At 59.5% G+C, this 42,462-nt stretch carries 71 protein-coding genes; 33 read left to right on the top strand and 38 right to left on the bottom strand.

Features of this window, described 5'->3' with window-relative positions:
- Together YA0848_RS22395 and YA0848_RS22390 are read right to left on the bottom strand one after the other, a co-directional pair.
- On the bottom strand, positions 1-325 hold a 325-nt coding region (locus tag YA0848_RS22395; RefSeq protein ID WP_442967212.1), incomplete at its 3' end, for a Y-family DNA polymerase.
- On the bottom strand, positions 322-777 hold the full coding sequence (locus YA0848_RS22390) for a LexA family protein (protein WP_065327778.1): 456 nt from the start codon (positions 775-777) through the stop codon (positions 322-324). The genes YA0848_RS22390 and YA0848_RS22395, both read right to left, overlap by 4 nt.
- A gap of 360 nt (positions 778-1,137) precedes the next feature.
- Between YA0848_RS22390 and YA0848_RS22385 the strand changes: the two genes are divergently transcribed.
- The 7 genes from YA0848_RS22385 (at position 1,138) to YA0848_RS22355 (ending at position 8,378) form a co-directional block, all read left to right on the top strand.
- Positions 1,138-4,572, top strand: coding sequence for an AAA domain-containing protein (locus YA0848_RS22385; protein ID WP_198731430.1), 3,435 nt, complete (start codon positions 1,138-1,140; stop codon positions 4,570-4,572).
- Positions 4,573-4,865: 293 nt separating this feature from the next.
- Complete coding sequence (locus tag YA0848_RS22380; protein WP_065327776.1) at positions 4,866-5,300, top strand: hypothetical protein; 435 nt, start codon at positions 4,866-4,868, stop codon at positions 5,298-5,300.
- Positions 5,301-5,351: 51 nt separating this feature from the next.
- Positions 5,352-5,750, top strand: a complete 399-nt coding sequence (locus YA0848_RS22375) for a hypothetical protein (RefSeq protein ID WP_065327775.1) — start codon at positions 5,352-5,354, stop codon at positions 5,748-5,750.
- 114 nt (positions 5,751-5,864) lie between these two features.
- Positions 5,865-6,836, top strand: a complete 972-nt coding sequence (locus YA0848_RS22370; protein WP_065327774.1) for a hypothetical protein — start codon at positions 5,865-5,867, stop codon at positions 6,834-6,836.
- 3 nt (positions 6,837-6,839) lie between these two features.
- Complete coding sequence (locus YA0848_RS22365; RefSeq protein ID WP_065327773.1) at positions 6,840-7,493, top strand: hypothetical protein; 654 nt, start codon at positions 6,840-6,842, stop codon at positions 7,491-7,493.
- 37 nt (positions 7,494-7,530) lie between these two features.
- Positions 7,531-7,899: a hypothetical protein gene (locus YA0848_RS22360; RefSeq protein ID WP_065327772.1), complete on the top strand. Its 369-nt coding sequence runs from the start codon at positions 7,531-7,533 to the stop codon at positions 7,897-7,899.
- 146 nt (positions 7,900-8,045) lie between these two features.
- Entirely contained in the window at positions 8,046-8,378 is a 333-nt protein-coding gene (locus YA0848_RS22355) for a hypothetical protein (protein WP_065327771.1), read from the top strand.
- A 258-nt stretch (positions 8,379-8,636) separates the two neighbouring features.
- On the opposite strand, the gene YA0848_RS22350 is transcribed toward YA0848_RS22355, so the two are convergent.
- A complete protein-coding gene (locus YA0848_RS22350) occupies positions 8,637-9,146 on the bottom strand; it encodes a hypothetical protein (protein WP_065327769.1) in 510 nt (169 codons plus the stop codon).
- Positions 9,147-9,188: 42 nt separating this feature from the next.
- Positions 9,189-9,629: a hypothetical protein gene (locus tag YA0848_RS22345; protein WP_065327768.1), complete on the bottom strand. Its 441-nt coding sequence runs from the start codon at positions 9,627-9,629 to the stop codon at positions 9,189-9,191.
- Between the two features lie 366 nt (positions 9,630-9,995).
- Here YA0848_RS22345 and YA0848_RS22340 point away from each other — a divergent pair, with 366 nt between their 5' ends.
- From YA0848_RS22340 to YA0848_RS22325, 4 genes are read left to right on the top strand one after another with little or no spacing between them, the layout of a single operon-like run.
- On the top strand, positions 9,996-10,259 hold the full coding sequence (locus tag YA0848_RS22340; RefSeq protein ID WP_198731429.1) for a hypothetical protein: 264 nt from the start codon (positions 9,996-9,998) through the stop codon (positions 10,257-10,259).
- Positions 10,256-10,558: a cyclic-phosphate processing receiver domain-containing protein gene (locus tag YA0848_RS22335; protein WP_065327766.1), complete on the top strand. Its 303-nt coding sequence runs from the start codon at positions 10,256-10,258 to the stop codon at positions 10,556-10,558. The genes YA0848_RS22340 and YA0848_RS22335 overlap by 4 nt, the downstream gene beginning before the upstream one ends.
- 10 nt (positions 10,559-10,568) lie before the next feature.
- Positions 10,569-10,784, top strand: coding sequence for a hypothetical protein (locus tag YA0848_RS22330; protein WP_065327765.1), 216 nt, complete (start codon positions 10,569-10,571; stop codon positions 10,782-10,784).
- Positions 10,785-10,801: 17 nt separating this feature from the next.
- On the top strand, positions 10,802-11,308 hold the full coding sequence (locus YA0848_RS22325) for a hypothetical protein (RefSeq protein WP_065327764.1): 507 nt from the start codon (positions 10,802-10,804) through the stop codon (positions 11,306-11,308).
- A 156-nt stretch (positions 11,309-11,464) separates the two neighbouring features.
- Here YA0848_RS22325 and YA0848_RS22320 read toward each other — a convergent pair whose 3' ends face one another.
- The 13 genes from YA0848_RS22320 to YA0848_RS22265 all read right to left on the bottom strand — a co-directional run bounded on the left by YA0848_RS22320 (position 11,465) and on the right by YA0848_RS22265 (position 18,150).
- Positions 11,465-11,920 (bottom strand): hypothetical protein, encoded by a 456-nt coding sequence (locus YA0848_RS22320; protein WP_065327763.1) that lies wholly within the window; start codon positions 11,918-11,920, stop codon positions 11,465-11,467.
- A gap of 86 nt (positions 11,921-12,006) precedes the next feature.
- The gene (locus tag YA0848_RS22315) at positions 12,007-12,792 is read right to left on the bottom strand and encodes a DUF4942 domain-containing protein (protein WP_065327762.1); all 786 of its coding nucleotides are present in this window, start codon (positions 12,790-12,792) and stop codon (positions 12,007-12,009) included.
- Positions 12,793-13,334: 542 nt separating this feature from the next.
- Positions 13,335-13,883: a hypothetical protein gene (locus YA0848_RS22310; protein ID WP_065327760.1), complete on the bottom strand. Its 549-nt coding sequence runs from the start codon at positions 13,881-13,883 to the stop codon at positions 13,335-13,337.
- Positions 13,884-13,989: 106 nt separating this feature from the next.
- Positions 13,990-14,124 carry a hypothetical protein gene (locus YA0848_RS36445; RefSeq protein WP_255302880.1) on the bottom strand — a complete coding sequence of 45 codons (135 nt, stop codon included), beginning with the start codon at positions 14,122-14,124 and terminating at the stop codon, positions 13,990-13,992.
- 26 nt (positions 14,125-14,150) lie between these two features.
- The gene (locus YA0848_RS22305; RefSeq protein WP_232925159.1) at positions 14,151-14,375 is read right to left on the bottom strand and encodes a hypothetical protein; all 225 of its coding nucleotides are present in this window, start codon (positions 14,373-14,375) and stop codon (positions 14,151-14,153) included.
- A gap of 12 nt (positions 14,376-14,387) precedes the next feature.
- Positions 14,388-14,603 carry a hypothetical protein gene (locus YA0848_RS22300; RefSeq protein ID WP_065327759.1) on the bottom strand — a complete coding sequence of 72 codons (216 nt, stop codon included), beginning with the start codon at positions 14,601-14,603 and terminating at the stop codon, positions 14,388-14,390.
- A gap of 229 nt (positions 14,604-14,832) precedes the next feature.
- Complete coding sequence (locus YA0848_RS22295) at positions 14,833-15,138, bottom strand: hypothetical protein (protein WP_065327758.1); 306 nt, start codon at positions 15,136-15,138, stop codon at positions 14,833-14,835.
- A gap of 87 nt (positions 15,139-15,225) precedes the next feature.
- The gene (locus tag YA0848_RS22290; RefSeq protein ID WP_065327757.1) at positions 15,226-15,558 is read right to left on the bottom strand and encodes a hypothetical protein; all 333 of its coding nucleotides are present in this window, start codon (positions 15,556-15,558) and stop codon (positions 15,226-15,228) included.
- Between the two features lie 45 nt (positions 15,559-15,603).
- Positions 15,604-15,906, bottom strand: coding sequence for a hypothetical protein (locus YA0848_RS22285; protein ID WP_065327756.1), 303 nt, complete (start codon positions 15,904-15,906; stop codon positions 15,604-15,606).
- Between the two features lie 53 nt (positions 15,907-15,959).
- Positions 15,960-16,382, bottom strand: a complete 423-nt coding sequence (locus tag YA0848_RS22280; RefSeq protein WP_083196188.1) for a hypothetical protein — start codon at positions 16,380-16,382, stop codon at positions 15,960-15,962.
- 46 nt (positions 16,383-16,428) lie between these two features.
- The gene (locus tag YA0848_RS22275) at positions 16,429-16,698 is read right to left on the bottom strand and encodes a hypothetical protein (RefSeq protein ID WP_065327755.1); all 270 of its coding nucleotides are present in this window, start codon (positions 16,696-16,698) and stop codon (positions 16,429-16,431) included.
- A gap of 93 nt (positions 16,699-16,791) precedes the next feature.
- A complete protein-coding gene (locus YA0848_RS22270; RefSeq protein WP_065327754.1) occupies positions 16,792-17,547 on the bottom strand; it encodes a hypothetical protein in 756 nt (251 codons plus the stop codon).
- A 15-nt stretch (positions 17,548-17,562) separates the two neighbouring features.
- Positions 17,563-18,150 (bottom strand): hypothetical protein, encoded by a 588-nt coding sequence (locus YA0848_RS22265; protein WP_086250772.1) that lies wholly within the window; start codon positions 18,148-18,150, stop codon positions 17,563-17,565.
- A gap of 338 nt (positions 18,151-18,488) precedes the next feature.
- On the opposite strand from YA0848_RS22265, the gene YA0848_RS22260 reads away from it, so the two are divergent.
- From YA0848_RS22260 to YA0848_RS22215, 10 genes are all read left to right on the top strand, one after another.
- On the top strand, positions 18,489-18,668 hold the full coding sequence (locus YA0848_RS22260; protein WP_141678482.1) for a hypothetical protein: 180 nt from the start codon (positions 18,489-18,491) through the stop codon (positions 18,666-18,668).
- A gap of 12 nt (positions 18,669-18,680) precedes the next feature.
- Positions 18,681-18,941 (top strand): hypothetical protein, encoded by a 261-nt coding sequence (locus YA0848_RS22255; protein ID WP_065327752.1) that lies wholly within the window; start codon positions 18,681-18,683, stop codon positions 18,939-18,941.
- Between the two features lie 22 nt (positions 18,942-18,963).
- Positions 18,964-19,527 carry a hypothetical protein gene (locus YA0848_RS22250; protein WP_065327751.1) on the top strand — a complete coding sequence of 188 codons (564 nt, stop codon included), beginning with the start codon at positions 18,964-18,966 and terminating at the stop codon, positions 19,525-19,527.
- A 14-nt stretch (positions 19,528-19,541) separates the two neighbouring features.
- Positions 19,542-20,153 (top strand): hypothetical protein, encoded by a 612-nt coding sequence (locus tag YA0848_RS22245; RefSeq protein WP_141678481.1) that lies wholly within the window; start codon positions 19,542-19,544, stop codon positions 20,151-20,153.
- Positions 20,131-20,619, top strand: a complete 489-nt coding sequence (locus YA0848_RS22240; RefSeq protein WP_065327749.1) for a hypothetical protein — start codon at positions 20,131-20,133, stop codon at positions 20,617-20,619. Before YA0848_RS22245 ends, YA0848_RS22240 begins: the two co-directional genes overlap by 23 nt.
- A 3-nt stretch (positions 20,620-20,622) precedes the next feature.
- Positions 20,623-21,921 carry a hypothetical protein gene (locus YA0848_RS22235; protein ID WP_065327748.1) on the top strand — a complete coding sequence of 433 codons (1,299 nt, stop codon included), beginning with the start codon at positions 20,623-20,625 and terminating at the stop codon, positions 21,919-21,921.
- A 111-nt stretch (positions 21,922-22,032) separates the two neighbouring features.
- Complete coding sequence (locus tag YA0848_RS22230; RefSeq protein ID WP_176707272.1) at positions 22,033-22,194, top strand: hypothetical protein; 162 nt, start codon at positions 22,033-22,035, stop codon at positions 22,192-22,194.
- 103 nt (positions 22,195-22,297) lie between these two features.
- A complete protein-coding gene (locus tag YA0848_RS22225; RefSeq protein WP_065327747.1) occupies positions 22,298-22,561 on the top strand; it encodes a hypothetical protein in 264 nt (87 codons plus the stop codon).
- Positions 22,562-22,572: 11 nt separating this feature from the next.
- Complete coding sequence (locus tag YA0848_RS22220) at positions 22,573-23,103, top strand: hypothetical protein (protein ID WP_065327746.1); 531 nt, start codon at positions 22,573-22,575, stop codon at positions 23,101-23,103.
- 274 nt (positions 23,104-23,377) lie between these two features.
- A complete protein-coding gene (locus tag YA0848_RS22215) occupies positions 23,378-24,472 on the top strand; it encodes a hypothetical protein (RefSeq protein ID WP_065327745.1) in 1,095 nt (364 codons plus the stop codon).
- A gap of 93 nt (positions 24,473-24,565) precedes the next feature.
- Here YA0848_RS22215 and YA0848_RS22210 read toward each other — a convergent pair whose 3' ends face one another.
- The 9 genes from YA0848_RS22210 to YA0848_RS22175 all read right to left on the bottom strand — a co-directional run bounded on the left by YA0848_RS22210 (position 24,566) and on the right by YA0848_RS22175 (position 29,886).
- Positions 24,566-25,189: a hypothetical protein gene (locus YA0848_RS22210; protein ID WP_065327744.1), complete on the bottom strand. Its 624-nt coding sequence runs from the start codon at positions 25,187-25,189 to the stop codon at positions 24,566-24,568.
- Positions 25,190-25,211: 22 nt separating this feature from the next.
- The gene (locus tag YA0848_RS22205; protein ID WP_065327743.1) at positions 25,212-25,478 is read right to left on the bottom strand and encodes a DUF551 domain-containing protein; all 267 of its coding nucleotides are present in this window, start codon (positions 25,476-25,478) and stop codon (positions 25,212-25,214) included.
- A 13-nt stretch (positions 25,479-25,491) separates the two neighbouring features.
- A complete protein-coding gene (locus tag YA0848_RS22200; RefSeq protein ID WP_143481289.1) occupies positions 25,492-25,962 on the bottom strand; it encodes a hypothetical protein in 471 nt (156 codons plus the stop codon).
- Between the two features lie 106 nt (positions 25,963-26,068).
- A complete protein-coding gene (locus YA0848_RS36715; protein WP_368034189.1) occupies positions 26,069-26,587 on the bottom strand; it encodes a DUF6283 family protein in 519 nt (172 codons plus the stop codon).
- Complete coding sequence (locus YA0848_RS22195) at positions 26,572-27,216, bottom strand: Abi family protein (protein ID WP_065327741.1); 645 nt, start codon at positions 27,214-27,216, stop codon at positions 26,572-26,574. Before YA0848_RS22195 ends, YA0848_RS36715 begins: the two co-directional genes overlap by 16 nt.
- A 507-nt stretch (positions 27,217-27,723) precedes the next feature.
- Positions 27,724-27,984, bottom strand: coding sequence for a hypothetical protein (locus YA0848_RS22190; RefSeq protein WP_065327456.1), 261 nt, complete (start codon positions 27,982-27,984; stop codon positions 27,724-27,726).
- A gap of 167 nt (positions 27,985-28,151) precedes the next feature.
- On the bottom strand, positions 28,152-28,838 hold the full coding sequence (locus YA0848_RS22185; protein ID WP_232925158.1) for a hypothetical protein: 687 nt from the start codon (positions 28,836-28,838) through the stop codon (positions 28,152-28,154).
- Positions 28,839-28,919: 81 nt separating this feature from the next.
- Positions 28,920-29,318 carry a GNAT family N-acetyltransferase gene (locus YA0848_RS22180; protein WP_065327458.1) on the bottom strand — a complete coding sequence of 133 codons (399 nt, stop codon included), beginning with the start codon at positions 29,316-29,318 and terminating at the stop codon, positions 28,920-28,922.
- A 58-nt stretch (positions 29,319-29,376) separates the two neighbouring features.
- Positions 29,377-29,886, bottom strand: a complete 510-nt coding sequence (locus YA0848_RS22175; protein ID WP_232925157.1) for a DUF6998 domain-containing protein — start codon at positions 29,884-29,886, stop codon at positions 29,377-29,379.
- 113 nt (positions 29,887-29,999) lie between these two features.
- On the opposite strand from YA0848_RS22175, the gene YA0848_RS22170 reads away from it, so the two are divergent.
- Together YA0848_RS22170 and YA0848_RS22165 are read left to right on the top strand one after the other, a co-directional pair.
- On the top strand, positions 30,000-31,187 hold the full coding sequence (locus YA0848_RS22170; protein WP_065327459.1) for a hypothetical protein: 1,188 nt from the start codon (positions 30,000-30,002) through the stop codon (positions 31,185-31,187).
- A 547-nt stretch (positions 31,188-31,734) separates the two neighbouring features.
- On the top strand, positions 31,735-32,382 hold the full coding sequence (locus YA0848_RS22165; RefSeq protein WP_065327460.1) for a hypothetical protein: 648 nt from the start codon (positions 31,735-31,737) through the stop codon (positions 32,380-32,382).
- 64 nt (positions 32,383-32,446) lie between these two features.
- Here YA0848_RS22165 and YA0848_RS22160 read toward each other — a convergent pair whose 3' ends face one another.
- The 7 genes from YA0848_RS22160 to YA0848_RS22130 form a co-directional block, all read right to left on the bottom strand.
- On the bottom strand, positions 32,447-32,644 hold the full coding sequence (locus tag YA0848_RS22160; protein ID WP_065327461.1) for a hypothetical protein: 198 nt from the start codon (positions 32,642-32,644) through the stop codon (positions 32,447-32,449).
- A gap of 24 nt (positions 32,645-32,668) precedes the next feature.
- A complete protein-coding gene (locus YA0848_RS22155) occupies positions 32,669-32,827 on the bottom strand; it encodes a hypothetical protein (protein ID WP_176707243.1) in 159 nt (52 codons plus the stop codon).
- Between the two features lie 154 nt (positions 32,828-32,981).
- Positions 32,982-33,260, bottom strand: coding sequence for a hypothetical protein (locus YA0848_RS22150; RefSeq protein ID WP_086250771.1), 279 nt, complete (start codon positions 33,258-33,260; stop codon positions 32,982-32,984).
- A 40-nt stretch (positions 33,261-33,300) separates the two neighbouring features.
- Positions 33,301-33,864 (bottom strand): hypothetical protein, encoded by a 564-nt coding sequence (locus YA0848_RS22145; RefSeq protein WP_141678421.1) that lies wholly within the window; start codon positions 33,862-33,864, stop codon positions 33,301-33,303.
- Positions 33,865-33,966: 102 nt separating this feature from the next.
- Positions 33,967-34,182, bottom strand: a complete 216-nt coding sequence (locus YA0848_RS22140) for a hypothetical protein (protein ID WP_065327463.1) — start codon at positions 34,180-34,182, stop codon at positions 33,967-33,969.
- 65 nt (positions 34,183-34,247) lie between these two features.
- A complete protein-coding gene (locus YA0848_RS22135; RefSeq protein ID WP_065327464.1) occupies positions 34,248-34,814 on the bottom strand; it encodes a hypothetical protein in 567 nt (188 codons plus the stop codon).
- A 124-nt stretch (positions 34,815-34,938) separates the two neighbouring features.
- Positions 34,939-35,307 (bottom strand): hypothetical protein, encoded by a 369-nt coding sequence (locus YA0848_RS22130; protein WP_198731428.1) that lies wholly within the window; start codon positions 35,305-35,307, stop codon positions 34,939-34,941.
- A gap of 147 nt (positions 35,308-35,454) precedes the next feature.
- On the opposite strand from YA0848_RS22130, the gene YA0848_RS22125 reads away from it, so the two are divergent.
- The 10 genes from YA0848_RS22125 to YA0848_RS22080 all read left to right on the top strand — a co-directional run bounded on the left by YA0848_RS22125 (position 35,455) and on the right by YA0848_RS22080 (position 39,919).
- A complete protein-coding gene (locus YA0848_RS22125) occupies positions 35,455-35,829 on the top strand; it encodes a hypothetical protein (protein WP_065327466.1) in 375 nt (124 codons plus the stop codon).
- Between the two features lie 75 nt (positions 35,830-35,904).
- Complete coding sequence (locus YA0848_RS22120) at positions 35,905-36,156, top strand: type II toxin-antitoxin system Phd/YefM family antitoxin (RefSeq protein WP_065278579.1); 252 nt, start codon at positions 35,905-35,907, stop codon at positions 36,154-36,156.
- A complete protein-coding gene (locus YA0848_RS22115) occupies positions 36,156-36,578 on the top strand; it encodes a type II toxin-antitoxin system VapC family toxin (RefSeq protein WP_065327467.1) in 423 nt (140 codons plus the stop codon). The genes YA0848_RS22120 and YA0848_RS22115 overlap by 1 nt, the downstream gene beginning before the upstream one ends.
- 35 nt (positions 36,579-36,613) lie before the next feature.
- Entirely contained in the window at positions 36,614-36,823 is a 210-nt protein-coding gene (locus YA0848_RS22110; RefSeq protein WP_065278581.1) for a hypothetical protein, read from the top strand.
- Between the two features lie 234 nt (positions 36,824-37,057).
- Complete coding sequence (locus YA0848_RS22105) at positions 37,058-37,444, top strand: hypothetical protein (RefSeq protein WP_065327469.1); 387 nt, start codon at positions 37,058-37,060, stop codon at positions 37,442-37,444.
- 90 nt (positions 37,445-37,534) lie between these two features.
- Entirely contained in the window at positions 37,535-37,699 is a 165-nt protein-coding gene (locus YA0848_RS22100) for a hypothetical protein (RefSeq protein ID WP_176707244.1), read from the top strand.
- An 18-nt stretch (positions 37,700-37,717) separates the two neighbouring features.
- Positions 37,718-38,005 (top strand): hypothetical protein, encoded by a 288-nt coding sequence (locus YA0848_RS22095; RefSeq protein WP_198731427.1) that lies wholly within the window; start codon positions 37,718-37,720, stop codon positions 38,003-38,005.
- 268 nt (positions 38,006-38,273) lie between these two features.
- Positions 38,274-38,594 (top strand): hypothetical protein, encoded by a 321-nt coding sequence (locus YA0848_RS22090; RefSeq protein ID WP_086250770.1) that lies wholly within the window; start codon positions 38,274-38,276, stop codon positions 38,592-38,594.
- Positions 38,595-38,596: 2 nt separating this feature from the next.
- Complete coding sequence (locus YA0848_RS22085; RefSeq protein ID WP_065327471.1) at positions 38,597-39,142, top strand: hypothetical protein; 546 nt, start codon at positions 38,597-38,599, stop codon at positions 39,140-39,142.
- Between the two features lie 165 nt (positions 39,143-39,307).
- On the top strand, positions 39,308-39,919 hold the full coding sequence (locus YA0848_RS22080; RefSeq protein WP_065327472.1) for a hypothetical protein: 612 nt from the start codon (positions 39,308-39,310) through the stop codon (positions 39,917-39,919).
- A gap of 494 nt (positions 39,920-40,413) precedes the next feature.
- Here YA0848_RS22080 and YA0848_RS22075 read toward each other — a convergent pair whose 3' ends face one another.
- The 5 genes from YA0848_RS22075 to YA0848_RS22055 all read right to left on the bottom strand — a co-directional run bounded on the left by YA0848_RS22075 (position 40,414) and on the right by YA0848_RS22055 (position 42,342).
- On the bottom strand, positions 40,414-40,746 hold the full coding sequence (locus tag YA0848_RS22075) for a hypothetical protein (RefSeq protein ID WP_065327474.1): 333 nt from the start codon (positions 40,744-40,746) through the stop codon (positions 40,414-40,416).
- Between the two features lie 16 nt (positions 40,747-40,762).
- Entirely contained in the window at positions 40,763-40,939 is a 177-nt protein-coding gene (locus tag YA0848_RS22070; RefSeq protein WP_176707245.1) for a hypothetical protein, read from the bottom strand.
- 38 nt (positions 40,940-40,977) lie between these two features.
- Entirely contained in the window at positions 40,978-41,619 is a 642-nt protein-coding gene (locus tag YA0848_RS36135) for a hypothetical protein (protein ID WP_232925156.1), read from the bottom strand.
- A 24-nt stretch (positions 41,620-41,643) separates the two neighbouring features.
- Positions 41,644-42,051: a hypothetical protein gene (locus YA0848_RS22060; RefSeq protein WP_065327475.1), complete on the bottom strand. Its 408-nt coding sequence runs from the start codon at positions 42,049-42,051 to the stop codon at positions 41,644-41,646.
- Positions 42,052-42,138: 87 nt separating this feature from the next.
- Entirely contained in the window at positions 42,139-42,342 is a 204-nt protein-coding gene (locus YA0848_RS22055) for a hypothetical protein (RefSeq protein WP_065327476.1), read from the bottom strand.
- Between the last annotated feature and the right edge of the window lie 120 nt (positions 42,343-42,462).

Genomic DNA, 42,462 nt, shown 5'->3' with positions numbered 1-42,462 from the left:
TATTCTTATCGATTGAGTACACGGCCAATTTCGGCACCACAGACGACAATGTGCGCATCATGCGACTGCTCATGTCGCCGTATAGCGCAAAGTTCGCAGAGCACACCGTCACACCCTCACGCCAGAAGAAATTGCGGACGTGGTGCGCCGGATCGCCGACTTTGATGCCTAGCGCCTTCGCCTCCTCGCTGCGGGAAATTACGCATCCGTCATTACTGCCGGCGACCACTACCGGGCGATGTAGAAGCTCAGGACGCCATACGGACTCGACGGAGTAGTAGAAGTTGTTGGCGTCGAACAGCACATATGCAGGGCGACCGTTCATTGCCGTCGCAGGTCGTGCAGGTTGAAAGTGCATACCCCCCAAATGACCAGGTCTTCGGGGTTGGGGATAGCAATCGGGGGATAGGCAGGGTTTTCTGGCGCCAGCAGCACGATATTTGACTCGGTCTCCAGTAACCGCTTGCAGACGAATTCGCCGTCGTAGATCGCTGTAACTATCGAGCGGTGCTTCGCCCGCAGAGACCGGTCCACCACGATGATGTCGCGCGGGTAAATGCCAACGCCGGTCATAGAGTCCCCGCCAGCCCGCATCAGGTAGGTGGCGGGCGGATTGAGGATCGCGATTTCGTCGAGCGACGTCATCGACTCGACGAGATCCTCAGCGGGGGAAGGAAAGCCGCAGGAGATGTGACTAGAGAAGAGGGGTACAAGCTTTGTCCGCGGAGTTCGCGCCAACAACGAGGCGGAGCCGAGCAGGGTCATGGTGTCGTTCATCGCGCACCTGTATGTATATACAGTTAGGGGCCGTGATGATACGCCGGTGACCGTAGCGGACAAGCTCCAGGCGACGAAGATACTTCGAGGAGCAAAAAACATGGATAGGGGGGAAGCCAGCGCCGGCCTTCCAGGAACTACTCCGGATGTTGAAGCAGGGGGCGGTCCCGCCGACGAACGCACACATTCAGCACAACGGGGAAATCTCCACCCCCAACACCACAGGCGACTATTTTGCAGGCACAGAGAGACCAGAGCCGCCAAATGAAACATTCCCCGACCGGGCAACAATGCGACTCCGAAAAGACATAGAGGCAGTTACTCTCGCCGCAGAGCTACAGACAGCACATAGGACAATGAATGCCCCCACACATTACTGACGACAAAGCGGCAGTTATCCGCTACTGGCACGCCGTCGAACTGCTCAGCCCCCAGACAGTGCCATTTCCGTCCACCAGGGAAAGGGCAAGCCCGCGTGACGCTGTGGTGCATGACCTATCGAGAAATGGAGCGCTCGTCCTGCCCTGGTCACCGCAGAGCCGGCTGGCGAAGATGGTCATTCCCCAAAACCGCACTTGGAGCCACCTGGTCTACGGCCACTGCTTCGACTACCGCTTGATCGTCGACCTCCTGGAGCAACACTTCGGCGCAGACAACGGCTATCGGGAAACGCGAGAAAGTATCGCCGGACTTTACGCGCTCCGTTTCACTGCCCAGGGAAAGATGGTCGAAGACAGCTTCGTGCTCTCCAGCGCCGCATGGCTCGCTGGCAGAATTCTCACAGGACGCGAGCGGCTGAGCGGATTCGAGGACGCCCAGAGCACAGCCGCAGAAATTGCAGCTGAAACGCTTGAGGGCGTGGTGACGCCTATGGCACTGGAGGCCCTGACCGCGAAAGTCATCGCCCACCTGTCTCTCGCCGACTTTTTCTCACCTGCCCCCAGCCGCTACATCTGCCGGTCAACACCTGTTCGGCCAAGCGCAGCAGACGCGACCGACGATCCTCTCAACAGCTTCCTGCTTGATGACCTCGCCAGGGTTGCGAGTAGCGTCGCAGGTGGCGAAAGCAGCGCTGCACTGGAGGCGTACCTGTCACTGCATGACGGTACGAAGCGAGTTGACCTGAGCGACGATGTTTCGTCAGGGACGCAGTGCGGCTTGCTGGCGCTGGGCCGCTACCCAACCGGCTGCTGGCCAGCGCCTGGCGACCTCGGCCTGGTGCACTCGCAACAGCTCGCTGTGAACACGATTCGCGACGGGCTGGAGCGCGGGGCGGGACTGCTGTCGGTAAATGGGCCGCCGGGGACGGGTAAAACAACGCTGCTGCGGGACATCGTCGCCGCGGTGGTGACCAACCGGGCGGACGCCCTCGCGAGGCTTGCCACTTCGTCTGACGCATTCCTCGACAAGGGGACTGTCGTTGATGCGGATAAGAACCGAGGGTACTGGCCGCTCCATCCAGATCTACTGGGGCACGAGATTGTCGTTGCGTCGTCGAACAATGGCGCAATCGAGAACGTCACCCTGGAACTACCGCAGATCGACAAGGTGGACGCCAGCTGGCTCGATGAGTATGACCTGTACGCCGATATTGCCTCGGTGGTCTCCGGGCAGCCGGCCTGGGGACTTATCTCAGCCGCCCTCGGCAGCAAGGGGAGGCGAAGTGTCTTCGTCGACGCTTTCTGGAGCGGCGTATCCCGGCGTAAGGCTGCGGTTGATGCTGGTGCTGCGGAACAGCGCCAGCAGGCGGCGGGCGCCGAGGGGCGACCTGATGATGAGGTAAGCGAGCAGGGCGAGGGTGCTCCGGGCGCCGGTGCCGGGCTGCTCCAGGATGGCCACGCGACTTCCCAGGGAGCGCTGGCGCCGAGAGCTGAAGCCGCGGCTGCCGTCGGCGTGGAGGAAACTGCGACGCCCAGGGGCATGGAGGCCTGGCTCAACGACCAGCGCAAGAACATCCCGGCTGCCGAAAAAGCTGCTCTGTGGAAACAGGCAGTTCAGCGGTACCAAGATGCTAAGCGGGAGGCGGATCTCGCCGCCCAGGATGCCCTGAGGATCACCACCCTGCTCCGGCTGCGCCATGACGTCTGCAAAGAGCTGCCGAAGTTGCAGCAGGCCATCGCCGATGTAGCAGCTGGTGCCAGGGCGTTGGCGAGCGATCTGGAGGACAGGGAGAAGGACGCTGGTGCTGCAGAAGCGCTGCTTGAGGATGCGCTGGCGGCAGTCGCAGAGCTGCTAAAGCGTCGCCCAGGGTTTTGGGAGAACCTGCTCAGCTTCTGGCGGGCGGGCCGGCGCTGGGCCCAGGAGGAGGACAATGCCCGCGCCCAGCGGGAGCTGGCGCAGGGTCGCTGCAAGCGGATTGACCGTGAGATGCAAACATTGCTGGAGAAGGCCGAGCGCCAGCAACGCGCGTACGCAGACGCAAAAGCAGCAGCTGAGAGCGCACATCAGGAGGCCAGGCGTCTCTCCAGCGAAGCGATCGCGTTGGCGAAGCACTACGGCGCCGAGCATCTGCGGGTATTCCTGGAAACCGGTGCCATCGGCCGCGGTGAAGCGATAGAGCTCGCTGAGCCCTGGAGCATTCCAGGCTGGCGCCGGGCCAGGGCGAAGGTGTTTCTGGAGGCCATGCGCCTACACCAGACGCTTTTCCAGCTGGAGTCATCGCGGGTCTTCACCAATCTCACCCTTGCCAAGGTCGTGCTCGAGGGCGAGCGGTACCAGAACATCCCGCGCGAGGCGATCCGGTCGGTGTGGGGCACCCTGTTCATGGCGGTACCGGTGCTGAGCAGCACATTCGCCTCTTTCGCGCGGTGCTTCAGCACCCTCGGCGCCGGCGATATCGGCTGGCTGCTCGTCGACGAGGCCGGCCAGGCGACGCCGCAGGCGGCTGTGGGGGCATTGTGGCGTTCGAGGCGGGCGGTGATGGTCGGCGACCCGCTCCAGCTGGAGCCGATCAACCAGGTGCCGCCGGCGGCCCTGGAGCACATGCGAAGAGCCTTCGGGGTGGGGGCGCATTGGATGCCGCACCAGCTGTCCGCGCAGCGGCTCGCGGATCTGGCCAACCCGATCGGCAAGGAGATCGGCCCGGAGGGTAGCAAGGTGTGGGTCGGCCTCCCGCTGGTGGTCCACCGCAGGTGTGACCACCCCATGTTCGAGGTCGCCAACCGTATCGCCTACTCGGGCGGGATGGTCTACGGAACCTCCCGGAGGGTACCCGATACCCCCCCGACCCTCCCGTCAGGGTGGGTGCAGGTACGCGGTACCTCCAGCGGGAACTGGGTACCCTCGGAGGGGAGGTCGCTGAACCTCCTCGTTACCCTCCTGACCCTCGAGGGGGTACCCCCGGAAAGCATCTCGGTCGTCACGCCTTTTGGTGACGTAATTCGTCAGGTCGGCGGAGGTACCCTCTCGAAGGTAGGGGCAACCTCCGGAACCATCCACACCATGCAGGGGAAGGAGGCCGACGTCGTCATCCTGGTGCTAGGGGGTAACGCAGACCCCCAGCGACCCGGCGCCAGGGGGTGGGTGGTCTCCAAGCCGAACATGCTCAACGTCGCCGTCACCAGAGCCAAGCGTCGGCTCTACGTGATTGGCGATCGCACCGACTGGGAGAAGCGCCGCTACTTCAACCAGGTGATGGATCTGCTGCCGGTGGTTAGCGTCGAGGCGGCGCTCACGCGGATGGAGGCGGCTCAGCGGACGAGCGAGGTGCGCGGCCGCACTGAGCAGGATGGCGACTGGCAGGCGGCGCTGGTGCTGTCTGACAAGCTCCAGGTAGGTCGCCCATCGACAAGCTGAGCGGGTTGGGCGGCCGCCCGGCCGTGCGGAGTGTTCTCCAGGGCGCATCTCAGGAGTGGCACCAGCAGGCTACAGACGGAGCAATTCCCTCTGTAGCTGCACGTCATTGCGCCCCGGCCGGCTGCCAGATCAGGCGTCGAGCCCCTCAGATGGGAGCAATAGCCCCAGTGCGACGAAACATCAGATGCAAAGATGCCGCCTGTACCTTCAGCAGAAGGCCCCAGCGCTGGCCGCCATATTTTCGTATGGGGCACAGCGTGTCGGGCCGGGCGCCACGTTGACCAGGAGCATTGATGACGAACGTGAAGTTGGAAGACCTGAGTAAAAGCCAGCAGTGGTTGCTCAACGGCTATGTGGCCCTGTACCTGTCCAGCGTCGATCGGCTGGCTGCCACCTGCGCCGGCCTTACCATTTCGGCCATGGCCTATCCCGCGTTACTCCTGAGGGGCGAGGTGGCTGTTTGGCTTGGCGGAGCTCATGGCGAAACCCTAGGCACCATCGCCGGGCTGCTGCTCATGTTCGCCGGCTTCACCATTCTTTCGCGGCTCGTGGGCTTTTGGATCATCAACCCGCTTTGGGGCCTGTGCATTCTCGCCAAGGCACGATACCGCTACGGGCCAGTTACCCGCCGGAAGATTCTGGAGTGGGTTATCGAGCAGGGTGGCGGTGAGTCCAAGGCCGCGCTGGACATAGCCGCGCTGGCGCGGGCCCAGGGTGAGCTGAAGTAGCTCAGCAGCCACCGTGCATCCATCGCCATCCCTTTTCAGGAGCCTATGACCATGACGCAGTCCTCCATCGAGGTGCACCCAGACTTTCCTTTCATCCGCGTTGGCCTGGCGTACGACTTCGACACCTCGCTTGCGGGGTTGCCTCGGGAAGAGCACGTGGTCGATCCCGGAGATTGGTGGATGGAGGTGGCCGGAGAGGTTCAGGGGCTTGTTTACGGATCCCGTGATAGGGCCCTGGCTGACGTCGAAAAGGTGATCTTTGCAGAATGGCGTGACAATTCGTTCGTTGAGCAGCAGATCGCTGCAGCGGTGGACGCCGGGAATACCCATCTCGCGCTAAGGCTGGCGGAAGGCCGCGGCCGGGCCAGGGGGAGGCGTGACGCCAAGGAAGAGTTCGCAGCGGCTCTGAGTGAGGTTGACCACGTCCTGAAGCGTTTTCGGAGTCGGTGAGTCGAGGCCCTAAAGGGGGAGCAATTCCCCCTGTAGACGCTACCCATACATGAAAACATTGCATCCACGAATCGCAGTGTTCAGCGGCGTTTGCCCCTTCCTACAGGAGCTTCCATGCGGAATCCCATCTTCCAATACTCCGTCGTTTCCGAGTCCAGCCACAGCAGATTTGGCGGTGCACCGTCGCATGCGGCGCATAAAAGCAACTTAGAGGTAATGCTGTGCGGGGTGAGCCGCGCCATCTTTGGCTGCGCTTCGTCCGAGAGTCTGGCGGGGCTGGATGGTGTGGTCAGTTGTCCTGAGTGCATGCGTGTGCTGCAGGAGCGTGGCGTTGGTAGTTATGCCGGTCCGCTAGGGTTCCTCCCTACATCGGTAGTGAAGAATGGCGTGCTACTCGATTACTTCAGTGTCGGGATCTTCGATCAGGGGTACGAGGATTTCTTCGCTCACGGTCACCACGCACCAGGCGTGGTGCTGGGTATTGCGCGGGAAATGTTCATGAACCGTCTCGAAGGCTGGGAAGAGCTGCAAACGACGGTATACGCGCACTGGAGCGCGTCTATCGAGGCTCACGAGAAGGACGGGCCTTTCTGCAGGCTGACATGGCATAAGACAGCGGATGAAGAGGGGTACAACCCCACAATCAAGGTCTTCCCCCGCCAGATCACTGTGATTCGGCATGAAGCGTGGCCGCTGCTGGAGAAGCACGGCACGGAAACCGAGCACGCCTGCAGGCGGCTGAAGGCCTGGTACCTCGGCTCGACAAAGCTCGGCAGGGTTCCAACTCCTGATGACCTCGACATCCGGTACACCCGTGGATACACCGTTTGCGGTGTCCCCTCTGGAAGCACCGAGAACACCTGTCTTGAATGGCCGACGGCTTACTTCGAAGAGGCCATGCAGCTTCTCGGGAAGTGGGAGGTTGCCGGTGCGACCGGATTGAAGCTCGTAGGTTGGTCGTGTGGCATCTCGCTCGAGGAGCTGAGAGCCGGTGGCGCCACGATCATCCGGCACGGAATTCGTGAGCACGGAAGAGACTTTCCCTTCTGGGAGTTCCTCGACATGTATCAGCTGGCGGAGCGTTGAGAGATGAAAAATTCCCAGGAGGAGCAAGCTATGTCGGGCCAGGCGATCCGTATCGAGCCAATCGAGCGTGATCTGCACCTCAACTGTCCAGAGTGCCAGGCTACTCGTCTGCAGGTGACCACCAGTACCTGCACTGTACCCGTCGGTAAATACTGGCTCACAGACGGCGACACGATTCCGGGATTGGAGACTGCTCTGATCAGGTCGCGCATGGAGAAGCCGATTCCTGCAGATCAGCAAGCAGCCGGGCGTCGTAGCAACTACGACTACGAGCTGCTGGTAGGGAATTGCCACGTGTGCCAGGCGGAGTACATCGTGCTGTCGGCGAAGATGATCGATTCTGCTGTGTCCGTCGACGAGGCATTCGTCCAGGCGTACTTCTACGAGAATCTCGAAGTCAGCCCGCCTACCTACTGGAGTGGCCGACAAGAGGGCGAAGAGCAGCCTTGGCTTATCGCCCGACATGACACACCCAAGGGAGTCGTCCTTTGCCATACCTTCGGCCCGTTCAGCCTCAACGGATCAACGATGAAGGGGAAATACGGCGTCTCCAGTTGCGGTGGAGACAAGGGCTCCTGGGGCTTCGCCTGGCGCTTCATGCTGGCCAAGTGGTCCCGCCTCAAGGAACTGGCGGAAGTGGTCAACCGTCAAGCCTGAATAGAACGGTGCGTGGTGCACCAGATAAGGAGATGAGATGAGTTTGTCCTGTAACCTGAGCGTTCGCTATATCGACGCACTTCAGCAGCTTCCACAATTCCTCTGTGCCGTGCCGGCGCGTGAATCGGTGACGCACGTCCTGACAGGCGTGCGAATTTCCCCATTAGGTGAATTGCAGGACGCCGATGACACCGCGGGCCTGCTCGAGGTCGAGTTTCCTGGTGGAAATAAAATCCAAGTGATTGGTGCTTTGTACCTACAGCTGGCTTTGAAAGAGGCGGCGGAAATCGAGATCAGCACCAGCCCTTCTGACTTCGGCATCCGTGAGTCGAAGTATTCGCCTGTGCAGCAGCGTATTGCTGATCTGGCGGAACACCTCAACCGGAAGCATGCGCTCGACGGCTAGGCAGCAGTGCTTCCGGGGAATAGAGCCTCACGAGCCCGGATATGGGACGAATACAAGCCGTGCTGAAGGTCTGAGCTGAAAGAATGCCGCCCCTGGCTCCTTGGCAGGGGAGCATCGGTACAACAGCAAGATTCCTGGAGAACAGAATGGCGGGCGCGGCGCAGTTATTGGTGGAAGTGGTAGAGCACGAGGACGGCATGCATCTGGCTGAGCTGGATCGCGAGGAGCGAGAGTACATCTCGATCGAGGTCGGAGGCACGATCGTCTACGGGCAGAAGCCGACAATGTTCTACCTGTCGAAAAGCCAGAAGGAGCTGATCTCCGACCTGCAGGCCGAGATCCGCAGAGAAGGGGAGGCCTGCCCGGAGCGGCTGAAAGGCCTTTTCCGGCAACTGGAGCAGTCGGGGCTAGTGCTGGAGCCGGAGGCAGCAAGCCTTCGCAAGCACATCAACGGCCTAGCGCCGAAGGCCGCCCTCTAAGACCAGGCTGATCACCTCGTCATTGAGCCGCCGAAGCGCCAGCCTCGTTGGTGCTGGGTCGCTGAGCTGGTCGCCCTGGCCATCCCGGTCGTATGCAACGATCAGTTGCGCCTTCCAGCGTACGCCGTCAAGTCTGTGGTCAGGCTTCTCGCCCCTACCAATCGCTACACGTGCGGCGCGATAGGCCTCATACCAATCAGCACGAGGTGCGTTGTAGTGGCCGAGGCCTGGCTTGCGTTTGAACGGCATCGCTTTCACCTAGGACAGCAGGGGAACGGCGGCCGTGAGGTCCCCGCCAGACACAATCCCCAGCTTGGGAACGTAGGCAACGGTATTGCCGGACTCGTCCTGGGTGCGGAAGCACAGGTAAAAACCGAACTCCAGAGGGCTTGCTGCCCCCGGCACGCCGGGCAAGTAGCACTCATTGGCGATATGCCCAACATTCTGGCCATAGATCGGGGCGATGCCGGCTACCTCGATATCCGCCGACTCGCAGATGATCCGCAGCTTTTGGCGAATCTGGCCCTTGTTGTAGTCGAGCATTGGCCGCTCTTTACGATGCAGGCGAATTTGCCGGATCTCGTGACGCAGCAGGGCCCGGAAGTAGAACGCCTTGTTCGCTTCGTGCTTGAAGCTGAACGCAACGCGATCGCCTACGTTGAAAAGCGGCTTCGGGATCTGATTGCTTGTCGCGGCCAGGGGGCAGCTGGGAGAAATGGCACGGGCCATGGCGTTCTGCTCTGTGTTGGGAGTGGGCGTTGCTGTCATGCCTATTTTCCATTGACCTGGGAAAGCGCAAGGGCGCTGGTATCAGTGGGGAGAAAGGGCGTTCATCATTCGCGTGAGCTTGTTGCAGAGCAGGATGTCGACGCAGCCATAGTTGTCCATGAGCCAGACCTGGTGATCCTGGTGCGGGACTTCTTCCCAGCGGAGGCGCTGCTTGGCGCCGGCGCCGTGGAGTGCGATGCCGGCGTTGACCATGCGTTCTTCCCAGCGCGAGTCGGCCTTGTCGCCATTGATGTCCCAGGCATGTCCCTCCGGGCACCGGTACACCATATGCAAATACTCTGCTGGCGCTGAAGCACCAGCATCTGCGTCATCCAGCATGCAGGCGACCAGGGTTCCTTGGCGGTTGTTCGACTCCAGCAGCGCCACGGCGAGGGTGTGGCAGTCGCCCTCTACGAAAGGCTCTTCGCCGTACTGCTGGCGCACGTCGTGGAGCGCGTTGGTGATGGTCGAGTGCATGTTCATCGGTAGTCCCGCAGGGGCTCACTGGTTCATATGCCTCTACGGTATTTCAGGATGACGGATGTGCAACCGAGAAAGAGGTAGTAAGCGAGCTGGTGCGCTATCGGAGGCGGCTAGCACTTGGCCTAGGAAGACCATCCGCTTGCGTTTCAGGTGACCCGTGAGACGCTGACACCATAACGATTACTGAGGAAACCGACGTGGCGAAGATCGATGACTTCCACTGCAAGGGCTGTAACAAGTGGTTCGACATTTTCAAGAAGGGCGCGAAAAAAGGGGTTCTGTCTGACCTGTAAGCCGCGCCAGCAGCCAAAGCCGAAGAAAAAGTAGCTGCCACAGTCGTTACAGGCCCCTACAAAGGAGTACCCCATGCCTGCATGGTATCCCCGCGGCGTGCCGCACCACCCTGAAACCCGCCTGCGGCTTGAATGCAAGTCAGAAGGCGGCCGGCATGGCCGCATTATGGTGAGCGCCTACGATGGCGAGCGCCTGGTGCATTTTCAGGTGTATTTCCACTGGCACTGGGAAGGCCACGCCAGCGGGCAGCTGCTGATGCCGCGCTTTGTCGAGGTGGCTGAGGCGAAGGCGGCCGAGCCCGCGCGTTACGCAAAATTGGTCGAGGTGACCGCGTGAAAGTGTTTTTGGATGACGAGCGCTCTACCCCGGAAGGTTGGGTGAGGACGTTCTGGCCCGATGAGACCATCGAGCTTCTGAAGGGTGGGAGTGTAACTGAGCTGTCCCTTGATCATGATCTCGGTGACGATGACCGGGGCACCGGTTACACGGTGCTGTTGTGGCTGGAAGAGCAGGTTGCCCTGAATGGCTTCGTGCCTCCCGCCATCCGAATTCACTCTGCAAACAGCTCGGCAAGGCTGAAAATGGAAGCTGCAGTGGTGACCATCGGCAAACTTGCGGCTGGCTTCGAGAGATAAGGGGCGAGGGATGGATAACAGATCCGTGGGCATTGTGCTGAGTCCCGAGCAGATTGACCTGCTTCGTCAAGAGCTTTTGCGGGATGATCTGTCGATCTACACGGTCGTCATCATGGCTCGACAAGCAGTTGAGCAGGGCAGATACGCTGATGCTGTGTCTCGGTTACGCGTTGACGCCGACAAGATCCGAATGCACAGCCGCGAGCTGTACGAGCTGATCAGCTAGAAAGGAACACGTCCCACATGACCAAATTGAACGTCTACTGCTGCACGCTGGCCGGCCGCGCTGAAGGTATGGTCGCGGCTCGCTCGCGCAAAGTAGCTGCGGAGCTGCTGGGCCTGAGCCTGTACGAGCTGACGACCTACGGGCACGAACCCACCGACGCCGACGAGGCGGTCGCCCTGGGTGCACCTGGTGCGGTGTTCCATCGCGCGGATGGCTTCGCCGGCACCGGGCCGTGGGTGCTGAGCAAGCCGGCGCCAGAACGCGCGCTATGCATAGACCAGGGCCGGGGCCCTGGATGGAAAGCATTAGACAAGGGCGGACTCATGGAAAAGCCGATGACACTTGCTCAGCGGTTTAAGCAGAAAGCGCTCGAATTGGTGCCGCAACAGGATGAGCTGCAAAATCTCGATCCAGGGATCGACGATCCTCACGTGATCGACGAAACCATGTTCCGGCGCAGTGAGTTCCTTGGGGGCATGGCCGCTGTGATCCTGGCGCTCCTGGCGCGTAGCGAGCAGGAATAGGCCTGATCTCGGAGCTGCGGAACGGAGATGGCTGGTGCGGCCTACACCAGCCTGTGTCTGGCGTCACTCCAGCGTTGGGCTGACCTATGGCCTCAGAACCGCCCAGAACGCCACCGTAGGCCGTTTTACGACACCTGGCCAGCAGCTGCAGCCACCCTAGAAGAGCAGAGCGATCTGGTGGCCCGCTGAGTCCCTTTCAGCACGCCAGGCGGCGAGGAGCTCCCGGTACCGGGGCAGAACGACCTTGTCGGACGTGATGTGTGAATGCAGCACCAGCAGCTGGGCGTTGATGGCTAGCTTCGGGTCGCCGCTGCCGTTTTGCATGATCTCCCGGCTATTGAGGGCATCCAGCCCGCCGATCCGGATCTCCTCATACCGCATCTTGCTGCGTACCGCGCGGATTTCCGCGTGGCCAAGGCGAACCTCCATCGCCTTGATGCGCTCATCAAGGTCGAGCGGGAAGTCCTGGATGTAGGAGTCCGGCTTTACGATCGTGCTGGGCGGCACGTCATCGTAGGGCTCGAATGTCGCGTCGATGTACGCGTGCAGCGCCTGGCGGTCATGCGTTTCGCGGATTAGCTGCGCTGCAGCGGTGATTGGGTCGGCGGCCATCTGCTTTGCCCTGTGGTGAGCGTTCTGATGGCTCTATCGTCCAGCATTTTCAGAATGCGCAAGCGCCATTCCTGGCCCGGCCGCGGTCAGGCGGCCCGGCCATCTGCCAAAGCGTTGTAGGTGTAGTAGTCAGCGATCTGTTCGTTGAGCTTGTCGAGCAGGTCGAGCCGCTTGAACTCTAGATGGAGATTGCCGTTTTTGAACGACTTGGCCCGGAAGTACTCGTCCTCGTAGACACCACGGTTCTCGAACACCTCGTTCATGGCGGCTTCCAGGCTTCTGGGGTCAAAGCGCTTCTTGTCGAGGGTCTTCACCACGCGATCGATGTCGTTGAGCTTGTTGCCGGCGTAATTATTCATCGAGTCGCTGATGCAGAGCCCTCGCCGCATGGCGTGGCGCACCATTGAGCGCATGATGATGCTGCTACCCATGCGGAACGGTTCGGCCTTGTTTCTGCGGTAGTCGTCGGAGAGATGGCGGAATACGTTGAACACCCCCCGGCGGAACATCTCCTCAGAGCGTATTTGCAGCTCAATGAAGGTTGCTCGGACGTTGGCATCAGTGAACTCGGCAGGGGAGGGGAAAAGGCTCTTCTCGAACTTATCGGCCTCCTCAGCATCCATCAGCTGTTTGAATCCGGTCAGATCCATTGCACGGCGCCACAGCTTGCCGTCCAGCTCCTTGCGAATACGATCTAGCGATTCTCGCGGCTGCGCTTCGTAGGGCATCAGGTTGTGGCCGTAGGGGGCAAGAACCTCCTCCGCCATCTGCAGGGTCCGGTGCGAGTCCTCAATGAGGCGCATCGCGTCCTGGCGGGCAGTCAGCAGATCGGTGAGTGAGGTGGGTAGCGCCACCTGTTTGCGGAAGGTCATGCCGGTTCATCCTGTGCTGAAGGATGCTGGTGCTGTGCTCGAGGCAGCACCAGCTCGATGACGCATTCTCCCGCAGTGCTGGAAAGCGCAAGGGGCCCGGCCTGGGTTCAGTCTTTGGAACCTGCGGTAAGCTGCAGCCAGACTGACCAGCGTGGCGAGGAAATATGCGATCTAGAGCGGAGCTCCGTCAGTACCTGGAGTCGAAAGGCGAGGTGACGCGGAGATTCAGGACGTGGGAAGAGGCAGGGCAGAGCGAGAAGCGCGGGCTGCTATGTGAGCGGCTGCCCTCAGGCTACGCCAACTGGTTTTCTGTCAGCCAGGACAAGGTATGGTGGGTTTACGCCGACGCTTCGGACGGTGGCTCATGGTCGCCACAGGGGGTTACGGTCACTGGCTACAGCGTTCCGTATGACAGAGAGTTGGTGCGGAACATCTATGCCCTGGCCAGGCCTGCGGGGCGCTGAGCAGAGAGATGTGTGCTGAGGCCCTCACTCCGCGCACCGGGCGCCCCGTGCAGCTGGAGATAAGGGCCAGGCAGGCTATTAGCCTTTGCTCTTATTGATCAACCCCGCAATTGCCTCCACGCTCGGATTGCTGAGCCCGTGGAAGAACAGGAACGACAAGCCCAACTCCGGGTCATGGACAACCACTTCGTCAGCTGAGAAGTAGTAGCGGGTGTTGTCCAGCTCGAAGTGCGTGAGCGCCTCGGGCAGCTCTCCGTCGTAATCAAGCACGTGCGCAACAGTCAGAGGGCTCGCGTCAGGGCGGCTGCCCTTAATCCAGTCCAGCATGCTGAACCACAGACCTCCGGCGGGAAGGCACTCACCATCGGTGGTGTACTGCGACCAGCATTCCTGATCGTGCGCATTACACATAGCGATCATCTGGGTAGCGCCGTTCAGGTCGCCAGCTTCCAGCGCCAATGCAATGCCCTGGTTGAGGGTAGGGGGCATGTCCACGGCTTTCACCGCCGGCAGCGTATTCTGCCAATCCGCCCACTGAGCCTCGGTGATCGGCGTAACCCCGTAAGCCGCCACAGCATCCGCATAAATGGCGTAGGAACGAGCGGTAGCAGCTAGCTGGGTAGTCATTGCAAAGTCCTCGGATCAATTCGGATGGGGCGGGCTATAGGGTGAACATCTTGCCCCAGCTTCGCTGATCCGCAAGGTCAGTGCGGCAAGCACGCTCTATGGGCAGCTACTCGGTGCCAGCGATGATGGCGGCCGCCCAGGCAAGGGCAGCGGAGCGACAGAACTCGCGATCCGAGTCATCGGCACAGGGCTGACGGTAGTTGCTGGCATAGTGCGAAAGGGCTTTTGCTGCTTCGCTCATCGCAAGGCGCTCCTGGATGGCGTTTTTCAGTCCAAGGCCGCATTCATCATGCTGGCTACCCGGTCGGCGCTGAGCACCGCAAGCGTTTCTGAGCAGCGGTTGCAGCCAAGCACGAATTGGCACTCGACCTCGCCTACCTTGAGGCGGCCGTCCTGTACTGGGCCGCGCACGACGTTGTGCGTATGCCAGGATTGGTCTTGGCTACCGCAGTGCTTGCATGGGGTGTTGCCGTTGTCTTTGTTCGCAATCATCGGGCAGTTTTCCTACTGCAAGGCTTTGTTCAGGCCATCGCGCAGGCAGCGGGCCTGACACTCATAACGGTCAGAGCGGTCCAGAACCTGACCGCTAGAGTTCGTGACCTGCCATACGCAGTCACCCGTTTCCAACTCGTCGACCCACAGCTCCAGCATCTGGCTGCTGTCGATTTGGACGCTGTAGGACAGCTCAAAACCGTCCAAGTCGCTCTGTTCGATGGCCATTGTCGTCTACCTCTAGTTTGCCGGCTCGAAGAACACACCCTGGCCGGCAGGCCAGGCCTCAATGACCTTCCCGCCGGCGCCGCCGCATTCCCCGCACACGCGAAATGGATCTGCGGGGTCATGGCCCTTGCTGTTGCACGGTTTGCAGTGCGAGAGAGTCGGCCGGACAGGTTTCAATTCAGCGGGTTGCTTGTCGTTGCACATAACGGTCATCCAGCGAGGCGGGGAATCAGTAGATCACCCGGCCGAGTTCTGCGTTGATGTCTATGCCTTCGAGCTCAGCCAAGGCGCCGATGGTTCCGCCGGCAGCTGAATGCATGTCGCGCCAGTAGGTGGGCTTCTGCGGGTCGGTTTCGGCGTTCTGCTCGATGGTCACCAAGCACGCAAGTGCACCAACCAGGTTCAGGCGACGTTCTACCGCCTCAACTTCGTCGATCAGGGCTTGAAAGACGCGGCGGGCGGCACTCTCAGCATCCATCTGGGCGAAAACCGCATCTTCGGCGGCGATCTGAGCTTCAAGTGCCTGGGTATCCATGTCGTGCTTCTCTCGATTCGTTGAGAGCACAGCGTCACATGGAGCGCCGGAAGTGCAAGACGCGCTGGTGTTCGCAGCGCTCTCCTCTCAGAGGCGGTCGGAAAGGCGGCGGATAACGGTGCCGTCGCTGAGCGTGACCTGTCCGTTGCGCGCAAGGGCTTTCTGAGCTGCCCGTGCCGCTTTTTTCTCTGCGTGGCGGGGCAGGAATGCAACATTGCGGGCCTTGCGCTCAGCGAGTACCGCCAGAGAGGCCGCCAGACCAGGGCTGCCAACGCCATCAACCTCCCAGGTTCCATCGGGCTGCTGAACTGCATCGGCGGTGTTGAAGCCGATGTCGATGATGGTCTTCGCGTTCGCGTCAAAAGGGGCGCTCAGCGAGTGGAAGAATTCGGTTTTGCCCTTGGTAATTACGGGTTTCATGCAGATTTCCTTCTGGGGATCATTTGGGCGTTGGGGCGGCGAAGATCAGCCTTCTGTGGGCGGAGTGAAGCGCACCCACCATTCCTGGGCTACTTGGGCGCCGCCGGCGCCATATTCGTACCCACGCAATTGCATCCCATGCGCCGAAATGGACAGCAGGCGAACATCCACGATTGGATCCAGCACATTGGTGCCGCTGTCGCTCAACAGGCAGGCCTCGGAAACAAGGCGACCTAGAACCGGATTGCGACCGTCGGCCATATTCAGGTCGCCCGTAACGAAGGGAGGCTCTTTGCCTTGGGCGATCGGCTTCCCTTTGCTGAACAGCGGCATTACCCAGGCTTGCATGGTGAGATCCTATGCATCGGTGACGGTCAGTTTGGCAAATTGTACAGGCCTCATCAGTCCAGCCCTACAGGGGCAGGCTTGGCCTGTAGCGTGCCGTGCCAAGCGCTGTTTGCCGCACGGCTGGTGGGTCGCTTGGCCACCTTGCTGCGAGAGTCGTCCTCTACCACCCACCCTTCACGGCCCACGCCTGGCTTGGGCTTCTTGTCGTACCAGAACCAATTGGCGTCATAGTCCTGCGCCAGCCAGGATGCCCAGGACGGCGCAGTATCCCAGCGAGGAGCCGCGAACGGGTCGTTGTCCTCGATCATGCGGCGCGACGCATCCAGCACTTTCTCGCGCAACTCCGTGATGGTCGGGGCGTCATGCTTGATGTATTCGCCGGCCAGCTGGGCATATCGCCCGTCGTCGGCCAGTTCTGCTGCGGGATCAAAGGCATCCGTCACGTCGCGGAGCATCTGGAGGAGGGTTTTGCTCACGGGATTGCTTCCTGTGGGTGGTGGGCAGTACTGCGTGTCATGCAGCTCAAGCTGCGAATGCGTCGAGCTCGGCGAGATAGGCCGAGTCATTAAGATCGACGCTATTGCACGACATGCCGTGCTCGTTGATCTGCTTCAGCGCGGCTTCGCTGCCGTTCCGGAGGGTGAGTGCATCATGCTTGGGCATGCTGGCGCCCCGCTCGCCATCGAGGTCCTGCAGGCGCTTCTGGTGGTGCAGGCGATCGTAGTGGCGCTGGCGCTGTTGAAGAGAGGTGTTGCTGGTGCCAGGTTGGCCGGCGGCAGTGTTCTTGGTCATGGGCAGTGCTCCAGGTCGATTGGAGCTTAGGCTCACACGAGTCTGCTGAAGCGCAAGAGTGTGAGGGCGGTGTCCAGCGCCCTCAAAGCCCTGTCACTTCAGGTTGAAGGGATTCTCGGAAAGCACAACGCTGGGTTCACGAAGCCTGGCCAGCTCCGTGAGTCGACGAAAGACCTTTGTCATGCCCGTCACGTTGAGATCCAGCTGTTCTCCCGGCCCGAGCTCAGTCAGCCGCATGGCAACCTCCCGACGCCGAACCTCCGGGCTTGGCGTGCATGAGGCCACCAGATCTTGGTCGTACAACGCGATGCGCAGACAATCCCAGCTGACAATCTCGCAGGTGAGACCTACCTCAAGTGGCCGGGTTCTAGAGGGAAGCGCTTGAAGCCAGGTATCTTGGCGCTCCTGCCAGACCTCTTCGGAAATGTCATCTGGCCTGTCTGTCGAGTTCTGGTACTGGTAGCTGTCAAAGCCAGCGGCCCTGAGTTGTTCTTGGTAGCCCAAGACTCCCTCGCAGTAGAACAGCGCCAGCACATTTCCCTGGGAAGGGATCAGGCAAACACTCAGCGTTGCGTCCCAGTCGACAGAGCGGACGCCACGGCCAAGCACGTCAACCTGGGCTTTTTGGATCTCCTCATGGACGGCCCAGAAGGCACTTTGGCTGTCTTTGTCGATACGGCAGTAGTTCGCTTCGAGATCCTTCTCCAGGGCTATACGCCGAGCAACCTCTCGCGCGATGAATTTCTGCCCGATCGAGACACACTCAGCCCGAATCCCTTTCAGCCGGCCGAGAGCATCCTCCAGCGAAGCATTGCGGAGGATCAGGCCGTTGTAGATTTTGATGCTCAAAGTGGTGCTCCTGGCTCAGGGAGCGGTGCTTACAGGTGTGTCGAACAGCTTTTCCCATTGGGAGCGGTTGAGTGTCATCCGGCGTGCCGGCTTTCCGCGGGCCACCAGAGGGGTATCGTGCGGATCGCAGTGATAGCGGCAAAGGATCATCTCGCTGTCGTCGAAGCTGGTGCACCACCAGATCTGCTTCCCGCGGAATGTCGCCAGGTCCTCATCCACCTTCGAGTCGATCAGAACGGCGAGGCCAGGGCCGACGCGGTTATTGGCTAATACGTCCGGACTGCGTGCCTCGAGCACTTCGGGCGCAATCCACGGCTTCAGGCCGAAGTGTTTCTCCCAGGCACCAGCGAAAGTGCCACCTGCAGCGCAGGCCCCGGAGTAGAAGTGCTCGCTATCGGGCCGGAATACGCCGACGCAGGTTTGCCGGCGAAGGCGCAGCAGCTCCAGCAGGTCCGTTTTGACGAAGCGCATTTTGCAGCGAATGGCGAAGCTCAAGGCCTCATTCATCGCAGCAATCGTTGCCCGATCACCGAGGGTGGACGGCATGGCGCTACTGGCTGCTTGCAGAAACGCCAGGCCGGGGCTGGCAGAGGTGGATGTCATCGCAAGTCTCCCTGGGCAGCAAGCCCTGGCTGTGGCTGAGATGAGTCAAACCTCTCACGGACACTGGAACATGCAAGGTGCAGTCGGCCCCGATGGAGGTGCCATGCCGAGAAATGGGGTATTCGATGCCTGGGCAGGGGCGAATTCGGTGTCACCACAGGCATACAGAAGGAATAATGTCCGCCAGCTCGTGCGCTTGCGCTTTGTCCATCTCGTGAGACGCTGACACCAGTAAGAGATTTACGAAGTGTTCGGCCGCCAGTTAAGGAGTGGCTGTAAGCGTGTTGCGTTTCTGTCTGCAGGTGTTACCAACTACATCGCTTTGTCGAGGAAAACCCATGGCAATCAAGCCGGACACAACGTATCGCTTCGTCAAAAGCGGCAACCTTGTTCGTACGGTCTCTTCCACCGACTTTGGTGGTCGTGGCAGCTGGGTCGTCGCCCGGATCGACACTGGCAAAGAAATGGTCGTTCCCGGTAGGGCACTGATCAGCCCGAACCATCCAGATTGGTCGTAGACAGGAATTCACATGGAAACTTTCAACGGTAAACCCCTGCCAAGCGAGCTCCGTCGCCTTGCCAGGAAGAGCATTGGGGACTGCGCGTCGGTCATGGTCCTAGCGGCCGAAGCCTTGGAAAATGGCACTGCCCCGGAGTTCAAAGGCCGTCCGCTGGTCGGCGCACTTCAAAGCCTTTCAACCCGGAATATGGGGGACGCGAAGGCTGCTATGCAGGTTGCAGCAGGTTCGTTGAGCGGCGAACTCAAGGTCCCTTCAGCGAAGGCCCAGTAGCTAAGACGGGAGCGGAGTACCGATGAACAGCCTTTTCGGCAAAGAGCCAGTGAGCCTTCCCCATCTGCGGATGGTGAAGCGCCTGGCAGAACTCCTGGATCCTCTGGGGGAGGGCGCTCGCTTGCCTGAGGAGTATCACGAAGCCTGGGCTGGTCACTTCAAAAGCGAAGGGGTGACAAAGGACGAGGCGGAGAAAATCGGTCAGTGGTACATCAAGCACCACACCATCTGCCCATCCATACCAGGTATTTTCACAGCACTGCGCTTCTTGCGGGAGCACAAGACGCTTCCGAATCAGCGGCTGGCGGGACCAACTGAAGTTCTAGCGGGGGAGCTGCTGCAGTTCCTGCGCAAAAGAGGCGTCGATTTGCATGAAGGAGTGAGGGCGCTAGCCCAGGCATCGGCGCTAGCCCAAGTAGCCAGTTATCGAACGGGTTCTCCTGACACCGACAGGAGCTACGTGAAATCGGAGCTGGAGGGCATCGCCCGGCTGGCAGACTACTTTGCCGACGATATCTTGAATGAAGTGCGGCAGGGGGTGGGCAGTCTGGCCCACCTTGAAGACTATCTGTTTGATGACGACTGAAACTGGGGGCCTGTTTGACGAACAATGGAAAAATCGCTGCCGCTGACGTCGTGGCGAAGATGAAAAGTGCAGGCGTTGTGGTTGTAAGCGAGGAGGAGCTCGTCGAGCGGCTTTCAGCGCCGGGCCCGGCGCTGGATGTGTGTCGGAAAGCCATTTTGAGCGCAGGTTATTACGGCGTCCGCTTCAAAGCCGCCCACGGAGGGATTGATGAGCCCTTGCTGGTTGAGGCTTTCTCCGCGGTGCTGGCGCCAGAGGACGCTGCCCTTACAGCCAAATTGCTGTTGACGAACCTCTACCAGCCGCCCCGCAATGCAGATAACAAACAAGACGACGATCTGGAAGGTTTCCGCAAGCTGGTACGGCACGGCTACCTCTGGATAGTGGTGCTTTGCGTCGCCATTGTTGTTGGGTTCGCGGTCAAAACCAGCTTGGCCAAGGCCATTGTCATTGCGCTCGCGTTCTACCCGCTGTTGACCGCCGGTTGGTACTACACGACCAAGGACGTCACTCACGGCCCGAAATTCAAGCAGATGAGCAGGACGGCGCAGATCAACACCTTGTTCAGGGTTGCCGGCCTTTTCATGTCCGCAGCGGCATTTTTTTATGCAGTCCCGAAACTGTTCTGACACAGCGCCAGCGGCCGAGACAGAAGGGCTTCCATTCGACGTCGCCCAGCTGCAGGCCTGGCTTGAGCCGCTTGCAGAGGCGGCCCAGGTCGAATGCGATGGCATGAGCCGGCTGGTCTCGCATCTGCTGCACAAGAACGGCATACAGCACATTGTCGCCGGTGGGATGCTCGTGGACATGCAGCGCCTGCAAGATCCCGAGGTAAGCACTGAAGAGAGTTGCGGGGTAACTCACTGGTGGCTGGAGCTGGGCTTCGGCTACATCGTGGATTTTCGGGCAAGGATGTGGATGGGCCCCGAGGCACAGCACGGTGTGTTCATCCCTGCAGGCGGCAGGTTTGAGTACCGCACCGAGCGCCGGGGGCAGTTCAACTCTCTCCCTGAGCCGATCTTGGATCTTATGGCCGGCGTCTGTGTAGGCGACTGGTCACCGTTTATGCCCACTGAGGCACTGGAAAGGAAATGAGTCATGTCTGACGAAACAAACGCTAAAACTGAGCGGCGGCGGGTGCTGATCGTTGACGAGTTCAGCAGCTACTTCGGAGCTCAGAACGACAGGCTGAAGGAAGAGTTGCGCGCGATTGAAGGCGTGCCAAACGCTGCCTACCTGGTCAAGGATGGGGGAGTCTTCGTCTTCGACAAGCTGGTGCAGCTGGTGAAAGAGCGCCAGAAGGAACAGCCGGCTGCACAGCTGCAAGAGATGGCCCGCAGCTTAACGGTCGAAGAACTGGCTCTCAGCTTGATTGCTGAAGCAACTGTTTCTGCCAAGGAGGCCGTCGAGGCCTGGGGAGTAGTGCCGGTTCCGTACCAAACGGAAACTCTTGCGGCCATGGACACAGCCACCCTTGAGGCTCGGGCGACTGGCTGCATAATCCTGCACCGCCCCTTCAATGCTCGACTGCCGGGGGATTACCAGGACGAGGGCGACGTGAAAGCCGCGTTCGCCAGCCTCCTGGTGGGTGGTGTTCTCCCTGGTAATGGTGACTTCACCTATCGCGGGCAACCGATGACGCTGCGCGATCCCCTGGATCTGGCGTTGCTGCCGGCCCGCCCAGCAATCCAGGAAACGACGGAGCCTGCGGGATGGGTCTACACGGCGCTGGGTAACGTCGAGTTCGAGGCGGGCTTTGAGCCAGTCTCGGAGGCGATGTTCAATGCCGTGAAGGAAACTGAAGCGAAGTGGCGTGGCGATATCGCAAATGCCGCCAAGCATGCTCAAGAACGAGCAGCAGAAGTCTGGGCCCAGGCAGCCGGCCTGCGCCTGGAAACGCTGAACGACCCGACAGATGAGGTGCCCGAGTATGGGGAGGAAGATTTCCCGGAGTTGAGAGCGCTCTACCCAGAACTGTCCATGCTGTCGGATGGCTCCCTCTACTCGCTGTTCGACGTGTTCCAGATGGAGTGCCGCTTCATCAACGGTTGGTCGGCGAACCGAGACGATGACTTCCTGTTCTACCTGCTCGGCAAGGTAGCAAACAGCAAGAACGACCACGACACGGCCAAAGAAATCGGTGAGTGGGTGGCCGACGCCTTGTTGCACGGCAAAGCCCTGGATGACGCCCTGGAGTTCGGTCGTAGTGCCGACCGGTACAACCAGGCGATCGGCAAGCTTGCGCACCGGATTGCCGACGCCATGCGCTTTCTGGCTGAGGACAAGAAAGCAACGGATTTGCGTGGACATCCCATCACGACCATGGGAGACACGATGCGGCTTGGCCGGAAGTTCAACGCGGGATCAGTGGTAGTGGAGCAAAAGCTGCCTCAGTGATCCCCTGAGGTCCTGGGTATGGGCTAGGGCTTCAAGCAGCTCTAGCCTTGCCCAGGCCTTGCGCATTCTCGGCCTCATGAGACGCTTAGACCGTACCAGAGGAGCACTGAGATGGCGGATACCTACGAAGAGATGCAGCAGCGTGAGGAAGCGCTCGTGAAAAAGTGCCAGGCGCTGATCGCCGATGGCAAGCTCAGCGACGCAATCAAGGTCTATCGAGCAGAGACCGGGTGTGGACTTGATACTTCGCGGCGTGCCCTGGGCTTGCGGTAAGATCAGAGCACGTACACCAGCACCCCAAGCCCTGCCGTCAAACGCGGGGTTGAGGTCGTAGAAGGGCACAAGAAACCGCGCCCGCCCTAACAGGCCCCACTTCATGAAAACCAATTACTCCCCCCTGTCCCCTGAGCGCCTCGCTACTCTTCCTGGCGTTCAAGCTGTGGACGTCATGTTAGATGTGCTCGTGGTGCTGTTGGTTGATGACTCAGGCATCGCTATCACCAGGGCTCCATTGGCAGAAGAGATTGGGTGGGAGAAATGGAGTTGCATGGTAGGAAGCAATCAGATTCCCTCCATGTCCACTGACGAGGTTCTCGACCTCATTGCCCAGACGGCTTCAGCCGCCGCCTCACGCCGATAAAGGAACCCATCATGCAAACGCAATTCATGGGCCTACGTCCAGAGGGCTGGCGCGAAGAGCTAGCCGCCAAGAAAGCCCGGCACCGCCGCAAACAGCGCATCCGCCTGGCCCTGGGTGTGCTGGCGCTGGTTGCCGTGATTGCCGCCATCTCAATGAGCGATGTTTTTGCTGCGGGTGAGTCGGCAGTTACCGAGCCCGTTATTGTTGAGGTTACGACGCTGCTTAGCTTGTTCGCGGAAGCAGCTGCGACCGGTCTACCCGGCTCAAGTGTTCCTTTGGCGATGCGAGACAGATCTGGGTGTGAATGGCTTGTATCGGCATCGCTCAATCCTTTTACACAGCGGTTCGTGGGGCGTGCTGAAGCGAAACAGTGCGGCGCCATTAAGCAGCCTGTGAGTGGCTATCTGGTGGGAATGGACGATCTAACTGGTCTCCAGGCTGAATGTCACGATCAATGGCGGAACGAAATTGGCTCCACCATGTGTTTGGCCGCTGGGTTACCGAATGGCACGCCGGGCCGGATTGTGGTTCAAGCAAACTGATCTAGGAAGACGCCATGAAGAGCACGTCATCAGTAGACAATGAGGGCTGGTGCTGGGTGGCGTGACTGCCGGCCTGCTCACGTGGGTTTGAACGACCTGCGCAGCCGCCTACCAATCCCCCTGATCCCTCTGTAAACTCGCCTCATCCTCAGTTCTTCGCCCCTGGTTGACCAGGTGCGAGAAAACCCAGCTGGTGGTCACCAGCACATCACAAACCCTCGCGGGGCCATCCCGCTAGGGGTTGCTCCGTGAGCTAAATCCCAAGGAGCAACTTATGCAAATTTCCGTTCTGTTCAATTTCACCGAATCCGTCATTCCGCCACGTTGCCGCAAGCCGCGTACCGTGACCCGTAACGATGGGAAAGTGGAAGTCGACATCGCTGTCCTTTCCGCTGATCAGGCGCCTGTGGCTATCCGTGCAAGCGGAACCTTCCTCAGTCGCGATCTGGCGTATGCCTACGAGCTGCGCTGGTGGGAAGGGCAGCTGTGGTCGCCAGTGTCACTGGATCAGTCTGGTGAGCCTCGTGGCCGCACCTCTGGCCAGGACAACTGGGATTGGCCAGCGCTGCCGGAGGTCCTCGATCTTCGCCAACGCGGCCGCAACCAGTGCCACACCTACGAGTTCTTCGGAACGTTCGGCAGTAATCCCCGTGATGAGGTGGAGGTAGAAATTCATGCCTTCGCCAAACGCCACATTGTCATCGATGGCATTCCTCACCGTGCGGTTCATGAACCGCGTTATGTGGTGATGACCTTCGGACTTGGGGCTAACCATGGTGGTACGGCTGTAATGCCTGCGACCTACTTCAACACCAACATCAAGTCCGAGAACTACTTCGGGCTGCTGGAGCTGGAGGCGGCACTGTCTTACGCGACCAAAATCGCGGAGGCCAGGGGCGACACGAAGAACCTTCCGATGCAATACACCGGGCCGAACTACGAAGTGGTAATGCCGGAGGTGGTTGCGGTTCGCAATCCGCTGGCGCTGAAGGCACAAACCAAGATCTGCGAGTTCGGTACCGCTCCTGAGCAGGCCTTGGCCGGCTACAAGTTCGAATCCACGGTCGTGGAGACGGAGGAGGGTGCTCTTGCGCTGTATGAGGGCAAGGATGTTCGCCTGATACGTGGCGCTGAATTGTTCGGGGCGCCGGGGAAAATCGAGTTCGGGGTGATGGTTCGCCAGCCGATCCGTCGCATGCTGTGCTCGTGCTGTGGCGGCGTCACTAGTGGGCGCCAGTGGCACAACCGCGATACGGGCTATGGTCTGTGTGTGTCTTGCATCGACTTCTGCCACCGCAATGAGACTCCGGAGCGTTTCCAGAGTCTCTACGGGGTTCGGGGTGTCCACTTCGACGTACCGTCGGAGTGATCAAAAGGCTTCCAGGTGCCCAAAGCGCCTGGGAGATGCGTGAAAACAAAAACCGCCGGCATCACTGCTGGCGGTTTTTTTTGACTTCCAGTTTTACGCTCGGCCTTTGGGCTTCCCTGGATCGAACAGCTCGCCTGTCCAGGACAAGCCGCAGCCTGAGCAGCACCAGGTTGTGAAGTCCACGTCGCACCCGTTGCTCTGCGTACCACCCATCATGCCCTTCGGGGTTTGACGATGAACGCCCTCGCAGCATGGGCAGAAGCTTCGGTAAGCCTCCACCCCGTCACTCAGGCCAGAGCTCCAGGTCAGCCCGCCTACAAACCCCGTGGCCAAAGCCCCGATCACGAGTAGCGCCCCCATAACCTGGGAAGTGCTATCAATGGTGTACATGGCGCCTGCGTATCCAAAGAGAACGAGAGCGAACAAGCAGAGGGCTGCGCCAAGGCAGGAAAGCAACAGGGATCCTTGCTGGCGCTTGCGGATAGGCGACAAAAAGCCAGCAATGGAGAACAGAGGCACGGATGCGTAGGTGACCATCCTTGCCAAGCCGGCCAGGTTGCCAGCCAGGGAGATGGCGATGGCATCCTGTTCGGGGTCCATCGCAGTGGCGTAGGCCAGTACCAGCGGAAGGCCAACAAGCCCAAAGGCAGCAGCGGCAGCGCCCAGGGCGATAAGCAGAAGTGGGCCGCTGCGACCCTTACCGAGGCTGAAAAACATCACGAACTCCCTTCCTTCATCGTTATGCACAGTCGGCGGGCTTTGCCGGCTTATCATAGAACGGCGACCTAGGCAGCGGCTGCCAGTGCGTCACCTGCTCCGGGTGCATAAAGTCGTGGTCGCCGCCGTAAAGCTTCCACGTTCCATCCTCGCGCATATGCGCCATGCCAAGCGAAGTCGGGTCGCGTTCATCGGTGACCAGCACGGTATGCGACACCATCGTGTCATCGGTGGTGCATTCGTGCGGGCACTCGGGCAGGCGGTCGGTGCATTTAATCCAGGTACTCATCGGAGTGGGTTCCTTAGGACTGCTGGGGCTGACGCACCAGGTCAATCACGGTCGTGGTTGCAACTTCCTCGGTGACAACCGACTCCATGCGAAGGAATTGGGCGGTACCGCCGAGATCGGTAGCTGCACGGGCGTAGGCTGCAGCGACTTCAGCCTGGAAAGCGGCCGCGGTGGCATCGTCGATGCGGTGATGGCTGAAGATCCAGAAGTTGAAGGCCGCCTGGCCATCGAACTCTTCCATCTCCAGCGACTCCTCGCACACTTCGTACGGGGTATAGGTGATTTCAGGGTTGTGCTCATCCTGCTTCAGCCAGACGCTGGATTTCGGCAAGGACTGCTCGAGCAGTTCGTAAGCCTTGTGGTTGATAGCGTCGGCTGCTTTGAACTGATCGTCAGGAATGTCGCCATCTGCCGGGATGCGGAGGTCGTTGATGCTGAAGTAGAAGCCAAGCATCTGGCTTTTGAATGTGTTCGTACGCTTCAAAGTGACACCCTCGGTTCAGGTTTCAGTCTCAATGCCGGCATTTTCTCATGCATCCAGAAGATGCAAGGTCAGAACTGACCCTTGTGCTGGTGCTGATCGGTAGTGATCAGCTATGCGATTCAGGCGCTGTCGCCCGGAGCTTCTCGATGACCTCCTGGAAGGTCGAGTGCAACTCTGGCCAGTCTTTGCCCGGTGCCAGGGCTGATTCAGGTAGACGTCCTTGCATGAGGGCCAGGCGAACGCGCGGATGCGCGTGGCCTACTGACGCGAGCCAGCCGGCACAAGCAAATTCTTCACCTACCTTCGACTGGTGACAGGCAAACATGTCGTCTGTGAAAGAGGGGCCATAGCCTTTTTCGCAGGGGCTGGTCTTGGCAAGCGACTCAGCCTTGGCCATAGAGAAATGGGGAATGTCTGTCGCATCCTTCCCCACCCGCCACGGACAACCAGGGCAGGGGGCTGCGATACGAGGAAAATCGTCAGTGGAGCTCACGGCGGTTTCTTCCGAGTTTGTGTGTGGCTGGGTGCCGGCATGACGCCGAGACCCACACGATGCCAGGATTTTCTCACAGTCCCGGAAGGCGCAAGGCCTGCTGGTAGAAATGCCAGCTACGAAGCCAGCCATCCCTGCCAGTGACCGGGGAGGCGATCGCGCTGGCCAAGCCAGTTGGTCAGGGCCGGGTCAATCCAGCCGAGGATCTGGACACCTACTGCATGCTGGGTCTGGAGGTCAGGAGAGAGCCAGAGCAGGGGCTCGTGGTGGAATACGCGGTTGCGAAGGTCGCGGATCTGGTTGAGCGCTGTGGAGATGTTGTGGCGCTGCCGGGTGGGCTTGGGGCACTGCCCGAAGACCAGGCGCAGGTTCTTCCAGAGGGAGAGCTGGTACTGGCTGTTGAAGAGTGACACCCAGAAGCCGAAGGTCAGCTCGGCGACGATTTTGTCAGGGTGCTGCTGTTCCTTTCGCCGGGTCAGCTTGCCGATCGCGCTTTGCACCTCTCTTGTCTGCCAGGCGTAGGCTGGATCCTGGGACCAGGCCGCCCACCAGTCGGCCCGGCCGTACTTGGCGGTCAGGCTGCGATGGATGCCGTTTCGAAGCGAGATCTCAAGGATATTGAGCATCGGCATCATCGCTTCGGCCAGCAGGATGTTATGCGTGTAGTCCGAAGCTGCGCGGGTCTTGTCGCCATTCCGGGCGACGCTGAAGCGGCCAAGCCGTGCCGTAGAGAAGTGCCTTTCCAGTTCGTTCCAGTTCATGAGGTGCGGACAAGTTGATCAAAAATGAGTATGTGAGTATGATGATCGGGCCGCCCTAGGGGTTGTCCTCTCCCGAACACCATACCGGTGATGACGCTAGGTTCGTAGCATGGCATCCGAGAAATCGGGCGCCACCAATTCAGATAAACCCGCCCAAGTGGCGGGTTTGTCGTTTCTGGGTGATTGTCATCACGGAGTGACAGGTCGACCGGAAGCGCTGGCGGGCGATCATCGCCTATCTGCACCATCCTCTCAACCGCTCAAGCCTGAAGCAAACCATCGGAAGCCAATTTGAATCTTCGAAGACTCGCCAACGATGTGATTAAGCTGAGCTATCGCGCCGAACGTATCAGCATGCTGCTGCATTGGCCGCTTTACTGGCTTGCTCGGGCACTTGATTCAGCGGCGAATGTGCTCGACAAGAGGGCATCAAAGAGAAGAAAGCGGATCGCCAGCAGGGCCAAGCATCGCTGATTTGCGGGTCGAAGTTTCTCAATTGGGTGATTCCTAGGATTTCGTCCCAACGAAAATGACTTTCAGCGAACGAAGCAGTCCTGGCAGTAATCTTTCGCGAGGGGAATCAGCGGCTTCACTGGCTGCGGAGCCGACGGTGTGGTTGTGGTCAATTGCAACAAGGCCAATCCCCACCAAAGCGCCCGCCATGAATGCCATTGCCCTGGTGCTTGGTGTGATGGCAACGAAGCTCGCGGCCAAGGCAAAAGCAACTGCAGTTCCAAAGAAAATCAGCGCACTGGTCAGTATCTTCATTCGTGTGTTCTCCAGAATTCCGGTGTGTTGCAGATATCCAGGGCCTAGCGCGGGTTGCCTGTCTGCCGGTGTCAGTAGCGACAAAGTACATTCCCAAGACGAGCCCAGGCCGGTAATTCGGAACCCCGTCGTGGACCAATAGCGGCAGCAGAGCCGGCCTGAAAGCTCTACTTGCAGTCGTAGCAGCGGTTGGCAGACTGCTCGTAGGGCCAGTAATGGTCGATGATAGCTGCAGGCTTATCGCACTCCGCGCAGCAGAGGATGTCCGCATTGGAGGCTTTCGCATCTGCCAATAGCATCAGGCTGCGGGATTCATAGTCGTGCGTTGCCCAGCACTCATCGGCTAGCAGCACCCGAAAACCTCCAGATACTCTTGGGGCCAGGCTGTATACGCCCTCAGCGAGCTGCTCAATGGCATTCCGAAGCTTGGCCAATGCCAGACCGTCGCAGGGCTGCGCAAAGGGGCCGATGAATGCCGCCAGGCGCGGGCCGCTGTCTTGAGTCCAGTGGGTAAAGTAATCGTCCAGGCGGAACACCGTACCGGCCGACAGCTCAACCTCAAGCGTCTCCCCAGGGGTTGGAGTTCGCTCATCAGTAGCGAATAGGCGCGTTCTACCTGGATTGAGGCAGACACCATAGATCCACCCAGAGTTGTCGCGGTGACGGGTTATGTCCTGGGCCCAGCCGTACAGCTCGACGACATCAGACTGGTTAGATGTGCCAATTACCCGCTTGCGCGGGTCCTCTTCTTCGCTGGCAACTGCAATGGCTGCAAGCCCTTCTAGGGCAAACCGGTGCTCCAGGACAGCTGCTCTGATCGGGATGGCACCGACAATGGAAAGGCCTGACTGCACGATCACCTAAATCCCTTGTTGCGGATGGCTACACCGTACCATTCGCCACAGATAAGCAACTCGCCCTGTCAGTCCGCTTTGTCAGTCTTCGTCCCACTCTGGGCGATCAAAATCGAACTCAGAGGGGCAGACGATCCCCTTTTCGCGCATGCGCTTGATAAACCCAATGCCATCGCGGATGAGTTGGCTGCCGTCCGGTGCTTCCCCCCTGCCAGCCACGCCAGCGGTGAGCTTCATCCCGAACTCTTCGATGTGGAGCTCCAGGCAGCGCTGACCAATGCCTTTCCCTTTGCACTGCTCAAGCGACAGGTCTGTGATGTGGTACCGGTCGGGGCTGTTGTCCCAGGACTCACCGCTATGGAAATCCAGGCTGATGGAGCCCACCTTCTTACCATCGCGTTCGATGGTGATTTCTTGCCCGTCGTCGTCGATCGTGATGCTGTAGCAAAGGCCGTCTTCGGCTGTGAACAGTTCGGTCATTGGAGGGCTTTACCTCAGAAGAAATATTGGTCGAAGGGGATGCCCAGGGGCAGGGGGCTTATCCGTGCTGTGGGCGTGACCAGCGGAGCGTGCCGCGCGATTTGAACTGGCTGATGGCCAAAGAGCCCCTCACGTTTCTCGCTACCGAGCCTTCGGCCATGATCATCTCCTCGCACAGGCTGCGGGGAGCCTCGTAGATCGCGAAAGCGTTGAATTCGTGGTCGAGCAGCACCAGCATCACCCCGTCGAACTCCTGCTTGAGGTTGATCGAACCAAGCCGGCCGGCGCTGCGGGTATTTTGCTTGGTGATGCACCGGCCCTTGATCTGGATCTTGTAGGGTTTTCCGTCGCGCACCTCGGTGGCGTCATAGCCGGCTGTCCGTGCCGGGTGCAAGGTGAGGCCCAGGATGCGGGCAGCCTCGTACTCAGCGATTTCACCTGTGACACCGAGCGGTTTGGTCGTCAGCTCGTAGTACTGCCGCGCCAGCAGCTTGGCCTGGTGGAGCAACGCCATGACCGGGTCAAGCTCTTCATTGGGGATATCGCTCTGTGCTGCGGTGTCATGCATCGTCGGTCTCCTGGTGCCGGCTGAGTGTGGCGGAGCTACGATAACCCGTCTTCGCCCCTGGATAGGCTAATCTCGGGGGCTTTCTCTCCAGGCTGCTGGCAACAGGTGATGCAATGCTCGACAAGGATGCCCTGAGACGATTCGCTCCAAAGGAGATTTTCAAGCACTACCGGGCTTTTGACGAAGCCCTAGAGACCATCTCGCGCGAGCATCCTGGGTACAAAGCCCTAATCAGCAACCCCCTTGCTGTCTTTCGGGGAGGGCTCTACTTCCCGGTGATCCACCTGGTGGCGCTGCAGCGCAACGGTCAGTGGAGCTACTTCCCCGGTCAGCCGCAGCAGGTTAGGCCAGGCCATAGGCTGGTGAGTGAGTCCGGCCCGGTGGAAGAGTTGGCAATGCAGCCCTTGCTGCAGCTGGAGGTGGTGACGGATCCGAAGCTCACAGCTGCGCATGACGTCAAGGTTGCGAGGCAGATGCTCCGGGAGCCGGCCAGCGGGGGCAACGGCATCATGCAGGCGCTCACGCAAGAGGCGAACACCGCGGCTACACCGGCGCAGCTGTTCTCCATCCCGCTCGCGATGATCCTCGCGCCAACGGCTAAGCGTTTCCTGCGCCATCGGTTCACTCTGTACCAGCACATCTTCGGCGCCGGCCACGAATACCCTATAGATGGCCTGTTCTACGTCGGGATCACCAGCAGGGACTGGCAGAAGCGCTGGGGAGAGCACCGGGCTGCCATCAACCGCGGATCGCCGCTCAAGTTCCACCGGGCCTACCGGGAGCGCCAGGAGGCTCAACAGCTCACCTATGTGCATCACAAGGTGATGGGCGTCGCCAGCACGCTGGATGAGCTGCAGGACCTCGAGGAGGTGTTTGTAGCTGGCCACTGGGATGATCAGCGCCTGCTGAACATGATCCCTGGCGGCAAGGCGGGCATCGAATACCTCCACAAGCACCGCATCCTAGGGAAGAACGTGGTTCCCTGGCCAGAAGAGGTGGAGCGCACGCTGGAGGCCTGGCTGCGAGAGCATCCCAGGAAGGGCCTGCCAGCGCCTTGGGTGGCTGAGCAGTGGAATGACCCGGAATACGCCATGAAGGTCATCTGCGGGCCGGAAGGGCGCCTTTCCGTTGAACAAGTCATGCTGATCCGTAGCCTGGGGCAGGGAGGTGTTCCTGCAGATGAAATCATGGCCAGGGTAGGGGCGAAGAACGCTGACCAGGTCCGGAGGGTCCTGGCCGGTAAGACCTACACCAGAGTGCCAGAAGGTCCTTCTGGAGAAGTACTGACCGAAAGCCAGTGATGGGCTTGAGTCGCAGCCTGGCACAGCCCTAGCTGGCGCAGGCGCTTTTCTGCGGGAAAACAGAAAGCCCGGCACTAGGCCGGGCTTGGGGATTCTGTGCCAGTTACGCTGGCAGCGGGTATCGCCTGGCCCCTCTCCCTTACCAGGGAGACTTCCTGTTCCCAGGAAGGACCGCCAGAGGCGGTGGAGGTGGTTAGCCTGTGCCCCCATTGCTGGAAGTAGTTCTAACCGCGGAGCCATCAGTACCTGCAGCTGTTTTATGGACCGGTTTAGCTCAAGGTCCGGGGCACACTCTGCTCACCCCGCGTCGGCACCTTTCGGTGCGTCCAGGCCTTCGGCTCTCGCCTTGGCCCAGCTGTTATGGCCGCTGCCGCCTTCTGAACGTCTAGGATCTGGTCGGGAGCCTGGTGGGCTTGCTGCCCTTGTTGCCCCCTTTGAAAGCTATTCTCCACGGATCCGATAAAGCGCAAGTGCCATGCTTATCGTTGGACTAGTATCGGCTTGTCTCTATGCGCACCGCATAGCCAGGGAAAGCGAGGATCCCCAAATGTTTGGTTTGCCAGAAGCAACTGTGTTGAAAGAGGAAATATTGGAGCGCGTCGAGGACATCGTGGATGAAAACCCAGTCGAGGCAGCTTTGGGGATGTGTCTCGCATCGTTGGCAATCTTGCACGACCTCTATCCGGCCAAGCTCTCGGCAACCGCCGTAAAGCAGATAAAAGAGAACTATCCAGACGCGACGGATGAGTTAATTGCTGATCGGGCAATGTCGGAAGAGGGGGCGCTGATAGCGATTCGTTCGAATGTCATCGCGTCTCAAATAGCCATGGACTATTCGCCCCTCTCTCATACGAAAGCGCATTTTGACAGCGATATGAAGCTCAGCCCCGAGTCCATGCGCAAGGCTCAACATTCAGTCAGCCTGATATTCGAAGAGCTTGAAGGGATTGGCTTGTCGCCATTCGGTGCTGTGGCCATGGTTACCACCATGGCAGTGCAGTATGGAGGCGCCAGAGGCCTTCATGGACTGCAGATGGTGCGTCCTCTTCTCGAGAACATCGGGCAAGCGTTGGAGAACCTTTCGCCCGAGTTCAAGAAGATGATGGATGACAGGGCTTTAGAGGCGGTCGCTCAACAACTCGGAATTTCCAAACAGGCCGCGAAGAACATGGTCAAGGGTGTCCGCAGGCCATAGTCGATTGGAAACGAGACCGCCAGCGACTGCTGGCGGTATAGACTTCTCAGGAACTTGCTTGGGATTACCCTACGGTTGCCGCTAAAACGTCGGTCATTTTACGGTCGACACTCATTCGATCCGATTCGTAGAGCTCGCGCTCTTCTCGCCAGCGCTCAAGCTTTCCAGGATCCGCGGCGACATGCTCGGGAGCTACGGTCCGGTACTCCCTTGCAGCTTGTCTGATAAAACACACTTCAGATTCGCTCAACTCGATCAGCATGTTGGTGCGTCCCTGTTGATGTCTTTACGGATTTACTGCGTTCACTTCGGTGCGGCCGCTATCCCAAACAGTCAGGAACGAGCCATCCGCGAAGTCATACACCTTGCAGCGGCTGAACTCGTTCACTTTGAGGGCGAAGCCAAGAAGGGACTGATCGGATTGCGCGCGGGTAGCACTGTTCATGGGGTGGGGCCTCATCAGTAGGTTGAGTAACTGCTGAGATCCATTATCCAGGCGTGGCAGGATCTGCAAGTATCCAAGCGCTTCGGAAGTGGGCCCGCGTAGAGCAGGCCTTTGAGAGGCAGAGCTTCGGAGTGCTGGTGCTGCAGCCAATGATCTATCGGGTAGCACCAATGACGCCCTGGGCCACCAGATCCCGTTCTGCTCGAGCAGCAGCATCCCGAGTGGGATACGTGAAATCGCCCTCCTCGTGCAGGTTCTTCCGGCGGCTATCGCAGACGATTCGCCACTTGCCGTCTTCGTAGTTGCGGCTGACGCAGCCACTAGAGCCGCCTGGATAGATGGTGTTCCGCACGTACCAGCCGCCATGACGCCAACGGGTGTAAATCGGCGTCCAGTTGTCGGTAGCTTTCTGGGTAGGAGTCGTGGTGGCCATGTTTCTTCCGTAACAGTTCGCTTGGGCGTCTGATCAGCGATCAGTGCAGGTCGTAGTCCCGCTCGAGTGAGTTGATATCCAGGGGGAGCTGGCGCAGGGTCTGGAGCATCACGTGGGAATCTTCCAGATTGCGCAGGACGTCCTGTAGCTGCTCGAGGGTCGCGCTGGTTTGGATCTCGACGTCGACGTCTGGTAGGCCATCGGCGTCGGGGCGCACAGTGCCGTTGCCTTGGACGGTTAAGCCATGAGCCTCTGCGGCTGCCAAGAACTGCACGACATCATTCTCCCCCTCAGCCCTGAAGGAGAACGTGTTCAGCCGGGCGCTGGCCGGGCACGGCGTTAGAGAGCTGACGGGAATCTGCGGTACTTCAGTGGCATTGGTGCCGCCCTGGATACTTCTCACAAGCACAGAGGCGAGCCCCTGGCTGCTCGGCTTCTCCAGCTTTTCGACGCTCACCTGTGCCCCCTGGAGAGAAATGCGGAAATGGTTGCCCTGGTCGTCTGTAGCTTCGACGGCAATCCCTGCGCTCAGCGCTGCTTGAAGGCGCATGTTCCCGCTGACTACTTGAAGGCCGGCAGCGTCGAGTTGGGCGTTGATATCCATAGCGATGGAGTCCTCACAGTATTGGGGAGAGGAGGGTTGCCGGGGCATTCCCTCCATATGCCTGCATTCTCTCACAGGCCACAAAAGCACAACCTTGAGACGTTAGTTTTCTGCGGTTTTGTGCCGACGGGCGATGGCTGCAGCGACAATCTGGTCGTTCAGCACGTCGCGACAGAGCTTGCCCAGCTTTTCGTTGTACTCATGGCAGCCATGCTGCTCATGCCCATTAGCGTCGGTGAAGACCGTGTGGTTGCCGCACTTCTCCCCACAGATGTCGCAGAAAGTTTCTTCGATCTCGACCATGCGAGTCTTTTTCATAACGCGATTCCCTTGAGCTATGCGGCTCCCCCGTTGAGAGCCGGCCGGCGCAATGCCTGATGTCTTTATTGGTCGTTCGAGTCTTGCCGGCTCGCTTCGATCATCCGGTAGGCGTCGCTATCGAGGCCGCCGCAGCGCTCGATCAGCGCATATTCCTTGCAGTCAGCACGGAAGGTGTCAGGGTCGAGGTCCGGATCATCCTTCAGTGGATCGTAACCCACGCGATCGACGTACCAGGCCGAGAGCTCGGCGAGGGTCTTGTTGTCCAAATCCTGGTCAGTGGGGATGGAGTTGACCAACGAGCCCACCACCTCCAGCCATTGCAGGCCGGTGAGCATCGCAACCTCTTCCCGATCGGCAGCGCGATAGATGCCGATCAGGCTTTCTGCCCATTCCGCTTCAGCAGGTGTGGAGCAGCCGTCATCCGCGGTGATCCAGATGAGGAACTCGCCCACCGCGAGCTCCAGGGCTTCGCACCCGCCGCCGGTGCCGATGATGGTGAAGCCGAGGGTGACAGGGTCAACAGTGTTGCCCTCGTCGTTCAGCATGGGATGACGGAACAGCCCCAGCTCGTGAGGAAACTTGAAGCCGGAGTCTTTCAGAGCCTGGGTGGCTTCAACGGTAGTTTGCATGGGGATGTCCTCAGTTGCCGTCAGTGGCGATCTGAGTGCCATTTTCCCGAAGGCCGTAGAAGCGCAAGCTCAAAATCCGTAGAAGCGCGCGGAATTACCTCAAGATCAGGTGAGAGGCGTTGCCTCATGCGTGCTCTTGAGCAGTTCCAGTCTGGGACAAACGAGGGATCGGAACCAGCAAGGCAGCCTCCATGCGTTCGATAAGCCTGGCGCTGATGCTCAAGGCGCCCTTATCCACGCCGATGTCCACAATAAGCGATCTGAGCTCGACCACCTGGGAGCGGAGGGATTCAGTCTGGGTGGCGACGATGCGCTTGTGCTGTTTGACGGTCATAACTGCTTCAGCTGGCTGAGACGGCTTGTGGCGAACCGCGTCCATCATGAGTTTGCCGTCCGGCTTGATGAACATGTACGCCACTACTTCCGCCTGTTCTTCGGTCACGCCAGATGCTGAATTTGCAGCTGTGGCTGCACCCGCTTTCTCGCTATGCATGTCTCGTTACCCATACTGTTTCTCAGTGGAGCCAGGTTAGCGGAGCCGTCGAAAGCGCAAGGTGGGAGTAGGGCCGCCATAGTTGCAGTTCAGAGCTGGCGTGCGAACATCCTCAACATCAAGAACCCACAACCCAGGTGCTGAACCATGTCGACCGATAACGAAGTCCTCCCGACCGAAAATCCGCAATGGGGTTTCTGGGGGACCATTTCGGACTCAGAGAACCCAGAGGTTAAAGCGCCAGATGCCTGGGTGTTGGCTATGGGCCTCATCACTGAGGCAACCAAACAGCCAGGTGAGGTCGTGCGTGCTTTCCTCGACAGCAAAGACGGACGTTACTTTGCAGACGAGGTGGGTAACTTCCTTCACGAAGGACAAAGTCTTCCGGACGCCATTGCGGCAGCGACCAAGCGCTGGATGGTCCCGGCCAACAAAAGTGCCTCCTTCTCGCACATCCCGGATGGGGTCACCTACTTGATGGCGTGTGTCCTAGAGCATGCTAAGGACGAAGCCGGCGCCTGATGCCTATGGTGGCCCTGCTTGAAGCCGAGGTCGAATGTAGTAACATGGCTACATTGAGTGCGTGAGGGCAGGAGCATGACTACTACCGTATCCAGTCGCGAGTTCAACCAAGACACCAGCGGAGCCAAAAAGGCTGCGCTGAGCGGCCCGGTGTTCATTACTGATCGCGGCAAGCCCGCGCATGTGCTGCTCAGCATTGAGGAGTACCAGCGGTTGACCAGTACCCAGCCCAGTATCATCGACATTCTGGCGATGCCTGAGGGTGGTGAGGTTGAGTTTGAGCCTCCTCGCGTGGTGATTCAGTCCAAGCCGGTGGATCTCAGCTGATGTATTTGCTGGATACCAACATTGTCTCTGAGCTCCGGAAGGCTAAGCAGGGCAGGGCAGACGCTGGGGTCATTGCATGGGCCCAGGGTGTGCAGGCGGGAGAGCTCTACATCTCAGCCATATCCGTGCTGGAGATCGAGCAAGGCGTGCTGCAGTGCGAGCGAAAAGATGTGGCTCAGGGTGCGATTCTTCGCTCGTGGCTGGACCAGCATGTCCTCCCTGGCTTCGCTGGCCGCATCCTGGCAGTCGACACCTCTGTAGCTCGCCGGTGCGCACAGCTTCATGTCCCTGATCCACGAAGTGAGCGTGATGCACTCATCGCCGCTACTGCGCTAGTTCACGGCATGTCAGTCGTGACGCGGAATGTGCGGGACTTCGAGTTCACTGGTGTGCCGATTATCAACCCGTGGAATCAGCCTTGAAACGGGCTCATAACTGAGAAATGGCAGTTCAAACGATGGCAGAACATACCGACATCGAGCGCCTGGATTGGGTGCTGCTGAAAGAACCTGAGTTTGGAGAGGGCTATCTTCGAATCTGGATGGGCCCGATGGCGGCAGAGGCCGCTGGGCTTAAAGCCGTAGGTGGCTATTACATCGCCGAGGGGAGCACCAAGCGCGAATGCATCGACAACGCGATGGCCGGCAACCTGGAGTTGGTCGAGTAGGTGGGAAAGACATTGAGGGAGTCCTTAAGCCCGAGGCTTCCCGTGAATGAGATGCGAATGCTTTCCGGCCCTTACGGGTACCGGCTCCCTCAATGATCACCAGGCGTGAGCCCGGCGATGTGGCAAGTTTGCCAACATCGGGCGTCCTGGGAAGCTGAGTTGGACCCTCTAAGAGGGTCAGTTACCAAAGGGCGGAACCTCCCCTGTTGAAGGCTCGCAAAGTGGACGTGGCGTATGGACGATCGACTGACGAAAACCCGCTTCATCAATGCTCTGGTGAAAGAGCATGAAGACATCCAGGCCAACCGGAAACGGCTGGGTAAGGAGACCTTCGCCGGGTACCTGAAGATTGAGGTTGATGTCCACCCCAGGAGGGCAACATGCCTGCTGATCATCCGGGGCAACATCGTCGGCACTTACTGGATGATTCATGACACCGGGCTGCCGACGACACCAGACGGCATGCGCAAGGCGCACCACCTGGCTGTCGACATCGTGTTCAAGGCAGTGCAGCGCATTTCCGCAAAGACCGGCGAGCCAGCGAGCATTGAGATCCTCCCAATGAGCTACTACGAGCCTTGGTATGCGGCCAAGGCGGAGCCTGAGAAAGTCGAACATTGACCATAGTGCTGCCCGACGGCCGCTGTTAGATCCGGCGCCGCTATGTTGGAGCCCACACGTGAACCGGCGCCGCCGGCGAGGAATGAACGAATGGAAAAGCCCGTAACCATCGAACAGATGATCCTGGAAGGTTCCTGCACTGCCGCATGGGCGCAGCGTTCGGGATATCGGTGGGAGGCTCTTGTTGTCGGCGGTGATGCTCTGGCGAAGCGCCAGGCATGGCTGGCCAGTAAGTCCAAAGCGTCGCTTGCCTGAAAAATAAGGCGGTCACCGGTGAGCAAGCCCACACCTGCCCAGCTGACGGTAATGCGCTTCCTGGCGAGAAATTACCCGTTGGCCTGGTTGCCGTACGACCTGGAACAGTTCAGTCCGGAACATCCGGAAATCATCACTGGGCGCCAACACATCCCAGCAATCCGGGCGCTATATCGAAAAGGCTGGGCCATGCCGTACCCAAAGCTTGGCAAGTGGGTATGCGTGATGACAGAAGAAGGCTTGAAGGCGTTTCGAGAGGCTACAGGCGTAGCTCAGGGCACTGTCGCAGCACCAGAGGGTAGATAAGCATTGAGGGAGTCCCAGTCTAGGAGCTTCACCTATGGAGACGAAGATTTGCGACTTCCGGCCCTTACGGGTTCCGGCTCCCTCAATGGTTGCCAGGTGTTAGCCTGGCGACGAGGTAATGATGCTGCAGTGCAGCTGGTCAGGAATGGTCTATTGAGCCCCTGATGAGGGGCCAGTTCCAACAGGGTGGCTAGCGGATGGTTGCGCTGGTTTGCTCTTCAGAAGGTCAGTGGGAAACTTGGCCTAGATGAAACCGAAGGACAACGCCATGAAGAAGCACAAATGGATTATCTGCCCCTGCTGCGACGGCGAAAGCACTGTCGATAACCCCGCGTTTTCGAATGGCTTCACCTCCAGTGAGTGGCACGACATGCACGTCGACGAGCAGCAGGCCTACATGACTGGTGCCTACGACGTGCCTTGTACAGAGTGCGATGGCCTGGGTCGTGTGAAGGTCCCGAATGTGGCAGCCATGTCCTTTGGCGAGAAGCGCCAGCTGGTCCTGGAGCGCCGTGAGGCGCGCATCAATGCGCAGCTGGATGCCGAAATGGCCGCTGAAGTCGCTGCAGAACGTGCTTTCGGCTGCTGACCATGACCACGACACCAGAGTTTGCTGACCAGGTGCTGGCGAAGCTGTTCGGTTTCCCCCAGTGCTGCGTCGATTTTTACCTTTCAGCCTCATCCGAGGAGCGCCGCCAGGCCCGCGGCATCGGCGGGCTCCGGTTGTGTCCCTCGTGCTCATCGAAAGACCTCGAGCAAATCGTTGATGACGTGGCGAGCCGCCGAATCTGCCCTCAGCCATTCCCGATTGCTCCGAAGGAAGAGGACTTCCGCGCGATCATTGAGGATCAGCGCTTCACCGAGGCTGAGCGTGCCTGGTTGCTGGCCAACAAGAAGCGGGTGGTTCCTGGTGTGGATCCATTCGATGCGACGCTGCTGGCGCTGCATGAAGCGTTGGTAGAGCTCGAGGAGCGTACAGCTGCAAACATCGCCGAGGAGCCTGGCCGCAAGAACCTGTTCCTGGCTCAACAGGAGCTGGCCAAGAAAGATCTGCTGGGGGTGGTACTGAACCGCCTTCACGGGGCAATGAAGCAGCGCGTGCTCGAGCAGATCAAGGGCGGGCACATCAAGATCTAGACTGGCGGCCCCGCCACGCATTGGACGAAGATCCTTCGTTCTCTCAGCCGGCTCCGGCATCTTGCACCGGAGCGGAAAGAATCCCTATCCAGGGAGCAGTTGGGGCATTAGCCCTGCCTGCCACGGCCGCATACTCGGCCTAGTTCTTCTCCCCTGGATAGTTCTATGACGACCCAAGCCATCCCACGCCCTGCCATCCTTTCGCAGCGAAAATTTGCACACTACGAGATGCTGGAGTCCTGGATACAGGAAGCTCCTGCAGAAGACATCCTGCGGTACCTTGCTGCCCTGCATGGGGGAAAGCTGGAGGCAGGTGACCTCGATACGATCCCCTGCGGCCGCTGGTATCGGTCTCGCGGGGACAAGTGGGGAGCGGCTCACCACTGTGAGAAATGCAATGACTTCGTCCTTGCCTGGATGACGATCGGGCTGGGGCCGCGGCCTGAGCTCAAGACGCTCCGCCCAGCTCTCGGAAGCCGAGCCCTGCCAATGACGAATGAGCAGGTCATGCACCAGCACCAGGTGGATCTGGAGTCCTGGATGGAGAAGGCGCCGGTTGAGGACATCCTGGACCACCTGGTAAACCTCCACGGCATGCTGGATCTGGATGACCTGAAGTCGGTTGAATGCGGCCGGTGGCGATCAGCGGAGGAGGGGGCAGCCTCACCAGGTGCGCACAGCTGCGATTGCTGCAGTGACGTCGTGTCCGCGATGGTTGTCGTTGCCCTCACCAAACGTCCGGAGCTGCAAGCGCTACGTCCGGAGCTCGATGAGTAATGTCCGGAGCTGTATGGACACTAACAGCTAAAAAGCCCGCTTAACTGCGGGCTTTTTGTTGTATGGGGAGGTGAGGCTGCTGGTCGAAGGTACTTCGGTTGTCAGCAGATGGCAGCGCTTAGGCTGGATGCCGGGGTAGGGCCCAGGCCCGCTCGATGGCCGACTGGGCCTCTGCTCTGGACTTGAAGTGCTTGACGGGTGTTTCCTTGAGCCTGAAGCGGGCGGCACCCATTTCGGGTGTAACGATCCAGACCCAGCCCTCAAGCGTGGCTCGCCAATGCTTATGGGCGGGGTAATAGCGGACCTTCCCGACGCACTTTGCCCCGACCATTGCGGAATAGGCCCGCCTGGGGATTCCTTGCCAGCTAATGGCGCCGGTGCTGGTATTCGCCACCGTAGCTGTCGGCAGCCAATGGCCTTCCGCGAGAGGGGGCTCGTCGCTGGGCTGGGTCATAGTATTGGCCATGGAAGAGGGTGATTCCGATCCCAGGCGATTACTTGTCCGAGCCATCGGTAAAGAGGTGCGAAAAATTGCCTTTCTCCTGCATAGCCTGGAGGGCTCGGAACAACGGGGTGAGTGCTTCGTACTGCTCCAGGCTGATGCCCAGCTCAGCTGCTTCCTTGGCCTTCAGCGCTTCAATCAGATCGCGCAAGGACGCGCCTTCCGGCAGGTCTTCAACAACAGCATGCAGAGCCTGCCGCTGTTCGCTGTCGAGCGACACTTCACCAAGCTGCTCAAGAAAATCCACCAGGTACTCTGGGGCAGTCCGGCCTGCTTGAACTGGGTCCATTGCGATCGGCTCTCCCTGAAGGGTGATACGTTCCATCTACGTTTTCCTTGAACTAAAACGGGTTGAACAGGATGAGGAGCATCGCTGCGATGCCAGCCCACCACCATGCTGTAACTTTCTTGGTCGGCTTGCCGCGGCGCTTCAGCCATACCGAGCCATTGTCGAAGGTTATGATCACCGGGTACTTCTCAGTGTCGTCCACATCCTGGGGCGGGAGGGCCTTGAGCATCGCAATTCTTACCTATCGTGAGTCAATGTAGCTGTATCTTAATCGGCAACCTCAGGCGGCAGAGTCACGCCAATGCGCTTTGTCAGCTCGGCTATAAGGCGCTCGCCATGATCAGAAAAGCCAACAGCCCCATGCTTCTCAAGTAGCTCTCTCAGGAGTTCAGAGGCCTTATCTCCACCCAAGACGCAAACCAGTCTCAGAGCAATCGAACCGGCCACCTCACCACGCTTGTACAGTTCAAATACTTCTGGCGGCAGGCAGGCCAGAGCAAGCAGATGACAGATCTTCCGGAGAGCCATTCCTGTTTTCACGGCGATCGACTCGACACTTAAGCCCATGTCGTGCATACGCTTGACCACCTGTGCCATTTCGCCAGTAGAAAGCGGGACGGTCATGACCCCATTCTGGGAATTGGACTCAGGCTCAGACAGTGCGTGCCCGGTCTGCTCTTCGTACAGTTTGACACAGCTGGGGCAGAGCCATCCCTTAGGGCCCTGGGCGAGCTTTGTCCAGCGCCAGCCGTGCCTATGGGCCATCTCCTGCAGCAGTTTGTACTGCCGGGAAACATCGGCTTGGGAGTCGTCAGCTGTAACGCCAACACCCTTTTCGTTGATGGTGTAGCAGTCATCGGTGCTTGGATCTTCCGAGTTGATGCACAACAGCTCAAGGCGAATGCCCATGGTAAGCTCCTTCGCGAATGTGGTTCACCAGACGGCCGGTGGCTCATTGGCATCTAGGACATAGCTGCCGTCAGCCCGGCGAAGCGTGGTCAGATCCTTGTTCCGCTCGACAGTCCAGGTCTCCTTAACCGGGCGGCCAGCGCTGCTGATCAGCACCTCAACCGATTTGGTCTCAGGAGCAACCACCACACAGGATTTATCACCCTCGTCCGGATCTGGGCCAAAGAACGCCTTCATGAAGGGATCAGCCTTGGGGCACTCGTCTGTACCGAAGATGGGGGATGGTTTGCCGTCGACCAGCATCTTGTACCCAGGGTGGAAAACCAGGGTCATGGGGCCGCTTTCCTGGATCACCTTGGTGGCTGCCTCGTTCACGGCGTCGCAACCCGCCAAGAAAGCCAGGACTGCAAGGCTGAAAAGGAAATTCTTCATGTGCATCCTCGATGTTTGACCTGCAGGTAGTGAACACTCAGCAGGTATGGGTTGATCAGATTGTTGCAATAGATGCTCTGCGCCGTTTCACCCAGCCTGCTGGAGCCAAAGCCAACCCAGTAGATCTTCACAATCAACGGTAACAACGAAGTTCTCACCCCCGTTACGCACCGATACCTTCCACTCAAGGCCGTCACGTTCGAACGCAACCTCCTCGCCAGCATCTGCCGGCGGCAGAAAATCCGGGTGTGCTGCAAGGTATGCGGTCAGCAGCGATTTGAACCCGCTCATGCGTTCATCCCCTTGTTTAGGGCAGGGTTATTTGCCCAGCAATTGATGCCAGCGCTGTTCATGGACTCAAAGGTTCTGAAAAACGAGCACTCGTGCACCATGAATCGCCCCGGGTTTCGT

It is taken from the genome of Pseudomonas sp. S4_EA_1b (assembly GCF_016307435.1).
GTDB lineage: Bacteria > Pseudomonadota > Gammaproteobacteria > Pseudomonadales > Pseudomonadaceae > Aquipseudomonas > Aquipseudomonas rhodesiae.
The sequence above is the reverse complement of the archived record's forward strand: the minus strand, read 5'-3'. Positions and strand labels throughout refer to the sequence as shown.

Excerpts from the sequence above, each read along its gene's own strand:
- YA0848_RS22290 (WP_065327757.1), bottom strand. The coding sequence starts at position 15,558 with ATGAAACCCGTAATTACCAAGGGCAAAACCGAATTCTTCCACTCGCTG.
- YA0848_RS22130 (WP_198731428.1), bottom strand. The coding sequence starts at position 35,307 with ATGCATAGCGAGAAAGCGGGTGCAGCCACAGCTGCAAATTCAGCATCT.
- YA0848_RS22220 (WP_065327746.1), top strand. The coding sequence starts at position 22,573 with ATGCAAACGCAATTCATGGGCCTACGTCCAGAGGGCTGGCGCGAAGAG.
- YA0848_RS22085 (WP_065327471.1), top strand. The coding sequence starts at position 38,597 with ATGACCACGACACCAGAGTTTGCTGACCAGGTGCTGGCGAAGCTGTTC.
- YA0848_RS22275 (WP_065327755.1), bottom strand. The coding sequence starts at position 16,698 with ATGACCAAGAACACTGCCGCCGGCCAACCTGGCACCAGCAACACCTCT.
- YA0848_RS22060 (WP_065327475.1), bottom strand. The coding sequence starts at position 42,051 with ATGAAGAATTTCCTTTTCAGCCTTGCAGTCCTGGCTTTCTTGGCGGGT.
- YA0848_RS22235 (WP_065327748.1), top strand. The coding sequence starts at position 20,623 with ATGTCTGACGAAACAAACGCTAAAACTGAGCGGCGGCGGGTGCTGATC.
- YA0848_RS22070 (WP_176707245.1), bottom strand. The coding sequence starts at position 40,939 with ATGCTCAAGGCCCTCCCGCCCCAGGATGTGGACGACACTGAGAAGTAC.
- YA0848_RS22055 (WP_065327476.1), bottom strand. The coding sequence starts at position 42,342 with ATGAGCGGGTTCAAATCGCTGCTGACCGCATACCTTGCAGCACACCCG.
- YA0848_RS22170 (WP_065327459.1), top strand. The coding sequence starts at position 30,000 with ATGCTCGACAAGGATGCCCTGAGACGATTCGCTCCAAAGGAGATTTTC.
- YA0848_RS22100 (WP_176707244.1), top strand. The coding sequence starts at position 37,535 with ATGGAAAAGCCCGTAACCATCGAACAGATGATCCTGGAAGGTTCCTGC.
- YA0848_RS22155 (WP_176707243.1), bottom strand. The coding sequence starts at position 32,827 with ATGAACAGTGCTACCCGCGCGCAATCCGATCAGTCCCTTCTTGGCTTC.
- YA0848_RS22320 (WP_065327763.1), bottom strand. The coding sequence starts at position 11,920 with ATGGCCGCCGACCCAATCACCGCTGCAGCGCAGCTAATCCGCGAAACG.
- YA0848_RS22285 (WP_065327756.1), bottom strand. The coding sequence starts at position 15,906 with ATGCAAGCCTGGGTAATGCCGCTGTTCAGCAAAGGGAAGCCGATCGCC.
- YA0848_RS22300 (WP_065327759.1), bottom strand. The coding sequence starts at position 14,603 with ATGGCCATCGAACAGAGCGACTTGGACGGTTTTGAGCTGTCCTACAGC.
- YA0848_RS36445 (WP_255302880.1), bottom strand. The coding sequence starts at position 14,124 with ATGAGCGAAGCAGCAAAAGCCCTTTCGCACTATGCCAGCAACTACCGT.
- YA0848_RS22355 (WP_065327771.1), top strand. The coding sequence starts at position 8,046 with ATGGCGGGCGCGGCGCAGTTATTGGTGGAAGTGGTAGAGCACGAGGAC.
- YA0848_RS22075 (WP_065327474.1), bottom strand. The coding sequence starts at position 40,746 with ATGGAACGTATCACCCTTCAGGGAGAGCCGATCGCAATGGACCCAGTT.
- YA0848_RS22215 (WP_065327745.1), top strand. The coding sequence starts at position 23,378 with ATGCAAATTTCCGTTCTGTTCAATTTCACCGAATCCGTCATTCCGCCA.
- YA0848_RS22240 (WP_065327749.1), top strand. The coding sequence starts at position 20,131 with ATGCAGTCCCGAAACTGTTCTGACACAGCGCCAGCGGCCGAGACAGAA.
- YA0848_RS22390 (WP_065327778.1), bottom strand. The coding sequence starts at position 777 with ATGAACGACACCATGACCCTGCTCGGCTCCGCCTCGTTGTTGGCGCGA.
- YA0848_RS22210 (WP_065327744.1), bottom strand. The coding sequence starts at position 25,189 with ATGTTTTTCAGCCTCGGTAAGGGTCGCAGCGGCCCACTTCTGCTTATC.
- YA0848_RS22090 (WP_086250770.1), top strand. The coding sequence starts at position 38,274 with ATGAAGAAGCACAAATGGATTATCTGCCCCTGCTGCGACGGCGAAAGC.
- YA0848_RS22080 (WP_065327472.1), top strand. The coding sequence starts at position 39,308 with ATGACGACCCAAGCCATCCCACGCCCTGCCATCCTTTCGCAGCGAAAA.
- YA0848_RS22175 (WP_232925157.1), bottom strand. The coding sequence starts at position 29,886 with ATGCATGACACCGCAGCACAGAGCGATATCCCCAATGAAGAGCTTGAC.
- YA0848_RS36715 (WP_368034189.1), bottom strand. The coding sequence starts at position 26,587 with ATGGCTGGCTTCGTAGCTGGCATTTCTACCAGCAGGCCTTGCGCCTTC.
- YA0848_RS36135 (WP_232925156.1), bottom strand. The coding sequence starts at position 41,619 with ATGGGCATTCGCCTTGAGCTGTTGTGCATCAACTCGGAAGATCCAAGC.
- YA0848_RS22385 (WP_198731430.1), top strand. The coding sequence starts at position 1,138 with ATGCCCCCACACATTACTGACGACAAAGCGGCAGTTATCCGCTACTGG.
- YA0848_RS22195 (WP_065327741.1), bottom strand. The coding sequence starts at position 27,216 with ATGAACTGGAACGAACTGGAAAGGCACTTCTCTACGGCACGGCTTGGC.
- YA0848_RS22250 (WP_065327751.1), top strand. The coding sequence starts at position 18,964 with ATGAACAGCCTTTTCGGCAAAGAGCCAGTGAGCCTTCCCCATCTGCGG.
- YA0848_RS22190 (WP_065327456.1), bottom strand. The coding sequence starts at position 27,984 with ATGAAGATACTGACCAGTGCGCTGATTTTCTTTGGAACTGCAGTTGCT.
- YA0848_RS22110 (WP_065278581.1), top strand. The coding sequence starts at position 36,614 with ATGGCAGAACATACCGACATCGAGCGCCTGGATTGGGTGCTGCTGAAA.
- YA0848_RS22260 (WP_141678482.1), top strand. The coding sequence starts at position 18,489 with ATGGCAATCAAGCCGGACACAACGTATCGCTTCGTCAAAAGCGGCAAC.
- YA0848_RS22255 (WP_065327752.1), top strand. The coding sequence starts at position 18,681 with ATGGAAACTTTCAACGGTAAACCCCTGCCAAGCGAGCTCCGTCGCCTT.
- YA0848_RS22120 (WP_065278579.1), top strand. The coding sequence starts at position 35,905 with ATGACTACTACCGTATCCAGTCGCGAGTTCAACCAAGACACCAGCGGA.
- YA0848_RS22380 (WP_065327776.1), top strand. The coding sequence starts at position 4,866 with ATGACGAACGTGAAGTTGGAAGACCTGAGTAAAAGCCAGCAGTGGTTG.
- YA0848_RS22180 (WP_065327458.1), bottom strand. The coding sequence starts at position 29,318 with ATGACCGAACTGTTCACAGCCGAAGACGGCCTTTGCTACAGCATCACG.
- YA0848_RS22205 (WP_065327743.1), bottom strand. The coding sequence starts at position 25,478 with ATGAGTACCTGGATTAAATGCACCGACCGCCTGCCCGAGTGCCCGCAC.
- YA0848_RS22225 (WP_065327747.1), top strand. The coding sequence starts at position 22,298 with ATGAAAACCAATTACTCCCCCCTGTCCCCTGAGCGCCTCGCTACTCTT.
- YA0848_RS22115 (WP_065327467.1), top strand. The coding sequence starts at position 36,156 with ATGTATTTGCTGGATACCAACATTGTCTCTGAGCTCCGGAAGGCTAAG.
- YA0848_RS22345 (WP_065327768.1), bottom strand. The coding sequence starts at position 9,629 with ATGAACATGCACTCGACCATCACCAACGCGCTCCACGACGTGCGCCAG.
- YA0848_RS22135 (WP_065327464.1), bottom strand. The coding sequence starts at position 34,814 with ATGCAAACTACCGTTGAAGCCACCCAGGCTCTGAAAGACTCCGGCTTC.
- YA0848_RS22315 (WP_065327762.1), bottom strand. The coding sequence starts at position 12,792 with ATGACCTTCCGCAAACAGGTGGCGCTACCCACCTCACTCACCGATCTG.
- YA0848_RS22340 (WP_198731429.1), top strand. The coding sequence starts at position 9,996 with ATGCCTGCATGGTATCCCCGCGGCGTGCCGCACCACCCTGAAACCCGC.
- YA0848_RS22165 (WP_065327460.1), top strand. The coding sequence starts at position 31,735 with ATGTTTGGTTTGCCAGAAGCAACTGTGTTGAAAGAGGAAATATTGGAG.
- YA0848_RS22145 (WP_141678421.1), bottom strand. The coding sequence starts at position 33,864 with ATGGATATCAACGCCCAACTCGACGCTGCCGGCCTTCAAGTAGTCAGC.
- YA0848_RS22295 (WP_065327758.1), bottom strand. The coding sequence starts at position 15,138 with ATGGATACCCAGGCACTTGAAGCTCAGATCGCCGCCGAAGATGCGGTT.
- YA0848_RS22265 (WP_086250772.1), bottom strand. The coding sequence starts at position 18,150 with ATGACATCCACCTCTGCCAGCCCCGGCCTGGCGTTTCTGCAAGCAGCC.
- YA0848_RS22305 (WP_232925159.1), bottom strand. The coding sequence starts at position 14,375 with ATGATTGCGAACAAAGACAACGGCAACACCCCATGCAAGCACTGCGGT.
- YA0848_RS22125 (WP_065327466.1), top strand. The coding sequence starts at position 35,455 with ATGTCGACCGATAACGAAGTCCTCCCGACCGAAAATCCGCAATGGGGT.
- YA0848_RS22150 (WP_086250771.1), bottom strand. The coding sequence starts at position 33,260 with ATGGCCACCACGACTCCTACCCAGAAAGCTACCGACAACTGGACGCCG.
- YA0848_RS22365 (WP_065327773.1), top strand. The coding sequence starts at position 6,840 with ATGAAAAATTCCCAGGAGGAGCAAGCTATGTCGGGCCAGGCGATCCGT.
- YA0848_RS22370 (WP_065327774.1), top strand. The coding sequence starts at position 5,865 with ATGCGGAATCCCATCTTCCAATACTCCGTCGTTTCCGAGTCCAGCCAC.
- YA0848_RS22140 (WP_065327463.1), bottom strand. The coding sequence starts at position 34,182 with ATGAAAAAGACTCGCATGGTCGAGATCGAAGAAACTTTCTGCGACATC.
- YA0848_RS22310 (WP_065327760.1), bottom strand. The coding sequence starts at position 13,883 with ATGACTACCCAGCTAGCTGCTACCGCTCGTTCCTACGCCATTTATGCG.
- YA0848_RS22325 (WP_065327764.1), top strand. The coding sequence starts at position 10,802 with ATGACCAAATTGAACGTCTACTGCTGCACGCTGGCCGGCCGCGCTGAA.
- YA0848_RS22105 (WP_065327469.1), top strand. The coding sequence starts at position 37,058 with ATGGACGATCGACTGACGAAAACCCGCTTCATCAATGCTCTGGTGAAA.
- YA0848_RS22330 (WP_065327765.1), top strand. The coding sequence starts at position 10,569 with ATGGATAACAGATCCGTGGGCATTGTGCTGAGTCCCGAGCAGATTGAC.
- YA0848_RS22360 (WP_065327772.1), top strand. The coding sequence starts at position 7,531 with ATGAGTTTGTCCTGTAACCTGAGCGTTCGCTATATCGACGCACTTCAG.
- YA0848_RS22160 (WP_065327461.1), bottom strand. The coding sequence starts at position 32,644 with ATGCTGATCGAGTTGAGCGAATCTGAAGTGTGTTTTATCAGACAAGCT.
- YA0848_RS22375 (WP_065327775.1), top strand. The coding sequence starts at position 5,352 with ATGACGCAGTCCTCCATCGAGGTGCACCCAGACTTTCCTTTCATCCGC.
- YA0848_RS22350 (WP_065327769.1), bottom strand. The coding sequence starts at position 9,146 with ATGACAGCAACGCCCACTCCCAACACAGAGCAGAACGCCATGGCCCGT.
- YA0848_RS22230 (WP_176707272.1), top strand. The coding sequence starts at position 22,033 with ATGGCGGATACCTACGAAGAGATGCAGCAGCGTGAGGAAGCGCTCGTG.